Annotated in this window: 51 protein-coding genes; 26 read left to right on the top strand and 25 right to left on the bottom strand. The window is 74.5% G+C overall.

The window, feature by feature from the left end; translation table 11 throughout:
- Positions 1 to 248: 248 nt before the first annotated feature.
- The gene (locus BJP25_RS02995) at positions 249 to 461 is read left to right on the top strand and encodes a hypothetical protein (protein ID WP_075973218.1); all 213 of its coding nucleotides are present in this window, start codon (positions 249 to 251) and stop codon (positions 459 to 461) included.
- A 1-nt stretch (position 462) separates the two neighbouring features.
- On the opposite strand, the gene BJP25_RS02990 is transcribed toward BJP25_RS02995, so the two are convergent.
- Positions 463 to 1269: an endonuclease/exonuclease/phosphatase family protein gene (locus BJP25_RS02990; RefSeq protein ID WP_075973217.1), complete on the bottom strand. Its 807-nt coding sequence runs from the start codon at positions 1267 to 1269 to the stop codon at positions 463 to 465.
- Positions 1270 to 1310: 41 nt separating this feature from the next.
- A complete protein-coding gene (locus BJP25_RS02985; protein ID WP_075973216.1) occupies positions 1311 to 1541 on the bottom strand; it encodes a hypothetical protein in 231 nt (76 codons plus the stop codon).
- 129 nt (positions 1542 to 1670) lie between these two features.
- Between BJP25_RS02985 and BJP25_RS02980 the strand changes: the two genes are divergently transcribed.
- Complete coding sequence (locus BJP25_RS02980) at positions 1671 to 2312, top strand: DUF6319 family protein (protein WP_075973215.1); 642 nt, start codon at positions 1671 to 1673, stop codon at positions 2310 to 2312.
- A 134-nt stretch (positions 2313 to 2446) separates the two neighbouring features.
- On the opposite strand, the gene ligD is transcribed toward BJP25_RS02980, so the two are convergent.
- The gene (ligD, locus tag BJP25_RS02975) at positions 2447 to 3493 is read right to left on the bottom strand and encodes a non-homologous end-joining DNA ligase (protein WP_075973214.1); all 1047 of its coding nucleotides are present in this window, start codon (positions 3491 to 3493) and stop codon (positions 2447 to 2449) included.
- Between the two features lie 132 nt (positions 3494 to 3625).
- On the opposite strand from ligD, the gene hisS reads away from it, so the two are divergent.
- The 6 genes from hisS to BJP25_RS02945 all read left to right on the top strand — a co-directional run bounded on the left by hisS (position 3626) and on the right by BJP25_RS02945 (position 8134).
- Positions 3626 to 4888 carry a histidine--tRNA ligase gene (gene hisS / locus BJP25_RS02970; RefSeq protein ID WP_075973330.1) on the top strand — a complete coding sequence of 421 codons (1263 nt, stop codon included), beginning with the start codon at positions 3626 to 3628 and terminating at the stop codon, positions 4886 to 4888.
- Between the two features lie 41 nt (positions 4889 to 4929).
- On the top strand, positions 4930 to 5271 hold the full coding sequence (locus BJP25_RS02965; RefSeq protein ID WP_075973213.1) for a hypothetical protein: 342 nt from the start codon (positions 4930 to 4932) through the stop codon (positions 5269 to 5271).
- Positions 5272 to 5314: 43 nt separating this feature from the next.
- The gene (msrB, locus tag BJP25_RS02960) at positions 5315 to 5743 is read left to right on the top strand and encodes a peptide-methionine (R)-S-oxide reductase MsrB (protein ID WP_075973212.1); all 429 of its coding nucleotides are present in this window, start codon (positions 5315 to 5317) and stop codon (positions 5741 to 5743) included.
- A gap of 284 nt (positions 5744 to 6027) precedes the next feature.
- On the top strand, positions 6028 to 6972 hold the full coding sequence (locus tag BJP25_RS02955) for a TIGR04222 domain-containing membrane protein (protein ID WP_075973211.1): 945 nt from the start codon (positions 6028 to 6030) through the stop codon (positions 6970 to 6972).
- A gap of 35 nt (positions 6973 to 7007) precedes the next feature.
- Positions 7008 to 7811, top strand: coding sequence for a DUF692 domain-containing protein (locus tag BJP25_RS02950; RefSeq protein ID WP_075973329.1), 804 nt, complete (start codon positions 7008 to 7010; stop codon positions 7809 to 7811).
- A complete protein-coding gene (locus BJP25_RS02945) occupies positions 7808 to 8134 on the top strand; it encodes a hypothetical protein (RefSeq protein WP_075973210.1) in 327 nt (108 codons plus the stop codon). Before BJP25_RS02950 ends, BJP25_RS02945 begins: the two co-directional genes overlap by 4 nt.
- A 4-nt stretch (positions 8135 to 8138) precedes the next feature.
- Here the strand turns inward: BJP25_RS02945 and BJP25_RS02940 are convergent, their stop codons facing one another.
- Complete coding sequence (locus BJP25_RS02940; RefSeq protein ID WP_075973209.1) at positions 8139 to 8852, bottom strand: VOC family protein; 714 nt, start codon at positions 8850 to 8852, stop codon at positions 8139 to 8141.
- Between the two features lie 245 nt (positions 8853 to 9097).
- Here BJP25_RS02940 and BJP25_RS02935 point away from each other — a divergent pair, with 245 nt between their 5' ends.
- A complete protein-coding gene (locus tag BJP25_RS02935) occupies positions 9098 to 12280 on the top strand; it encodes a S8 family serine peptidase (protein ID WP_075973208.1) in 3183 nt (1060 codons plus the stop codon).
- Between the two features lie 49 nt (positions 12281 to 12329).
- Here the strand turns inward: BJP25_RS02935 and BJP25_RS02930 are convergent, their stop codons facing one another.
- From BJP25_RS02930 to hemE, 4 genes are read right to left on the bottom strand one after another with little or no spacing between them, the layout of a single operon-like run.
- Positions 12330 to 13595 carry a CoA transferase gene (locus BJP25_RS02930; RefSeq protein WP_075973207.1) on the bottom strand — a complete coding sequence of 422 codons (1266 nt, stop codon included), beginning with the start codon at positions 13593 to 13595 and terminating at the stop codon, positions 12330 to 12332.
- Positions 13592 to 14284, bottom strand: coding sequence for a hydrogen peroxide-dependent heme synthase (gene hemQ / locus BJP25_RS02925; RefSeq protein ID WP_075973206.1), 693 nt, complete (start codon positions 14282 to 14284; stop codon positions 13592 to 13594). Before hemQ ends, BJP25_RS02930 begins: the two co-directional genes overlap by 4 nt.
- 44 nt (positions 14285 to 14328) lie before the next feature.
- Positions 14329 to 15747: a protoporphyrinogen oxidase gene (gene hemG, locus BJP25_RS02920; protein WP_075973205.1), complete on the bottom strand. Its 1419-nt coding sequence runs from the start codon at positions 15745 to 15747 to the stop codon at positions 14329 to 14331.
- A 5-nt stretch (positions 15748 to 15752) separates the two neighbouring features.
- The gene (gene hemE / locus BJP25_RS02915; RefSeq protein ID WP_198943332.1) at positions 15753 to 16832 is read right to left on the bottom strand and encodes a uroporphyrinogen decarboxylase; all 1080 of its coding nucleotides are present in this window, start codon (positions 16830 to 16832) and stop codon (positions 15753 to 15755) included.
- A gap of 208 nt (positions 16833 to 17040) precedes the next feature.
- Between hemE and BJP25_RS02910 the strand changes: the two genes are divergently transcribed.
- A complete protein-coding gene (locus BJP25_RS02910; protein ID WP_075973203.1) occupies positions 17041 to 17604 on the top strand; it encodes a DUF3000 domain-containing protein in 564 nt (187 codons plus the stop codon).
- A gap of 10 nt (positions 17605 to 17614) precedes the next feature.
- Here BJP25_RS02910 and BJP25_RS33970 read toward each other — a convergent pair whose 3' ends face one another.
- From BJP25_RS33970 to BJP25_RS02895, 3 genes are all read right to left on the bottom strand, one after another.
- Positions 17615 to 18670 carry an asparaginase domain-containing protein gene (locus tag BJP25_RS33970; RefSeq protein WP_075973202.1) on the bottom strand — a complete coding sequence of 352 codons (1056 nt, stop codon included), beginning with the start codon at positions 18668 to 18670 and terminating at the stop codon, positions 17615 to 17617.
- Positions 18667 to 19329 carry a Clp protease N-terminal domain-containing protein gene (locus tag BJP25_RS33965; protein WP_075973201.1) on the bottom strand — a complete coding sequence of 221 codons (663 nt, stop codon included), beginning with the start codon at positions 19327 to 19329 and terminating at the stop codon, positions 18667 to 18669. The genes BJP25_RS33970 and BJP25_RS33965 overlap by 4 nt, the downstream gene beginning before the upstream one ends.
- A 220-nt stretch (positions 19330 to 19549) precedes the next feature.
- Complete coding sequence (locus tag BJP25_RS02895) at positions 19550 to 20608, bottom strand: dipeptidase (RefSeq protein WP_233157895.1); 1059 nt, start codon at positions 20606 to 20608, stop codon at positions 19550 to 19552.
- Here BJP25_RS02895 and BJP25_RS35190 point away from each other — a divergent pair.
- The 3 genes from BJP25_RS35190 to BJP25_RS02885 all read left to right on the top strand — a co-directional run bounded on the left by BJP25_RS35190 (position 20540) and on the right by BJP25_RS02885 (position 23050).
- Positions 20540 to 20716 carry a hypothetical protein gene (locus BJP25_RS35190; protein ID WP_233157896.1) on the top strand — a complete coding sequence of 59 codons (177 nt, stop codon included), beginning with the start codon at positions 20540 to 20542 and terminating at the stop codon, positions 20714 to 20716. The genes BJP25_RS02895 and BJP25_RS35190 overlap by 69 nt on opposite strands.
- A 248-nt stretch (positions 20717 to 20964) precedes the next feature.
- Positions 20965 to 21681 (top strand): response regulator, encoded by a 717-nt coding sequence (locus BJP25_RS02890; RefSeq protein ID WP_035282988.1) that lies wholly within the window; start codon positions 20965 to 20967, stop codon positions 21679 to 21681.
- A gap of 121 nt (positions 21682 to 21802) precedes the next feature.
- Entirely contained in the window at positions 21803 to 23050 is a 1248-nt protein-coding gene (locus tag BJP25_RS02885) for an HRDC domain-containing protein (protein WP_075973199.1), read from the top strand.
- On the opposite strand, the gene BJP25_RS02880 is transcribed toward BJP25_RS02885, so the two are convergent.
- Entirely contained in the window at positions 23051 to 23518 is a 468-nt protein-coding gene (locus BJP25_RS02880; protein WP_075973198.1) for a nitroreductase family deazaflavin-dependent oxidoreductase, read from the bottom strand. It abuts the gene before it with no gap.
- Positions 23519 to 23644: 126 nt separating this feature from the next.
- Between BJP25_RS02880 and BJP25_RS02875 the strand changes: the two genes are divergently transcribed.
- The 3 genes from BJP25_RS02875 to BJP25_RS02865 all read left to right on the top strand — a co-directional run bounded on the left by BJP25_RS02875 (position 23645) and on the right by BJP25_RS02865 (position 27752).
- A complete protein-coding gene (locus BJP25_RS02875) occupies positions 23645 to 24304 on the top strand; it encodes a TetR/AcrR family transcriptional regulator (RefSeq protein ID WP_075973197.1) in 660 nt (219 codons plus the stop codon).
- 110 nt (positions 24305 to 24414) lie between these two features.
- Entirely contained in the window at positions 24415 to 25644 is a 1230-nt protein-coding gene (locus BJP25_RS02870) for a thiolase family protein (RefSeq protein ID WP_075973196.1), read from the top strand.
- Positions 25644 to 27752, top strand: coding sequence for a 3-hydroxyacyl-CoA dehydrogenase NAD-binding domain-containing protein (locus BJP25_RS02865; RefSeq protein WP_075973195.1), 2109 nt, complete (start codon positions 25644 to 25646; stop codon positions 27750 to 27752). Before BJP25_RS02870 ends, BJP25_RS02865 begins: the two co-directional genes overlap by 1 nt.
- 58 nt (positions 27753 to 27810) lie before the next feature.
- Here the strand turns inward: BJP25_RS02865 and BJP25_RS02860 are convergent, their stop codons facing one another.
- Positions 27811 to 28869 carry a phosphotransferase gene (locus BJP25_RS02860; protein WP_075973194.1) on the bottom strand — a complete coding sequence of 353 codons (1059 nt, stop codon included), beginning with the start codon at positions 28867 to 28869 and terminating at the stop codon, positions 27811 to 27813.
- A 37-nt stretch (positions 28870 to 28906) separates the two neighbouring features.
- On the opposite strand from BJP25_RS02860, the gene BJP25_RS02855 reads away from it, so the two are divergent.
- The 3 genes from BJP25_RS02855 to BJP25_RS02845 are packed head-to-tail and all read left to right on the top strand — an operon-like array spanning position 28907 to position 30932.
- Positions 28907 to 29644, top strand: a complete 738-nt coding sequence (locus tag BJP25_RS02855; protein ID WP_075973328.1) for a DUF72 domain-containing protein — start codon at positions 28907 to 28909, stop codon at positions 29642 to 29644.
- Between the two features lie 23 nt (positions 29645 to 29667).
- A complete protein-coding gene (locus tag BJP25_RS02850) occupies positions 29668 to 30558 on the top strand; it encodes a DUF72 domain-containing protein (protein ID WP_075973193.1) in 891 nt (296 codons plus the stop codon).
- The gene (locus BJP25_RS02845) at positions 30555 to 30932 is read left to right on the top strand and encodes an HNH endonuclease (protein ID WP_075973192.1); all 378 of its coding nucleotides are present in this window, start codon (positions 30555 to 30557) and stop codon (positions 30930 to 30932) included. Before BJP25_RS02850 ends, BJP25_RS02845 begins: the two co-directional genes overlap by 4 nt.
- Positions 30933 to 31277: 345 nt before the next feature.
- Here BJP25_RS02845 and BJP25_RS02840 read toward each other — a convergent pair whose 3' ends face one another.
- Together BJP25_RS02840 and BJP25_RS02835 are read right to left on the bottom strand one after the other, a co-directional pair.
- Complete coding sequence (locus BJP25_RS02840; RefSeq protein WP_075973191.1) at positions 31278 to 32405, bottom strand: sensor histidine kinase; 1128 nt, start codon at positions 32403 to 32405, stop codon at positions 31278 to 31280.
- On the bottom strand, positions 32402 to 33082 hold the full coding sequence (locus BJP25_RS02835) for a response regulator transcription factor (RefSeq protein ID WP_075973190.1): 681 nt from the start codon (positions 33080 to 33082) through the stop codon (positions 32402 to 32404). Before BJP25_RS02835 ends, BJP25_RS02840 begins: the two co-directional genes overlap by 4 nt.
- Positions 33083 to 33138: 56 nt before the next feature.
- On the opposite strand from BJP25_RS02835, the gene BJP25_RS02830 reads away from it, so the two are divergent.
- Entirely contained in the window at positions 33139 to 33789 is a 651-nt protein-coding gene (locus tag BJP25_RS02830; RefSeq protein WP_075973327.1) for a class II aldolase/adducin family protein, read from the top strand.
- A gap of 12 nt (positions 33790 to 33801) precedes the next feature.
- Here the strand turns inward: BJP25_RS02830 and BJP25_RS02825 are convergent, their stop codons facing one another.
- Positions 33802 to 34389, bottom strand: a complete 588-nt coding sequence (locus tag BJP25_RS02825; RefSeq protein WP_198943320.1) for a TetR/AcrR family transcriptional regulator — start codon at positions 34387 to 34389, stop codon at positions 33802 to 33804.
- Between the two features lie 136 nt (positions 34390 to 34525).
- Between BJP25_RS02825 and BJP25_RS02820 the strand changes: the two genes are divergently transcribed.
- Positions 34526 to 35428: a zinc metalloprotease gene (locus tag BJP25_RS02820; RefSeq protein WP_075973188.1), complete on the top strand. Its 903-nt coding sequence runs from the start codon at positions 34526 to 34528 to the stop codon at positions 35426 to 35428.
- Positions 35429 to 35514: 86 nt separating this feature from the next.
- On the opposite strand, the gene dxs is transcribed toward BJP25_RS02820, so the two are convergent.
- Both dxs and BJP25_RS02810 read right to left on the bottom strand, forming a co-directional pair.
- Positions 35515 to 37437, bottom strand: coding sequence for a 1-deoxy-D-xylulose-5-phosphate synthase (gene dxs, locus BJP25_RS02815; protein ID WP_075973187.1), 1923 nt, complete (start codon positions 37435 to 37437; stop codon positions 35515 to 35517).
- A gap of 170 nt (positions 37438 to 37607) precedes the next feature.
- Positions 37608 to 37859, bottom strand: a complete 252-nt coding sequence (locus BJP25_RS02810; protein WP_075973186.1) for a hypothetical protein — start codon at positions 37857 to 37859, stop codon at positions 37608 to 37610.
- 4021 nt (positions 37860 to 41880) lie between these two features.
- On the opposite strand from BJP25_RS02810, the gene BJP25_RS02790 reads away from it, so the two are divergent.
- Positions 41881 to 44541, top strand: coding sequence for a hypothetical protein (locus tag BJP25_RS02790; protein WP_075973182.1), 2661 nt, complete (start codon positions 41881 to 41883; stop codon positions 44539 to 44541).
- 53 nt (positions 44542 to 44594) lie between these two features.
- A complete protein-coding gene (locus tag BJP25_RS02785; protein ID WP_075973181.1) occupies positions 44595 to 45398 on the top strand; it encodes a hypothetical protein in 804 nt (267 codons plus the stop codon).
- A 276-nt stretch (positions 45399 to 45674) separates the two neighbouring features.
- Here BJP25_RS02785 and BJP25_RS02780 read toward each other — a convergent pair whose 3' ends face one another.
- The 3 genes from BJP25_RS02780 to BJP25_RS02770 are packed head-to-tail and all read right to left on the bottom strand — an operon-like array spanning position 45675 to position 49161.
- Positions 45675 to 45905, bottom strand: a complete 231-nt coding sequence (locus tag BJP25_RS02780; RefSeq protein WP_075973180.1) for a hypothetical protein — start codon at positions 45903 to 45905, stop codon at positions 45675 to 45677.
- Positions 45906 to 45934: 29 nt separating this feature from the next.
- Positions 45935 to 47158, bottom strand: a complete 1224-nt coding sequence (locus BJP25_RS02775) for a class I SAM-dependent RNA methyltransferase (RefSeq protein ID WP_075973179.1) — start codon at positions 47156 to 47158, stop codon at positions 45935 to 45937.
- The gene (locus tag BJP25_RS02770; protein WP_075973178.1) at positions 47155 to 49161 is read right to left on the bottom strand and encodes an APC family permease; all 2007 of its coding nucleotides are present in this window, start codon (positions 49159 to 49161) and stop codon (positions 47155 to 47157) included. Before BJP25_RS02770 ends, BJP25_RS02775 begins: the two co-directional genes overlap by 4 nt.
- 173 nt (positions 49162 to 49334) lie before the next feature.
- Here BJP25_RS02770 and BJP25_RS02765 point away from each other — a divergent pair, with 173 nt between their 5' ends.
- Complete coding sequence (locus BJP25_RS02765) at positions 49335 to 50000, top strand: potassium channel family protein (RefSeq protein WP_075973326.1); 666 nt, start codon at positions 49335 to 49337, stop codon at positions 49998 to 50000.
- Positions 50000 to 50656 (top strand): potassium channel family protein, encoded by a 657-nt coding sequence (locus BJP25_RS02760; RefSeq protein ID WP_075973177.1) that lies wholly within the window; start codon positions 50000 to 50002, stop codon positions 50654 to 50656. Before BJP25_RS02765 ends, BJP25_RS02760 begins: the two co-directional genes overlap by 1 nt.
- A 126-nt stretch (positions 50657 to 50782) precedes the next feature.
- On the opposite strand, the gene BJP25_RS02755 is transcribed toward BJP25_RS02760, so the two are convergent.
- The 4 genes from BJP25_RS02755 to BJP25_RS02740 all read right to left on the bottom strand — a co-directional run bounded on the left by BJP25_RS02755 (position 50783) and on the right by BJP25_RS02740 (position 53451).
- Entirely contained in the window at positions 50783 to 51151 is a 369-nt protein-coding gene (locus BJP25_RS02755) for a sigma-70 family RNA polymerase sigma factor (RefSeq protein ID WP_075973176.1), read from the bottom strand.
- A gap of 71 nt (positions 51152 to 51222) precedes the next feature.
- Positions 51223 to 52161: an acyl-CoA desaturase gene (locus tag BJP25_RS02750; RefSeq protein WP_075973175.1), complete on the bottom strand. Its 939-nt coding sequence runs from the start codon at positions 52159 to 52161 to the stop codon at positions 51223 to 51225.
- A gap of 149 nt (positions 52162 to 52310) precedes the next feature.
- On the bottom strand, positions 52311 to 53054 hold the full coding sequence (locus tag BJP25_RS02745) for a DUF3159 domain-containing protein (RefSeq protein WP_075973174.1): 744 nt from the start codon (positions 53052 to 53054) through the stop codon (positions 52311 to 52313).
- A gap of 13 nt (positions 53055 to 53067) precedes the next feature.
- The gene (locus BJP25_RS02740; protein ID WP_075973173.1) at positions 53068 to 53451 is read right to left on the bottom strand and encodes a single stranded DNA-binding domain-containing protein; all 384 of its coding nucleotides are present in this window, start codon (positions 53449 to 53451) and stop codon (positions 53068 to 53070) included.
- A 91-nt stretch (positions 53452 to 53542) separates the two neighbouring features.
- On the opposite strand from BJP25_RS02740, the gene BJP25_RS02735 reads away from it, so the two are divergent.
- The coding region (locus tag BJP25_RS02735) for an alpha/beta fold hydrolase (protein ID WP_075973172.1) at positions 53543 to 54238 on the top strand (696 nt) is incomplete at its 3' end.

Raw genomic sequence — 54238 nt, 5'->3', positions numbered from 1 at the left:
GCCAGACAAATCCCGCTTCTTTCCACGCTCTGCGCAGCAGAGCCCCACGCAGAACCACCCACCCGGCCACGCCCACAAGATCCCGCGTCTTCCCCACTCTGCGCAGCAGAGCCCACCGGGAATTTCCCCGCCCTCACCTGCGCTGGTCCGATCGGTGGATGGCCAAACCCGTGCGCGCGCTCCTCTGGAATCCGCGCCCGGCACGCCTACACTGCCTAGAGGCCAGCTGCCGGGAGGGAGGTTCCACCATGACGGACCCGTACCTGGTCCGCTACGTCGGCGGCCCCCTCGACGGTCGCGTCGACACGCTGCCCGAGCTGCTCGACGAGCCCCGCGAGACGGTCACCCACGTGCACCTGCACGGCGGTCCCAAGATCGTCCACCACTACGACCTCAGCTACGCCGTCGAGTACGGCTGCGAGTACCGCCTGCGCGAGCCCGCCGACGAGGGCTCGGTCTGAGTCAGCCCCGCGCCACCTCGACCAGGACCGGCCGGTGGTCGGACGCCAGGCTCGGCACCACCGCGGCCGAGCGCACCCGCAGCTCCCGGCTCACCCCCACGTGGTCGATCGCCGAGACGGGTGCCTGCGCCGGGTAGGTCGCCCCGGTCGGGGCGGCGGTGAGGACAGTCCACAGCGGTGCCAGCTCCGGCGCCGACGCCTCGGCGTTGAGGTCCCCGAGCAGCACCTTCGGCCCGCGCTCGCCCGCCAGGATGGCCTGCGTGTCGCGCGCCTGCGCGGCCCGGACGGCGGGGTCCGGCCGGTAGTCCAGGTGGGTCGAGTACACCCGCACGAGCCCGAGCGGGCTCAGCACGCCGACCTCGGCGAAGCCGGGCATGGGCGCGGGCGGCAGGGTGGGGTCCTGGGTGGACAGGCGGGTGATCTCGTGGTTCACCGCGTAGAGCACCGGCACCCTGCTCAGCACCGCGACCCCGTACTGGCGGCGGGGGTCGCCGGGCAGGTCGTAGATGGGGGCGAAGCACACCCGCAGGCCCGTGCGCCTGGCCAGCTCGCGGGCCTGGTCGGCGAACCCGCTGCGGGCCGCCCAGTGCACGTCGACCTCCTGCAGGCCCACCACGTCCGGCCGGGCGGCGCGGATGGTGGCCGCGACCCGGTCGAGGTCGAGCGCGCCGTCGGCGCCGATGCCGGTGTGGATGTTGAACGTCATCGCCCGCAGGACGGGCCCGCGGTCGGGGTGGCGATCCGGGTCGGCGGTGGCCGCCGGGGTGGTGCCGACGAGCACGAGCAGGGCGATGAGCAGCGCGCGCACGGCAGCCTCCCCGGGGTCCGGTAGGGCAAGCCTGCGCCCGCTCAGTCCGCGGGCACAACCACCGAGCCGGAAATGATGAGCGAACACAGGGAGCAGCGCCGGTCGGCACTGGCGTAGTCCTCGCTGTTCTCCGCCCCCGCGAGGTCGGGCGGGGCGGCGTGGGTGCACGACGCCCGGTAGTGCCGGTGCACCAACCGCGCCCCTGGCAGGACGGGGAAGGCGTGCAGCACCCCGTCGTAGCAGGAGCGCCACCACAGGTAGCGGGCGCTCATCCCCGGGAAGCTAGGCGCCGGGGGCGAACCGGGCGAACGGGACCACGCCAACGGGTGTCGCCCGGTGGCGGGAACTGTCGGTGGGTGGCGGCAGACTGTTGGTGATCACGTGGTCGGTGGGAGGAAGACATGGGCAAGGGGTTGTCGGCGGAGGACGTGGCGGCGCTGCGGGAGGCGGTGGCGGCGCGCAAGCCCGCGCCGGTGTGGTTCACCGGTGCCGCGGTCGGCGTGGACGAGGGCGCGGCGGGCAAGGTCATCGCCTTCGACGACGCGGCGGAGGGCGACTTCATCCAGGTCAAGCCCGCGGGCTCGCGGGACGCCATGTCCTTCTCCCCGGCCGAGCTGACCACCGAGAAGCCCGCCGCGCCACCGGCCCCGCGCAGGCCCGCACCGGCCCCGTTCCAGGCCCCGCCGGTCGAGGACGTCACGGATGTCGTCGTCGGCATCGAGGGCGGGGAGCCGGAGCCCCGCCGCAGGCGCTCGGCGCCGGCCAAGAAGCAGCAGCAGCACGCCGTGGAGATCACCGTCACCCTGCACGCCACCCCGGACGGCGAGTGGTCGGTCGACGTGCTGGTCGGCAAGAAGCGCACCGTCCGCTGGGCCCCGGTGGCCGCGGGCGAGGTCGGCAGGCTCGCCAAGCACCTGCCCGCCGAGGTCGGGGAGGCGATCTCCGTGGCCCTCGACGCCGCGAAGGACCGCCAGACCCGCCGCGTCGCGGAGCTCAAGGCGGAGCTGGAGGCCGCCCAGCGCGCCCTCCGCGACCTGGGCTGACCCTCCGCACCCCTGACCGTCACGGCAGCAGGCCGAGGGTCGACGCCGCGCGGAACCCGGGCACGACCCGAGGAACCCCTGCCGCCCACCACGCCCATCGCCGGCCGTGCGGCCAAGCCGGGGACGATGAAGATCTAGTCCGGTCGCGCCTTGGAGGGTTGGACGCGCTTGGGCTCGCCCGCCATCTTCGGGTACTCCGGCGGGTACGGGAGGTCGCCCGCGCCCTGCTCGGCGGACAGCTCCAGCAGCGGCTCCAGGCTGAACGCCTCCTGGGCGACCCGGGCGTGCAGGTCACCGACGCGGGCGAAGCGCTCGGGCACGGTGCGGATGGTGAAGTCCTCCGGGCGGGCGAAGTCCAGCTCGTCCCAGTCGAGCGGGGTGGAGACCAGCGCCCGGGGCGTGGGGCGGATCGAGTAGGCGGAGGCGATGGTGCGGTCGCGGGCCATCTGGTTGTAGTCGATGAAGATCCGCGCGCCGCGCTCCTCCTTCCACCAGCTCGTCGTCACCCGGTCGGGCAGGCGCCGCTCCAGCTCGCGGCCGAAGGCGATGACCGCCCGCCGGGCCTCGACGAAGTCCCAGCGCGGTTCGACCGGCACGTACAGGTGCAGGCCGCGGCCGCCGGAGGTCTTGGGGAACCCCGCCATGCCCAGCTCCGCCAGCAGCGCGCGCGCCTCGTGCGCGACCGCCACCGCGTCGGAGAAGTCCGTGCCCGGCTGCGGGTCGAGGTCGATGCGCAGCTGGTCGGGGTGGTCGGGGTGGTCGCGGCGCACCGGCCAGGGGTGGAAGGTGAGCGTGCCGAGGTTGGCCGCCCACACCACCACCGCCAGCTCGGTGGGGCACACCTCGTCGGCGGGCCTGCCGCTGGGGAAGGTGATGCGGGCGGTCTCGACGTAGTCGGGGGCGCCCTTGGGGACGCGCTTCTGGTAGAAGGCGTCGCCGCTGTGGTCCTGGCGGGTGGACAGCTTCGCGCCCTCGACCACCCCGCCCGGCCAGCGCTCCAGGGTCGTGGGCCGGTCGCGCAGGGCGCCAAGGACGCCATCGCCCACGGCCAGGAAGTAGTCCACGACCTGCCGCTTGGTGATGCCCAGCTCGGGGAAGTACGGCTTGTCCGGGCTCGACACCCGGACCGCGCGCGGGCCGTGCGGGCCGTCCACCTCGACCTCGACCGCTGGAGTCGCCATGGCCGCAATGTACGGGGGCGGGCCGACAGCCGCGCGGGAAACGCCCTGGCAGCGCTCGGTAGCCTGGTCGGGGGCCGCGCCCGGCCCCGCGAGCACCCCGACGACCCGACCTGAGGACCGCTTCCGGTGAAGATGGACAACAGCCCCGCCCGGGGCACCCGTGACCTGCTGCCCGCGACCGTGGCCGTGCGCGACCACGTGCTGGCCACCATCACGGCGGTCTACCACCGGTACGGCTACCAGCGGATCGAGACCCCCGCGCTGGAGGACATCCAGCGGCTGTCCGGCGGCCAGGGCGGGGAGAACGAGAAGCTGATCTACCGGGTGCTGCGCCGCGGCCTCGACGAGGTCGTCCCGGCGGGCACCGACCTCAAGGACCTGGTCGACCTGGGCCTGCGCTACGACCTCACGGTGCCGCTGACCCGGTTCTACGGCAACAACCAGGCGAGCCTGCCGACCCCGTTCCGCTCGTTCCAGTTCGGGCCGGTGTGGCGGGCCGAGCGGCCGCAGAAGGGCCGCTACCGCCAGTTCAACCAGTGCGACATCGACCTCATCGGCGAGGAGTCGGTGCTCGCGGAGGTCGAGCTGATCGAGGCCACCACCGAGGCGCTGGCCGCCGTGGGGCTGGCGGGCACGACCGTGCGGGTCTCCGACCGCCGGTTCCTGGCCGCGCTCGCGGGCGCCGCCGGGCTGCCGGAGGAGGCGTGGACCGGGCTGTTCATCACCCTCGACAAGCTGGACAAGGTCGGCTGGGACGGGGTGCGCGCGGAGCTGGCCGGGCGGGGCGTGGACGGCGCCCGCGTGGACGGCCTGCAGGCCACGATCACCGGCCTGCGCGGGGTGGACCCGGCCAAGCTGGGCGACACCCTGGCCGACACCGTGCCCGGCCTGGCCGACGAGGTGGTGGCCGACCTGGCGCAGACGGCCGACGCGCTGGCCGCGCTGGCGGGCACCCGCGAGGTGTCCTGGGAGTTCGACCCGACCCTGGTGCGCGGCATGGGCTACTACACCGGGCAGATCTTCGAGGTGGCGCACCCGGCCACCAGCAGCTCCATCGCGGGCGGCGGCCGCTACGACCAGCTGATCGGCCGCTCGCTGGGCAAGGACGTGCCCGCGTGCGGGTTCTCCATCGGCTTCGAGCGGATCGTCGACCTCATCGACACCGCGCCCACCGGTGCCCGCGTCGCGGTCCTGTTCGAGGCCGACGTCCCCCTCACCCGGGTGACGGCGGTCGCCAGGGAGCTGCGCGCCGACGGGACTTCGGTCTCACCGGTGCGCAGGCGGGGGAAGTTCGGCGCCCAGCTCGGCAGGCTCACCGAGTGGGGCTTCACCGCGTTCGCGCACCTCAAGGCCGACACCGAAGGTCTGCCGGAGCGCAGGCCGCTGGCGGGTTGAGGGGGCCGACAGCCCCGCTGCGGCGTATTACCCTCGACGGCATGGTCTCGACAGGCTCGGCAGGCACCACCGGTCCGCAGGACGACCGGTCGCCCGGCGACGACCGCGACCCCGGTCGGTTCCACGACGACCTGGTGGGCCTGGACCCCGACGACCCGGACGCGCGCGCGTTCGCCGAGCACCTCGACCGCGTCGAGCGGGTGCGCCCGGGGTACACCGTGGAGGGCTACCTGGGCGGGGTGCGCGACTTCGCCGAGGGCGCGAACCGGCTCGGCGGGCACCACCGGGTCACCGCGGGAATCCTGGTGGCCCTGATCCTGTTGGGAGTGTTGGTCGCCGCGTGGGACGCCCTGCTGTTCGTGCTGGGCGTGCTGTTCGGGTAGGCGACCACCGAGGCTTGAGGAGGAGAGGGTCACCGTGGCCGGTATGAAGCCCGTCGTCGGCGCCACCCCGCGGGTGGTCAAGTCGGAGCAGGAGTGGCGCGCGCAGCTGGACCCGAAGGAGTTCGCCGTGCTCCGCCAGGCGGGCACCGAGCCCGCGTTCACCGGGGAGTACACCGACACCAAGACCGAGGGCGTGTACGAGTGCCGGGCCTGCGGCGCCGAGCTGTTCCGCAGCGACGCCAAGTTCGAGTCGCACTGCGGGTGGCCGTCGTTCTTCTCGCCGCTGGCCGGGGAGAGCGTGGTGCTGCGCGAGGACCGCTCGTACGGCATGGTCCGCACGGAGGTGCTGTGCGCGAGCTGCCACAGCCACCTCGGGCACGTCTTCGAGGGTGAGGGCTACCCCACTCCGACGGACCAGAGGTACTGCATCAACTCGGTCAGCCTGCGGCTGGTGCCGGAGGGCGCCCAGTAGTCAGGCGATGACCAGCAGGAGGCCGCGTGGACCCCGGGTCCGCGCGGCCTCCGCGCGTCCGGGCCCGGAAAACCCGCTTGACCTGCGGATCGCCCCCGATCAGCCAAGGCGAGGCGGGCTAGCCTAATTCTTCCCCCCAGGGGCCTTAAATCTAGCTCAAGCCCGCTTGTGCCCCGGCTCACAGCGGGCTGAGCATGGGTCTCCTCAGCGGAGGGGTTCCGGTGAGGGGCAAGGGGATCCGGGTCCGCGAGCGGCGGCACCGGTGCCCGGAACGGGGGAGCACCATGGGAGACACGTGGGGGATCACCGGACCTGACTTCCTGCGCCTGTACGCGGTCGGCCTGGCCGCGGCGGTGCTGTGCTGGGTCGCGCTGCGGCTGGTGGCGCGGTCGGGCACCTACCGCAGCCAGGCGGGTGCGCACCCGCACGCCCTGCTCACGCAGGACGAGCTGGCCTACCTGGTCGGGGGGCCGCGGCGGGTGGCGGAGACGGCGCTGGCGCGGGCGCTGGGTGCCGGGGTGGTGCGGCCGAGCCGGTCGGGCAAGGTCCAGTGGGTCGAGGGCACCCACGCCGCGGGCGCGGTGGAGGCGGAGCTGGTGGCCGACGTCCGCAAGTTCCGGCACCGCACCGTCTCCGCGGTGGTCGACGTGGTGAGCCGGGGTCCCGCGGTGCGGCGCGTGGCCGCGGACCTGGCGCGCAAGGGGTTGCTCGTCGACCGGCGGTGGTGGAACGGGCCGGGGGCGGCGCTGCCGTTCGCGGTGCTGTTCGTGGTCGGCGTGGTGCGGGTGGTGGCGGGGGCGGTCGGCGGCAAGCCCGTGGGCTGGCTGCTGCTGCTCCTGGTGGTGACCCTGGTCGTCGGCGTCGTGCTCGCCACGCGCCGCCGTCCGGTGGTGACCCACGCGGGGAACAGGGTCGTCGCCGAGGCCAGGTCCGCCTGGGCCGCGGCGGGCTGGGGGGCGGGCGCGGCTCGGTTCGGCGGGGTGGCCGGACCGGTGGTGTTCGCGGGCCTGGTGGCCTACCCGGACGCCGAGGTCAGCTCCGCGCTGGAGCTGGAGCGGATCGCCGCGGCGGCCGGGGCGGGGGCGGGTGCCGGGTCGGGGACGACGTCGTGGTCGCCGTACTACACCTCGTCCTGCTCCTCGGCGTCGTCCTGTTCGTCGGCGTCCTCCGGGTGCGGCAGCGGTGGAGGGAGCAGCTGCGGCGGCGGGGGCGGCGGGTGCGGCGGCTGAGCGGCCGTTCCCCGCGCGGGGGCACAATGGGCGGCATGGGAGAGCACCTCGGGGTGGGCATCGGCTGGCGGTCGGAGATCGACCTGACCGTGGAGCGGTTGCCCGGGGTGGACTTCGTGGAGGTCGTCGCGGAGAACCTGCACCGCGACCACCTGCCGAGGTCCCTGGAGGTCCTGCGCGAGCGCGGGGTCCCGGTGCTCCCCCATGCCGTCTCCCTGTCGCTGGGCGGCGCCGACCCGGTGGACCGCGACCGGGTGGAGCACCTGGCGGCGGTGGCGCGGTTGCTGGACGCGCCGCTGGTGAGCGACCACGTGTGCTTCGTGCGCGCGGGCGGGCTGGACTCCGGGCACCTGATGCCGGTGCCGCGCACCCGCGAGGCGCTGGACGTGCTGGTGGACAACGTGAAGGACGCGCAGTCCTGCTTGGACACCCCGCTGGCGCTGGAGAACATCGCGGCCCTGGTGCGCTGGCCGGGCGCGGAGCTGACCGAGGCGCAGTTCCTCACCGAGCTGACCGAGCGCACCGGCTGCCTGCTGCTGATCGACGTGGCGAACATGTGGGCCAACGCCCGCAACCTCGGCGAGGACCCGGGTGCGCTGCTCGACGGCCTGCCCCTGGAGCGCGTGGCGTACGTGCACGTCGCGGGCGGGGTGGTGCGCGAGGGCGTCTACCACGACACGCACGCCCACCCCGTCCCGCCGGAGGTGCTGGACCTGCTGGGCGAGCTGTGCGCGCGGGTGTCGCCGCCGGGGGTGCTGCTGGAGCGCGACGACCGCTACCCCTCGGACGCGGACCTGGCGGCGGAGCTGGCGGCGATCCGCGCGGTGGTCGAGGCGTGAGCACGCCCCGCGAGCGGTTGGCCGCCCAGCAGTCGGAGTTCCTGCGCGCCGTGCTGGCCGACGGCCCGGTGCCCGAAGGGTTCGACGCGGCAGCGCTGCGCGTGGAGGCGGGGGCGTTGGTGGCCAAGCGGGGCCGGGTCGTGGCGATGATCGACCCGGAGACGGCGGAGCGCTGCGGGGACGACTTCCCCGCGCTGTTCGCCGAGTACGCCCGCGGCAACCCCCGCCGCGAGGGCTCGCGCGCCCGCGAGGACGCCGCCGCCTTCGCCGCGTGGGTCGAGGCGCGCAGGCCCGCGCGCAGGCGTTGGTGGCGCCGCCGGTAGGTCGTCAGGGGCCGGGCGGCACCTCGCGCAGCCGGAACACCGCGCCCTGGTCGTCGACGACCTCGCCCGCGGCGCGGACCTGACCGCCGCGCCGGACCACCTCGGCCAGCGCACCCCGCAGGTCGGCCACGCCGAAGGTGGTGGTCCAGCCGCCCTCGCCGGGGCCGATGGCCGCCACCGGCGGTTCGCCGACGTCGAGTGAGACCAGGTCGTCGCCGCTGCCGTCGTCCTGGTAGGTGAAGCCGAACGCCTCGGTGTAGAAGCCCTTGGCGCACACCGGGTCGGGCGTGCGGTGCTCGCTCCACACCACCGCGCCGGGTTCGCCCGCCACCTCGAAACCGGTGTGGGCGCCGGACTGCCACAGCGCGAAGACGGCGCCGGTGGGGTCGGCGGCGAGCGCGGTGGAGCCGAGGTCCCAGACGGTGGTGGGCGGCACGAGCAGGGTGCCGCCCGCGTGCTCGACCCGGGCGGCGTCGAGCTTGGCGTCCACCGCGGACAGGTGGGTGCACCACCCGGCGGGCGCGTCGGGGTCCTGGCGGGGCCACAGCCCGGCGACCCGGTGCGCGCCGAGGTGCGCGGTGGCGTGGCCGCCGACGCCGGTCGGCTCGACCCGCCAGCCGAGCACGGCGGCGTAGAAGGCGGCGGCCCGGTCGACGTCGGTGCCCAGGGTGACCCAGCAGGGCGCGCCGACCGGCCAGGGACCGCGGCGGGTGACCATCGTGGCGACCTCCCGGGGACGTGCTCGTCCTCCGCACGGTAATCCGCCCGGCTCGGCGCGTCCGGCCGCTGTGCACCGATCAGGCGAACGACCCCCGTCCCACGTTGCCCCGATCGGCCTATTGCCGACTATTCACTCAGTGCATAGTTTGATGATCACGGGGGACGCGACGTCGGGGGGAACGATTTTCATCCGGTGATCCGGCCTCCTCCTGCACACCACACACCACGACCGGAGGAGTTCGCGTGCGTCCACGCACGATCACAGCGGCCGCCACCGCGGCTGCGCTCGCCCTCGCAGGGCTGCCCGCGGCGGCGGCAACGACCACCGCCGCGGCGGCACCCGCCGAACCCGGCCGCACCGTCACCCTCGTGACCGGGGACCGGGTCGCGCTCGACGGCCGCGGGCGCCCCGCGGTGCACCCCGCGCCGGGCCGCGAGGACATCGGAACGCGGGTCTACACCCGCGCGGGCCACGTCCACGTCGTCCCGATCGACGCCCAGCCGCTGCTGGCCTCGGGCGCGCTCGACGAGCGGCTGTTCGACGTCACCGGCCTGCTCGACCAGGGCTACGACGACAGCAGGGGGGACCTGCCGCTCATCGCCACCGGACCGGCCGCCCGCGCCCAGGTCGCGGGGGTGCGCACCACCCGCGACCTGCCCGCGGCGGGCGCCCGCGCGCTCAGCGCCGACAAGTCCGCGCTGGCGGGCTCGTGGCGCGCGCTGGCGACCGGCGGCAAGCTCTGGCTCGACGGCAAGCGCCGGATGAGCCTGGACCGCAGCGCCGCGCAGATCGGCGCCCCCGAGGCCTGGCAGGCGGGGCTCACCGGCGCGGGCGTCACCGTCGCCGTGCTGGACACCGGTGTCGACGAGACGCACCCGGACCTGGCGGGCCAGCAGGTCGGGGAGCAGAACTTCACCGCGTCGGCCGACGCGGTGGACCGGGTGGGCCACGGCACGCACGTCGCCTCAACCATCGCGGGCACCAGCGCGAAGTACCGGGGCATCGCCCACGGCGCGAAGCTGCTCGACGGCAAGGTGCTCGACGACAACGGGTCCGGGCAGGACTCCTGGATCGTCGCGGGCATGGAGTGGGCGGTCCAGCAGGGCGCCGACATCATCAACCTGAGCCTGGGCGGGTTCGACACCCCCGAGGTCGACCCGCTGGAGGAGGCGGTCAACCGGCTCTCGGCCGAGACGGGCGCGCTGTTCGTCATCGCCGCGGGCAACAGCGGCGCGCCGCGCACCATCGGCTCCCCCGGCAGCGCCGACGCCGCGCTCACCGTGGGGTCGGTCGGCCGCGACGACTCCCTGTCGGAGTTCTCCAGCCGCGGCCCGCGCGCGGGCGACGGGGCGGTCAAGCCGGACATCACCGCCCCCGGCGAGGACATCGTGGCGGCCAAGGCCGCCCAGGGCCAGATCGGCGAGCCCGCCGAGGACGGCTACGTCGCCCTGTCCGGCACCTCGATGGCCACCCCGCACGTCGCGGGCAGTGCGGCGCTGCTCAAGCAGGAGCACCCGGACTGGACCGGCGCCCAGCTCAAGGCAGCGCTGATTGCCTCGGCCAAACCCACCCCCGGCCTGTCCGCGGTGGAGCAGGGCGCGGGCCGCGTCGACGTGCCGCACGCCATGGCGCAGACCACCACCACCGAGCCCGCGACCGTCAGCATGGGCATGGCGGTGTGGCCGCACGACGACGACCCGGTGCTGACGAAGCAGGTCGCCTACCGCAACGCGGGCACCGAGCCGATCACCCTCGACCTGGCGGTGGAGGTCGCCGGGCCGGACGGCGCCCCAGCAGCGCCGGGCATGATCACCGTCGCCCCGAGCACCGTCACCGTCCCCGCGGGCGGCACGGCGGAGGTCGAGCTGACCGCCGACACCGCGCGCGGCTCGGTCGACGGGGTGTTCAGCGGCGCGCTCATCGCCACCGGCGGCGGGCAGACCGCCCGGACCGCGATCGGCGTCGAGCGCGAGGTGGAGAGCTACACCCTCACCGAGACCCTGATCGGCACCGACGGCGAGCCCACCACCGACGCGTCGGTGTCGGTGAACTCGCTGTCCGGCCCGGGCTTCGCCTACGCGGCGCCGGATGCCGATGGGAGGGTCTCGATGCGCCTGCCCAAGGGCGAGTACGCCATCGACCACTTCTTCGAGCACGAGGACGACAGCGCGGAATGGGTGCCCGCGCCCACCTACGCGGTGAACGGCGACAGCGAGCTGACCATCGATGCCCGCACCGCCAAGCCGGTGAGCGCCACCCTCGACGTCGCTGACGCGACGCTCAACCTGGCCGTCATCAGCTACGCGTCGACGACGGCGAGCTACGGCCCCGGCGGATTCGCCTCCGCGTTCCTGCTGACCGGGTTCGGGAAGACGCGCACAGCCGTCGTGGCGGGGACCACCCCGGCGGGCAAGGTGAACTCCAGCGTCGAAGCGTCCTACACCAGCCCCACCAGCGGCTCCTACAGCCTGTTCTACCCGATGCCCGGCGCCTTCCCGGTCGGCTTCGACAAGCGGCAGGCCGCCGCGGGGCTGGGCACGATCAACACCACCGTCGCCGCGGTCCCGCAGGGCGCCACCCTGCGCCACGCGCTGGTGGCGGCCGTGCCCGACGGCCCGGCCTCGATCGTCTCCGCCGCCTTCCAGCCCACTTCGGCGCGCGTGGTCAGCCACGTCACCACCGAGGGCGGCGTCCAGTGGACCGTGCACACCGGCTACGAGGGTCCTCGGGCGGACGACTTCACCAGCCCGCCGCTGGCGGTCGCCGCGGGCGGGACCATCGAGCGCCGGGCGAACGTGCCGGTGTTCAGCCCCAGCGTGCGCGGTTCGGCGCGCATCGGCCTCGGGTTCCTGCGCCGGGGCGACGAGCTGTCGACCGTGGCCGCCATGGGCAGCGACAGCGCGGGCAACGCCGGGCGCGGCGGCTACACCGGCACCACGCGCGTGCGCTTCGGCGATGAGCAGGTGGCCGTGGTGCCGGAGGTGGGCTACAGCCGCGCGGAGGTGGGCGACCGGTCGGGCACCTTCACCGTGACCACCACCGGCGACCGCGACCCGGCGTACGGCCTGTCCACCCACGTCGAGTCGAGCTGGACGTTCGAGTCGGCCCCCGGGGAGCAGGACGTGCGGGTGTCGTCGATCCGGTTCACCCCGGCGGTGGACGACGCCGGTGCCGCGCGGCGCGGGGCGTTCGCGGTGCCGCTGTCGCTGGAGACCGAGACCGGCGAGCGCATCGCACCGCGGCGGGTGTCGGTGGAGGTGTCCTACGACGAGGGCGCGACCTGGGCGCAGGCACCGGTGCGCGACGGCGCTGTCCGGCTGAAGCACCCCGCGCACGCGCGGTCGGTGTCGCTGCGCGCTTCCGCGCAGGACCCGCGCGGGCCGTCGACGACCCTCACGGTGCTCCGCCTCTACACCCTGAAGTGATCGGCTGAGACGCGGCGGCCGGGGGCAGGTGCTCCCGGCCGCTCGCCGGTCACAGCCAGTTCGGCGCGTCCGCCCCCGGCTTGCGCGGCCCGGACTCCCAGCGCGGCGGCGACCCGGGCAACCGGCCGGGTGGCCGCACGTGCGTGACGCGCCCGAAGTCACTGTCCATCTCGGACAGGTACGGCGCCGCGGACGACTCCCGCGCCACGGCGTCCGTGCGCCCCAGGTCGCTCAGCCACCACGCGGTGCGGGCGAGCGACACCTTGACGTGCCACGTGCCCCCCTCGGCGGCCCGCCACGCCAACGCGCGCATCACACCCAGCGCGGCCAACCACCCGGTGCCGTGGTCGAGCGCCTGCGCGGGCAACGGTCGCGGTGTGTCCACACCGGACTCCGCAGCGATCCCGGACGCCATCTGCACCAGGCTGTCGAAGCCGCGCCGGTCGCGCCACGGCCCGGTGTGCCCGTAGGCGTCCAAGCTCACCAGCACGCTGCCCGGCGGCAGGTCGCGCTCACCGAAACCCTTGGCCGCCAACGACCCGGGGCGGTAGGACTGCACGAGCACGTCCCCCTCCGCCAGCAGCGCGCGCAGGGTCGCCCGCTCCTCCTCCGCGCGCAGGTCCAGGAAGGTCGAGCGCTTGCCGAACCCGGTGTCCACCACCAGCGGCGCCACCACGGGCAGGTGCGCGGCGCCCACGTGCAGCACGTCGGCCCCGTGCGCGGACAGCACCCGCCCGCAGACCGGGCCCGCGATCACGTGCGTCAGGTCCAGCACCCGGACCCCCGCCAGCGGGCGGTCGGCCCGGGGCAGCGGCCGGGCGGGCGCGTCCCCGACCTTCTCCACCGCCACCAGCGGTTCCGCCGCGACGGCCCGGCCCTGCGGGTGGGCGCGCCACCGCTCCGGGGGGCGCAGCGCGGCGGCGGCACCGCCCTCGGCCAGCACGGCGGCCTCCACGTCGTCCGCGCGCAGGCGCAGCACCCGCTCGACGACGTCCGCGCGCTCCTGGCCACCCACGGCCCGGCGGACGGCGTCGGCGTGGTGCGGGTAGTTGCAGTGCAGGCGCACCCAGCCGTCGGCGGTGCGGTAGTCACCGGACAGCGGCGCCCAGACCTCCCCCGGCGAGCGGCCGTCCACCAGCAGGTGCCGCTCGCTGCGGAAGGACTCCTCGGCGTGGCGGGCGTCCACCGACACCGGGCCCGCCGGGAGGCCGCGGGCCTCCAGCAGGCGGGCGGCGGCCCCGGTCGCGGCGGACACGCACGCCACCGCGGCCTCGGTGACCCGGAACGGGCCCGGGAGCGCCCGCCCGCCGGTCACGGCAGGTTCGCCACCAGCTCGGCGGGCGGCACCCGGGTGCCGGTGTAGAACGGGATCTCCTCGCGCACGTGCAGCCGGGCCTCGGTGCCGCGCAGGTGGCGCATCAGGTCGACGATGCGGTGCAGCTCGTCGGCCTCGAACGCCAGGATCCACTCGTAGTCGCCCAGGGCGAACGAGGCGACGGTGTTGGCCCGCACGTCCGGGTAGTCCCTGGCCTCCTTGCCGTGGTCGGCGAGCATCTTGCGGCGCTCGTCGTCGGGCAGCAGGTACCACTCGTAGGAGCGCACGAACGGGTACACGCAGATGTACTTGCGCGCCTCCTCCCCCGCGAGGAAGGCCGGGACGTGGCTGCGGTTGAACTCCGCGGGCCGGTGCAGCGCGACCTGGCTCCACACCGGGGTCGACGCCCGGCCCAGCGCGGTGCGGCGGAACCCGGTGTAGGCGGCCTGCACCTGCTCGACGGCCTCGGCGTGCCACCAGATCATGTAGTCGGCGTCGGCGCGCAGCCCGGCCACGTCGTACACCCCGCGCACCACGACCCCCTTGCCCTCCAGGGCGTCGAGGTACTCGGCGGTCTCGGCGGCGGCGGTCCCCCGGTCCTCGGGCAGCGTGCCCTGGTTGACCTTGAAGACCGACCACATGGTGTAGCGGATGGTGTCGTTGAGCTCCGCGTAGTTCAGGCGCGCCATGCCCCCATCGTCCCACCCCGGCGGGCCGGGGCGCCCCCGGGTGGTCAGCGGCGCAGGTGTTCCGCGACACGCCGGGCGGCGGCCTCGCCGGTGGCCACGCAGGCGGGCACGCCGACGCCGTGCAGGGTCGCCCCGGCCACGGCCAGGCCCGGTTCGGCGGCCACGGCGCGCTCCACGGCGTCGACCAGGTCGCCGTGCCCGGCCCCGTACTGCGGCAGGCCCCCGCCCCAGCGGGTCACCACCGCCTCGACGGGGGGCGCGGTGACCCCGGTCAGCTCCACCAGGTCGGCGCGGACCAGCCGGACCAGCTCGTCGTCGTCGGCGCGCAGCGCGCCGGGCTCGCCGAAGCGGCCCACCGACCCGCGGATCACCACGAGGTCGTCGGGGGTCCGCAGGTGCGGCCACTTGCTCGCGGAGAAGGTGAACGCCTTGGCCGCGAACGGCGACCCGTCGAGCTTGCGCTCCCCCCTGGCCAGCAGGACCCCGGAGGTGCCCGGCAGCTCGGTGCCCGCGGGCAGGGCGAGGGCCACCACGGCCATCGACGCGACTTCCACCCGGCCGTAGGCCGCGGCGGCCACGGGGACGACGTCCGCCAGCAGCTTGCGGGCGGCGGGCGCGGGCACGGCCAGCACGACGGCGTCCACGTCCAGCACCGGGTCGTCGGGGGCGTGCGCGGCGGCGGCGGACCCGAGGGTGAGCCGCCAGCCCTCGGCGGTGCGGGCCAGCTCGCGCACGGGCACGCTCAGCCGCAGGCGCGCCGCGGCGGACCGCACCAGGGCGTCGACCAGCGCGCCGTAGCCGGAGGCGAGCGCGCCGAACACCGGTTGACCGGTGGGCTTGGGCGCGTGGGCGGCCGCGGCCGCGGTCAGCGAGGGGGCGCCGTCGTCGAGGGCCTTGGCCACCGCGGGCAGGGTGGCGCGCAGGCCCAGGCTGTCGACCCCGCCCGCGTAGACCCCGCCGAGCAGCGGGTCCACCAGCCGGTCGGGCAGCTCGGCGCCGAACCGCTCGCGCAGCAGCGGGCCGAGCACGGCGTCACCGTCCCAGGCCACCGGCGGCAGGTCCGGCTCGGCGGCCACCCGCCGGGCGCCGTCCTCGCTGAGCACCTCGGCCACCGCGTCGGCGCTGGTCGGCAGCCCCATCACGGTGCCGCCGGGGATGAGCCGGGTGACCCCGTCCGCGCGCACGGTCGAGCGGGCGGCGGAGGGGTGGCGCACCTCGTCGGCGAGCCCCAGCTCGGCCAGCAGCGCCCCGACCTCGGGCCTGCGGGCCAGGTACGCCTCGGCGCCCACGTCGACCCGGGTGCCCGCCAGCTCCGCGGTGCGCAGCTTGCCGCCCACCCGGTCGGACTGCTCCACGACGGTGATCGCGGCGCCCGGGCCGAGCAGGGCGCGCAGCCGGTGCGCGGCGACGAGCCCGGAGATGCCCGCGCCGACGACGGCGACGCGCGCCGGGGTGGCGCCCACGGCGGTCAGCGCCCGGGGGTCAGCGAGTGCAGGTGCTCGACGAGCCGGGTGAGCACGTCCGGGTCGGTCTCGGGCAGCACGCCGTGGCCCAGGTTGAACACGTGCCCGGCGGCGGCGCGGCCCTCGTCGACGATGCGGGTGGCCTCCCGGCGCACCACGTCGTCGCCCGCGAACAGCGTCGCCGGGTCCAGGTTGCCCTGCACCACGACCCCGCCGCGGTCGGTCTCGGCCTCGATCCGGCGCACGGCCTCGTCCAGCGGAGTGCGCCAGTCGACGCCCACCACGTCCGCGCCCGCCTCGCGCATGGCGCCGAGCAGCGCGCCGGTGCCGACGCCGAAGTGGGTGCGCGGCACGCCCGCCCCGGCCAGCCCGCCCAGCACCTTGGCCGAGTGCGGCAGGACGAACTCGCGGTAGTCGCGCGGGGACAGCGCCCCGGCCCAGGAGTCGAACAGCTGCACGGCGTCGACCCCGGCCGCGACCTGGGCGCGCAGGAACTCCAGCGCGACGTCCGCGAGCCGGTCGAGCAGCGCGTGCCAGGTGGTCGGGTCGCCGTACATGAGCGCCTTGGTGCGCTCGTGGTTGCGGCTGGGCCCGCCCTCGACCAGGTAGGAGGCCAGGGTGAAGGGGGCGCCCGCGAACCCGATCAGCGGGGTCTCGCCCAGCGCGGCCACGAGCAGGCGCACCGCCTCGGCGACGGGCTCGACCTGCTCGGCCGACAGCGCGGGCAGGGCGGCGACGTCGGCGGCGGTGCGCACCGGCTCGGCCACGACCGGGCCGGTCCCGGCGACGATGTCGAGGTCGACCCCGGCGGCCACCAGCGGCACCACGATGTCGCTGAACAGGATCGCCGCGTCGACGCCGTGCCTGCGCACCGGCTGCAGGGTGATCTCGCGGACCATCTCCGGGTCGAAGCAGGCCTTCAGCATGGGGGTGCCCGCGCGCAGCGCGCGGTACTCCGGCAGCGAGCGCCCGGCCTGGCGCATGAACCACACGGGGACCCGGCTCGGCACCCCGCCCCGCGCGGCGACCAGGAAGGGTGCGTCAGCGAGATCCCGGCGGGCGGCGGGGGGCGCCGGGTGAGTCAGCTCAGTCATGGCCCCGCCGATTCTTCCACGCTGCGCCCCGGGCCCACCGGACAGGGCAGGCCGATGTGGCCGTTCACCTGGGCCGCCCCGCACCGGGGCGACCCGGCCCACCCCCACCCGGAACCCACTGACAGTGGCCGAATCGTGTCCCCTGCCCTCGGCGCGCCCTCCCCGCTCACCAGCTCGGGTGGTCCTACAGTGACTAGTCGTGACTGGGACGTCGACCGCGCCTGAGCTGTTCCTCCAGGCCGTCGCGGCGCTGCGGTCGGTGCGGCCGCGGGCGGAGCTGGCGCTGGCGGAGGTCCGGCCGCCGCAGCGGCTCGCCCCGTTCGCCTTCGCCCTCACCGCCGAGGTCTCCGGCCCGGCGGACGTGCACGCCACCGGCAGGCTGATCCTGCTGCACGACCCGGAGGGCCAGGAGGTCTGGCAGGGCGACCTGCGGGTGGTGGCCTACGTGCGGGCCGAGCTGGACACCGAGCTGGCCGACGACCCGCTGCTGCCCTCGGTGGGCTGGTCGTGGCTGACCGACGCGCTGGCCGCCACCGGGGCCGAGTTCACGGCGCTGGGCGGGACGGTGACCGACACCTCCTCCGCCCGCTTCGGTGACATCGCCGGGCCCGCCCGCACCGACGACCTGGAGCTGCGGGCGTCCTGGACACCGCTGAGCGCGGCCCTGGCGCCGCACGGCGAGGCGTTCTGCGAGCTGATGGGCAGCGTCGTGGGGTTGCCCCCGGTCGGGGTGTCGCTGTTCAGCCACCGCAAGGGCGGCTGACCGGCGCGGTTCACAGCGCGGCGAAGTACCGCCGCGCCGCGGCCACCCCTCCCCCGCCGCCCAAGGCGGCCATCAACGCCACCCGGGCCTGCCCGGCGCGCAGCCCCCGGGCACCGATGGCCCCCACCCGCGCGGCCAGCCCGGACACGTCCACCGCCATCGACCCCGGGTCCACCCGGTCGCCGAACAGCCCCCGCTCGGCGTTCTCGATGTCCTCGGCGTCCTCGGCGTCCTCGGCGGCCTCGGCGGCCACCCCCACCGGTCCGGGCGCGAAGGCCCGCGACGCCAGCACGACGGGGATGTCCCACGAGGTCAGCTCCCGGATGGGCACCAGCAGCTCCACGGGCACGTTCGCCGCGCCGGTCCCCTCCAGCACCACGCCGCGCGCCCCGGCGTCGACGACCGCGTTCAGCAGCGACGTCGGCATCCCCGGGTACGTCTTGACCAGCGCGACGTCCGTCTCCGGCAGCTCCGCCACCGCGGGCGGCCGGGGCGGCACCTTGTCCGTCAGCACCACGCGCCCGCGCTCCAGGTGCCCCACCCGCCGGAAGGGGTAGGACGTCAGCGCGGGCCCCCGCACGGTGTCGAGCAGCGCGACCCACCGCGCGGCGTGCAGCTCCCCGTCGGCGCAGACGAGCGCGCCGAGGCCCGGCGCCACGGGGTCGGCCGCGGCGGTGAGCGCGGCGGCGAGGTTGAGCAGGCCGTCGCTGGCGGGGTCGTCGAGGCAGCGCAGGGCACCGGTGAAGACCACGGAGCCGAAGTCGGCGGCCTGGCCCAGCACCGCGTCGGTGAGGAAGGCCGTCTCCTCCACCGTGTCGAGCCCGTGCGTCACGACCACGCCGTCGAACCCGTCGTCGAGCAGGGCGGAGCGGACCCGGCGGGCGATGGCGAGCTGGGTGCCCGGGGAGGTGTCCCAGGCGGGTTCGGCGGCCAGGTCCTCGACCCGGACCACGCCCCGGTGGCCGGTGCGGGCCAGCAGCTCGGCGCCGGTGGCGACGCGCGGCGGGGAACCGTGGCGGACGTGGGCCAGGGTGTCGCCGGTGGCCAGGAGCAGCAGGCGGCTCACGGGGCGAGCCCGGTGTGGCGTTCCAGCCGGTCCAAGCGGGCGAGCACCGGGTGCAGCGGGTCCGGCGCGGCGCGGGTGAGGCCCACGAGCGCGGCGACCACGGCCTGCCGGGCCGGGCGCAGGTCGGCGCCCCGGTCGCGCAGCAGGGCGCCCGCGCTGCCGTCCGGCTCGGCGAGCAGGCCCAGGACCAGGTGCTCGCAGCCCACGAAGTCGTGCCCGAGCGCGAGGGCCTCGGTCACCGCCAGCTCCAACGCGGCCGAGGCGGTGGCGGTGAACGACGCCGCGCCCACCGGGTCCTGCGGGCGCTGCGGCAGGGCCGCCGCGAGCGCGGCGGGGTCCAGCCCCAGGGCGCGCAGGACGCGGACGCCGAGGTTGGCGCCCTCGTCGAGGACGCCGTGCAGCAGGTCCGCCGTGCCGAGCTGCCCGCCCGCGGCCCGGGAGCGACCGGCCGCCGTGCGGATCGCGGTGCGGGCCCGGTCGGTGAACTGGTTCAGGCCCGCCGTCGGGTCCTCGTGGGCCGACAGCGCCGTCCGCCGGATGGCGGCCACGCGGCGGACGGACGCCTCCAGCGCGCGCTGGCAGATGGCCGAGACCGGCAGGCCCGCCGCGCGCACCCCCTCGGCCAGGTCGTCCGGCAGGTACACGTTGATCTTCGGCACGCCGCCCCACCCCCTTCGCGGCCGGACTGTACCCCCGTGGATAACCCCACACAGGGGTACAGCCCCAGCACTGACCCGGTTCACAGTTGCGAAGGATTTTCACCTGAACCGGTCCCGCCGCGGGAGACCCGGAGGACCCCCGATTGCTCCGTTCGGCCCACGCCACCAGAGGGGGGAGCCTGTGCATTAGTGATGACGGCAGGTTATTAACTTTTGCCAGTTAGGAGTGGGGAGCGGCCACCTCTTCGGCCGAGTGGAGCACACGTAGGACGTTACGCCCTGCAACTTTCGCGAGGTCGTCCTCGCTCCACCCGCGCCCCAGCAGGAGGGCGAACAGGTCCGGGTAGCAGCCGACGTCCCGCAACCCCTGCGGCAGTTCGGGGCAGCCGTCGTAGTCCCCGCCGATGCCGATGTGGTCGACGCCCACCACCTCGCGCGCGTGCTCCAGGTGCGCGATGACCTCGGCGGACGTCGCCTTCGGCTGCCTGTCGCGACCGCTCCAGGTGGCCAGGAAGCGCTCGCGCGCGGCCAGGTCGGTGTGCTTCTCACCCGCTTGCGCCATGGCGTCGGCGAGCTCGTCGTCCCACTCCGCGATCGCCGAGGAGACGAAGCGGGGGACGAACGTGACCATGAGCACACCGCCGTTGCCGGGCAACCGTTCCAGCACGTCATCGGGCACGTTGCGGGGGTGGTCGGTGATCGCCCGGCAGGACGAGTGGCTGAACACCACCGGCGCGGACGTCACGTCCAGGGCCGCGTGCATCGTGGTCGCGGCGACGTGCGACAGGTCGACCAGCATGCCCAGCCGGTTCATCTCCGCCACGACCTCCTTGCCGAACCCCGACAGGCCCCCGACCTGCGGTTCGTCGGTGGCGGAGTCGGCCCAGGGGGTGTTGTCGTTGTGCGTGAGGGTCAGGTAGCGCACCCCCAGGCGGTGCAGTGCGCGCAGGGCGCCCAGCGAGGAGTTGATGCAGTGCCCGCCCTCGGCGCCGAGCAGCGAGGCGATCCGACCCGAGGCGAAGGCCTGTTCGGCCTGCTCAGCGGTGGTGGCCAGGGCCAGGTGCTCAGGGTGGCGGGCGATCAGCTCGTGCACCAGCTCGACCTGCTCCAGCACCGCCGTGACGGCGCTGTGACCGGTGAGCGAGCACGGGACGTAGACCGACCAGAACTGCCCGCCGACCGATCCGCGACGCAGTTTCACCAGGTCAGTGTGCAGATCGGGCTGTTCGACGAGCAGGTCCCGGCCCGCGGCGGCGGTGGCCGGATCGGGCCCGAACAGCGCCCGCAGCGCCCACGGGAGGTCGTTGTGACCGTCGATCAGCGGGTGGCGGGACAGCAGGGAGTGAGCGCGCTCACGGTCCTCGGCACGGGTGTGCACTACCGGTGACCCCATTTCATCGAGTGCCGGGTCGATCCCGTTACGTCACCGGTCAGATACTCACCCGATCGTGTGACCCAGACGGCCCTCAGTCACGACCCATTCGGATACTTACCCGATTGATCGTCCCGCTAACCCGCTTGGGCGGCTAGGCTGCCTTCGTCGACACCACTTTCGGTCCAACGGCGGCGCGGCTGTTCGGTCGAAAGTCCCAGTGCCGGTCGGGGGGCAACGACCGACTCCAGGGAGGTAGTGACGTGGCTGCCGTCGGCTTAGGTCAGGCCGTCCGAACCACGCCCGCCGGCTCTTTGCCGGCGAACATGGTCCCGCACCCGCGGGAAGAGCTGTTCTCAGTGCTGGTGGTCGACGACCACCCGCTGTTGAGGGAGGCGATAGCCGCTCGCTTGACCCAGATGGGCGCGGGCACAGTGCACGAGGCCGCCACGGTGGCCGAGGCGAGGGCGCGAGCGCAGGCCACCGGGCCGTGCGACCTGGCGATCCTCGACCTGGGCCTGCCGGACGGCAGCGGGATCGAGCTGGTCACGGAGCTGCGCAGCCACGGCTGGCCGCGCATCGTCGTGCTGGCCTCGTCCGACGACCCGTACGCGGTGCGGTCGGCGTTCCAGGCAGGCGCCCAGGCGTACCTGCTGAAGTCCGCCTCGCCCGTGGTGGTCACCGACGGCGTCCGCCGGGTGCTCGAGGGCGGCGTCTACGCCGACCCGAGCGTCGCCCCGGTGCTCGCCACCGGGACCAGGGTCCCCGGCACCGACAACACCCCGCGCGAGCTGTCGGCGCGCGAGGTCGAGGTGCTCCAGCTGGTCGCCGACGGCCAGTCCAACAAGGAGATCGGCGAGGCGCTGAACCTCTCGGCGCTGACGGTGAAGTCGCACCTGTCGCGGATCGGCCGCAAGTTGGGCACCGGCGACCGGGCGCAGATGGTGGCCCTGGCCATGCGGGCAGGCGTCATCCGCTAGACAACAGCGGTTGTGTGGCGGGGCTGGGCATGGCCCCGCCACACAACCGCTGCTGCGGCGGCGCGCCAACCTCCACCGATCTCCCCGCCGGGCACCGGGCGGTGCCGTAGGGTGATCGGCCGTGACTACCCCCGCCTCGGGACCGACCGGGTCCGAACCGCCTGCTCCGGTGCTGCTCACCGAGCCTGCGGAGGGCACCCCCGACGTCGTGGCCGACGCCGCCGCCCTGGAGCGCGCGGCGCGGCTCATCGCCGCCGGGTCCGGCCCCATCGCCGTCGACACCGAGCGCGCGTCCGGCTACCGCTACTCCCAGCGCGCGTACCTGGTCCAGGTGCGCCGCGAGGGCGCAGGCACCTTCCTCATCGACCCGGTCGCCGTGGACGACCAGGTCGACCCCCTCGTCGAGGCGCTGGGCACCGGCGAGTGGGTGCTGCACGCGGCCTCCCAGGACCTACCGTGCCTGGCCGACCTCGGCCTGCGCCCCACCACCCTGTTCGACACCGAGCTGGCGGGCCGCCTCGCGGGCTTCGAGCGCGTCGCCCTGGGCACCCTCGTCGAACTGCTGCTGGGCTACCACCTGGAGAAGGGCCACGGCGCCGCCGACTGGTCCCGCCGCCCGCTACCGGTCGACTGGCTGAACTACGCCGCCCTCGACGTCGAGCTGCTGGTGCAGCTGCGCGACGCCCTGGAGGCCGAGCTGCGCGAGCAGGGCAAGCTGGAGTGGGCCCTGGAGGAGTTCGAGGCCCTGCGCACCGCCCCGCCCGCACCCCCGCGCAAGGAGCCGTGGCGCCGCACCTCCGGCATCCACAGCGTCCGCACCCCCCGCGGCCTGGCCGCCATCCGCTCCCTCTGGGAAGCCCGCGACACCCTCGCCCGCGACCGCGACATCGCCCCCGGCCGGGTCCTCCCCGACAGCGCCATCATCCAGGCCGCCTCGGTCAACCCCCAGGACGAGCAGGCCCTCCTGCAACTCCCGGTCTTCAAGGGCCGCGCCCAGCGCAGGCTCGCGGGCACCTGGCTGCGCGCCCTGCGCGCCGCCGCCGCCCTCCCCAAGTCCGACCTCCCCGACCCCTCCCCGCCCACCGACGGCCCCCCACCGGCCAACCGCTGGGCCGACAAGGACCCCGAGGCCGCCGCCCGCCTCGCCGCCGCCCGCGCCTCCCTCACCAAGCTCGCCGAGGAGCACCGCCTCCCGGTCGAGAACCTCCTCCAACCCGACCTCCTCCGCCGCACCTGCTGGACCCCGCCCGAAGACCCCTCGGTCGAGGGCGTCACCGCGGCCCTGCGCGCGGGCGGCGCCCGGACCTGGCAGACCACCCTGGTCGCCGCCCCCGTCGCCGAAGCCCTCCGGGCCACCGCCAAGCGCTGATCAGTCGGTGTAGGTGATGCGGAAGGCGGGGTGCTTGGGGGCGGCTGCCAGCAGGTCGGCGTCGGGGGACTTGGCGGTGAGGCCGTCGAAGAAGGCGCCGGTCTCGAAGGCCCAGCGCTTGAGGTAGGCGCGCAGCAGGGGTGCCTTGGTGGCGTCCGGGACTTCGACGGCGGTGAAGGTGCGGGTCCGCTTGCCCAGGGTCAGCTCACCGGTGCCCGAAGCGCGCAGGTTGCGGACCCACTGGGTGTGGCCTCGGGGGGAGAGCAGGTAGAGGGCGCCGTCGTGGTCGAGGAGGTTGACGGGGGTGGAGCGGGGTTCGCCGGACTTGCGACCGCGGACGGTGAGGACTCGGGAGCCCCAGACGTCGACGCCGCGCTTGACCAGGAAGGAGACCAGGCCGTTGAAGCGCAGGGCGCGCATGACGCGGCCGGGGGGCAGGTAGCGGGTGCTGTGGTCCTGGGTGGTCATGGCGTCCTCCTCGGATTCGAGAGCACTGCTCTCGGTGTACGACCCAGTCAAGCGTGAGCAGTGCTCTCTGTCAAGAGCACTGCTCCGTTGTGCGAGCACCGCTCTTGTCGTGGCACACTGCCGGGCATGACGACCGCACGGGAACGGGCCAGGGTCGAGCTGACGGCGGCGATCAAGGAGCAGGCGCGCAAGCAGCTGGTGGCCGAGGGCGCGCACCAGCTGTCCCTGCGGGCCGTCGCGCGGGACCTGGGGATGGCCTCGTCGGCGGTGTACCGGTACTTCCCGAGCCGGGACGAGCTGCTGACGGCGTTGATCATCGATGCCTACGACTCGTTGGGCGCGGCGCTGGAGGCCGTCGAGCGGCGGGCGGGGGTCGTGGAGTGGTGGTGCGACACCTGGGCCGCCGCGCGGGCGTGGGCGCTGGACAACCGGCGCGAGTACGAGCTGATCTTCGGCTCGCCCGTGCAGGGCTACCGCGCGCCGCAGGACACCGTCGCTCCCGCCAGCCGCGTGCCGCTGGCGCTGCTGCGCATCGCGGAGGCGGGTGACCCGCCGGACGGGGAGGTGTCCGACGAGCTTCGCGAACAGGTCCTGCGGGTGACCGAGCTGGTCGGGACGTCACTGGCGCCCGGTGCCGCGGCGCGGGTGATGGTGGCGTGGGCCCAGCTGTTCGGCCTGCTCAGCTTCGAGCTGTTCGGGCAGTTCGTGGGCAGCGCCGACCCCGCCGGGCCGTTGTTCGAGCACGCGGCGCGGGCCGCCGCGGCGCACGTCGGGCTCACCGGGTGACCACCGGGCGAATGTGGCCCACACCATAGGGGCACCGACGTAGTTACCGCCGGGTAACAAGGGCTAGAGTGTGGTTACCAACTGGTAGCCCCAACTGAAGGAGCACCCCCGTGGCCGCTTCCGCTGCACCCGCAGCCGCGCGCGCCGTTCGGAACGTGGTCTTCGTCGACGGTGTGCGCACGCCGTTCGGGAAGGCAGGCCCGAAGGGCATCTACGCGGAGACCCGCGCCGACGACCTGATCGTGAAGGTCATCCGCGAACTCCTGCGCCGCCACCCCGAGCTGCCGCCGGAGCGGGTCGACGAGGTGGCCGTGGCCGCCACCACGCAGATCGGTGACCAGGGCCTGACCATCGGCCGCGTCGCCGCGCTGCTGGCGGGCCTGCCGAAGTCGGTCCCCGGCTACGCCATCGACCGCATGTGCGCGGGCGCGATGACCGCGGTGACCACCACCGCGAGCGGCATCGCCTTCGGCGCCTACGACATCGCGATCGCGGGCGGCGTCGAGCACATGGGCAGGCACCCCATGGGCGAGGGCGTCGACCCCAACCCGCGCATCGTGGCCGACAAGCTCGTCGACCCGACCGCGCTGGTCATGGGCCAGACCGCCGAGAACGTGCACGACCGCTACCCGCAGCTGACCAAGCAGCGGTGCGACGCCTACGCCGCGCGCTCGCAGGAGAAGTACGCCGACGCGGTCAAGGCGGGCAAGATCGGCCCCGAGCTGGTGCCGGTGTCGACCCGCTCCGCGGAGCTGGGCTGGGGCCTGGCCACCGAGGACGAGCCGCCGCGCCCGGGCACCACGGTCGAGCAGCTGGCGGGGCTGAAGACCCCGTTCCGCCCGCACGGCCGCGTGACCGCGGGCAACGCCGCGGGCCTCAACGACGGCGCCACCGGCTGCATCCTGGCCGAGGAGGAGACCGCCAAGGAGCTGGGCCTGCCCATCGGCATGCGCCTGGTCGGCTACTCCTTCGTCGGCGTCGAGCCCGAGGTCATGGGCATCGGCCCGGTGCCCGCGACGGAGAAGGCGCTCCAGCGCGCCGGGCTGTCCATCTCCGACATCGGCCTGTTCGAGCTGAACGAGGCGTTCGCCGTGCAGGTGCTGGCGTTCCTCGACCACTTCGGCATCGACGACGACGACCCGCGGGTCAACCTGTGGGGCGGCGCCATCGCCTGCGGGCACCCGCTCGCCTCGTCGGGCGTGCGCCTGATGACCCAGCTGTCCCGCCAGTTCGCCGAGCACCCCGAGGTCCGCTACGGGCTGACCTCGATGTGCATCGGCATCGGCATGGGCGGCACCGTGATCTGGGAGAACCCGCACTGGACCGGGGGCGAGGACTGATGCTGACCCAGGAGCAGGCCGAGAAGGCCTTCCCGGACGAGGTCGTGACCAAGGCCGTCACCCGCGCGGTGAAGGTCCCCGGCCTGGACAAGCCGGTCGCGCTCATCACGATCGACAACGGCTTCGACCACACCCGCCCGTCCACCTTCGGGCCGCAGTCGCTGGTGAGCCTCAACGCCGCCTTCGACGCGGCGCTGGAGCTGGACCCGGCGGCCATCGCCGTCACCGGCAAGCCGTTCATCTTCGCCGTCGGCGCCGACCTGTCCGGTGTCGAGCAGATCAGCGACCGCTCGCTGGCCCTCGACATCGCCCAGACCGGCCACGACGTGTTCCGCCGGTTCACCGAGTCGTCGATCCCGACCTTCGGGTTCATCAACGGCGCGGTCATGGGCGGCGGCCTGGAGCTGGGCCTGTCCTGCCACTACCGCACCCTGTCGGAGAACACCGCGGCCATCGCGCTGCCCGAGGTCTTCCTCGGCCTGTTCCCCGGCTGGGGCGGCACGCAGCTGCTGCCGAACCTCATCGGCCCGGACGCGGCCGTGACGGTGATCTTCGAGAACGCGCTGTCGCAGAACCGCATGCTCAAGCCGAAGCAGGCCTTCGAGCTGGGCATCGTCGACGCGCTGCTGGGCTCGGCGGACTACCTGGAGCAGTCGCTGCTCTGGGCCGCCGACGTGGTCAACGGCAAGGTCACCGTCGAGCGCAAGGAGATCGACCGGGGCGCGGGCTGGGACGCCGCGGTCGAGCGCGCCAAGGCGATCGTGCACGGCAAGACCAAGGGTGCCTCCCCGGGCGCGCAGAAGGCCCTGGAGCTGCTGGAGATCGCCCGCGCCAACGACCTCGACGCGGGCTACGCGGCCGAGACCGAGGCGCTGGCCGACGTGCTCATGACCGACCCGCTGCGGGCCGGGCTGTACTCGTTCAACCTGGTGCAGAAGCGCGCCAGGAAGCCCGCGGGCGCCCCGGACAAGTCCCTGGCGCGCAAGGTGGGCAAGGTCGGCATCGTCGGCGCGGGCCTGATGGCCTCGCAGATGGCGCTGCTGTTCGCCCGCCAGCTCAAGGTGCCGGTCGTGCTGACCGACATCGACCAGGCGCGGGTCGACAAGGGCGTGTCCTACGTGCACACCGAGGTCGACAAGCTCCAGGCCAAGGGCCGCCTGTCGCCCGACGGCGCCAACCGGCTCAAGGCGCTGGTGACCGGCTCGCTGGACAAGGCGGCGTTCTCCGACGCGGACTTCGTCATCGAGGCCGTGTTCGAGGAGCTGGGCGTCAAGAAGAAGGTGTTCGCCGAGGTCGAGGAGCACGTCGGCCCGGAGTGCGTGCTGGCCACCAACACCTCGTCGCTGTCGATCACCGACATGGCCGCGGACCTCCAGCACCCCGAGCGCGTGGTCGGCTTCCACTTCTTCAACCCGGTCGCGGTCATGCCGCTGCTGGAGATCGTGCGCGCGGACAAGACCGACGACGCCACCCTGGCGACGGCGTTCTCCGTGGGCAAGTCGCTGAAGAAGTCGTCGGTGCTGGTCAAGGACGCCCCGGCGTTCGTGGTCAACCGGCTGCTCACCCGGTTCATGGGCGAGGTCGTCAAGGCCATCGACGAGGGCACCCCGTTCGAGGTGGCCGACCGGGCGACCGAGTCGCTGGGCCTGCCGATGTCGCCGCTGGTGCTGCTGCAGCTGGTCGGCGCGCCGGTCGCGCTGCACGTGGCCGAGACCATGCACGGCGCGTTCCCCGACCGCTTCGGCGCCTCCCCGAACATGCGGAAGTTCGTCGAGGCGGGCAAGTCCTCGGTCTACGTCTGGGACGACAAGGGCACCCAGTCGGTCGACCCCGAGGTGCAGGCGCTCTGGGAGTTCGGGCCCACCGAGCTCACCGGCGAGCAGGTCCTGGCCCGCGTCCTGGAGGGCGTCGCCGAGGAGATCCGGATCATGCTCGACGAGGGCGTGGTGGCCGAGGCGCAGGACATCGACCTGTGCATGATCCTCGGCGGCGGCTGGCCGTTCTGGCTGGGCGGCATCACCCCGTACCTGGACCGCGAGGGCATCTCGGAGAAGGTCAACGGCAAGCCGTTCCTGGCCCCGGGCGTCGCCTCCGTCCCGGTGGCGTAGCGAGCACGACCCAGGACGCCGCCCACCCCCGTCGCGGGGTGGGCGGCGTTCGGCGTCTTCAGGAGAAGGCGGGCGCCAGGGCCAGCGGCCGAGTCCGCACGTGGTCGAGCAGGGCCGAGGCGAAGGCGCGCGCGAACCGGCTGGTGGCGGGCAGGTCGCGGGCCGCGGCGGCGATCTCCAACCGGTGCGGCAGCAGGGCCGCGCGCCGCGGCTCCACGATGCGCGGGTCGGGGTGCGGCTGGTCCCCGGTGAGCGCGACGCGGACGAACCAGACGCTGGTGATGACGGCCCAGGCCGCGTTGGCCAGGCGCAGGTCGTCGGCGAACTGGGGGGTGTCGACGTGGGGCAGGGCGTGGCGCACGCCCGCCCGGTAGCGCTCCAGGCCGCGCTGGGCCAGCTCGTCGGGCATCCGCCACGCGCACCAGCACGTCGGCCACGGCACCGTCAGGTAGGCCGCGTCCCAGGCGATGTGCTGCCACTGCGCTCCCTCGAAGTCGATGAGCGCGAACCCGTCCGGGGTACCGACGTTGTTGTCCGGGCAGGTGTCCGCCGGGGTGATCGACGCGGCGGGGCCGTCGCCCAGCCGCTCGCAGACGCCGTGCAGCTCGTCGAGGACCCCGGTGGGCAGTTCGAGGCCTAAGCGCGGGAGCGCGTGCTCGGCCCACCACGCGGGCAACCCCGCCACGACGTCGGCCATGCCGCAGATCGGGACGTCCGACCGCGCGGCCAGCTCGGCGGCGAACAGCTCCTTGCGCCCCAGGCCCGCGACGTGCACCGCCGCGAGCGCGGACGCCCACTGCACCACCCCCTCCGAGGCCGCCGCCGGGTCGGTGCCCAGCAGCAGGTCGGACAGGCTCGGCCCGGACCCCGCGTCGGCGAACACCAGCGCCTTCGGCTTCCGCGACTCGCCCAGCACCTCCACCGCGGCCCCCGTCCCGGCCAGCGCGCGCAGCCCGGCGGCCTCCCTGGCCCACCCCTCGTCCTCGGCGTACTCCTTCACGACGACCGACCGCCCGTCGACGACCACCCGCCGCACGCGCGTCCGGTCGCTGCCGCGCAGGACGGCGCCCGCCTCGACCACCGCCCCCGGGAACAGCGCCCCCAGCACCTCATCCACCCTGCCTCCTCGCCCGGATCGCGCGACAATGATCATCATGACCTCCGCGGTGCGCATCGGGACGTCAGGATGGGTCTACCCGCCGTGGCGGGGCCGGTTCTACCCACCCGGCCTGCCGCAGCGCGACGAGCTGGCCCACCTGGCGGGCAGGCTCGGCACGGTCGAGGTCAACGGCACGTTCTACGGCCCGCGCAAGCCTGCCGACTACCGCCGCTGGGCCGAGGTCACCCCCGACGACTTCGTCTTCGCGGTGAAGGGGCCCCGCGAGGTCACCCACGAGCACAGGTTGCGCGACGCGCACGACCCGCTCAAGCGCTTCGTCGACTCCGGGGTGACCGAGCTGGGCGCCAAGCTGGGCCCGGTGCTGTGGCAGACCCCCGCCTCGCTGCGCTACGACCCGGACCGGGTCGAGCGGTTCCTCGACCTGCTGGTGGAGGTGGGCGGCGAGGGCGTCCGGCACGCCGTGGAGGTGCGCCACCGCAGCTTCCACGACGACCGCTTCGCCGACCAGCTCACCGCGCACGGCGTGGCGCTGGTGCTGTCCGACAGCGCGGGCACGTGGCCGTGCCTGGACTCCGACACCGCCGCGTTCCGCTACCTGCGCCTGCACGGCGAGGGCGAGCTGTACCGGGGCGCCTACTCCGACGAGGCGCTGGACGAGTGGGCGGAGCGGATCCGGGGCTGGGCCGAGGACGGGCCGGTCTTCGCCTACTTCGACAACACCATGGACGGCCACGCCCCCGAGGACGCGCTGCGGCTCACCGAGCGCCTCTGACCGGCCGCGCGCACCATGGAGGTATGCCGGGAACGGTGCGCATCGGGACCTCGGGCTGGGTCTACCCGCCCTGGCGGGGCGTGTTCTACCCCCAGGGGCTGCCCCAGCGCGACGAGCTGTCCTACCTGTCCCGCCGCGTCACCAGCGTGGAGATCAACGGCTCGTTCTACTCGTTGCAGAAGCCCGACAGCTACCGCAAGTGGTACGACGCCACCCCGGACGGGTTCACCTTCGCCGTGAAGGGCCCCCGCTTCATCACCCACATGAAGCGGCTGCGCGACGCCGGGACCCCGCTGGCCAACTTCTTCGCCTCGGGTGTGCTCGCCCTGCGGGAGAAGCTGGGCCCGGTGCTGTGGCAGACCCCCGCGACCCTGCCGTTCGACCCGGACGTCCTGGACACCTTCCTGGGGTCCCTGCCGCGCACCACCGAGCAGGCCGCCGCCCTGTCCGAGCACCACGACGAACGCCTCACGGGCCGCTCGCTCACCACCGCCGACGCCGACCGCCCCCTGCGCCACGCCCTCGAACCCCGCCACCCGTCCTTCGCCTCCCCCGACCTGGTCGCCCTCCTGCGCCACCACGGCGTCGCCCTGGTCGTGGCCGACACCGCGGGCACCTGGCCCCGCTTCGAGGACGTGACCGCGGACTTCGTCTACGCCCGCCTGCACGGCGACGCCGAGCTCTACGCCAGCGGCTACACCCCACCCGCCCTCGACGACTGGGCCCAGCGCATCCGCACCTGGCAAGACGGCGGCACCACCCCCTCGGACCACACCAGCGCTCCCCCACCCCCACCCGCCCCCGAGGGCCGCGACGTCTACTGCTACTTCGACAACGACATGAAGGTCAAGGCCCCCGCCGACGCCCAGTCCCTCGCCGCCCGCCTCACCCCGGCCCACCACGGAACCCGATGACCCACCCACCCCAACCCGGCCGCCGAGAACGCCTCCAGGCCATCCTGCTCCGCGACGGCCCCACCTGCGCCTGGTGCCGCACCGACCTGTCCGGCCGCACCCCCGCCACCACCGACCACGTCATCCCCCGCGTCAAGGGCGGCCCCTCCTGGTCCGAGAACGAGGTGGCCGCCTGCCGCCGCTGCAACCGCCTCCGCGGCCACACCAGCCCCACCGACTGGCTCGCCGAGTGCGAACGCCTCGGCTGGCACCCCGACGAACCCCGCATCACCAGGGTGCTCGAATCCCTCGCCGACGCCATCACCACCCGAGGCGGTCAACGCCGCGCCAGGACCTACCTCGACGCCCAACTCCGCCGCTTGGCCAAGCGCTAGCCCCTTCCTCCCCAGACCACCCGCCACTCCACCCGAGTACCCAGCCCCCACCCAACTCGCTCCCCAAAGAAGCCGCCACCAACGAACCCGGCAGCCCGGCTACGCAAAGGCCCGGGTGGGTGGTTGTGCTTGACAGGGGAAGGCGATCATGTGCTACCCACGGCCGGGGGGTGGGGCCGAAGGCCTCACCTTTCCCCACCCCGAGCACATGATCGCCGCAGGGGCCCCTGTCAAGCGCAACCACCCACCCGGGCACGCCCCCAAAATCCCGCGCACTTGCACGCCGCGCAGCGGCAAACATCCGGACGCGCCAAAAATCCCGCAGCGAGCAAGGCAGGACTCACCTCACGACGAAGGCAGCGTCACCGTCACGCGCAACCCGCCCCCCGCAACGGGTTCCGCCGCAGCGGTGCCCCCGTGCGCCCGGGCCACCGCCCGCACGATCGACAACCCCAACCCGGTCCCCGTGTGCGCGGTCCGGTCCACCCCTCCACGCCGGAACGGCTCGAACAGCTCCGCCACCCGCTCCGCGTCCACCACCGGCCCGCTCGACGCCACCTCGATCGTGCACCACTGCGGCCCGGACCCGGTCCTGGCCTCCAGCCACCCGCCGTCGACGTTGTGCCGCACCGCGTTCTCCAGCAGGTTGCCCGCCACCCGCTCCAGCAGCGCCGCGTCCCCCACGACGGTCGCGTGCCCCTCGTGGAACGCAGCCCGGATGCCGCGCCGAGCGGCCTCGGCGCGGGTGGCCCGCCAGGCGTTCGCCACCACGGCCGACAGGTCCACCGGCACGGTCGCGCCGACGCCGAGCCCGTCGGTGCGCGCCAGCACCAGCAGCGCCTCGACCAGCTCCCCGGCCCGCAGCGTCGCCGCCCGCACCACCTCGGCCATCCGCCGCAGCTCGGCGGTGTCGGCGTCCGGGTCGGACAGGGTCACGTCCAGCTCGGTGCGGATCACCGCCAGCGGCGTGCGCAGCTCGTGCGAGGCGTTGGCCACGAACTGCCGCTGCGCGGAGAACGCCGCCTGCAACCGGTCGAGCATGGCGTCGAAGGTGTCCGCCAGCTCCGCGACCTCGTCGCGGGCGCCGCTGTGCCCGATGCGCTCGCCCAGCGACTCCACCGACAGCCGCTGCGCGGTGGCCGTCACCTCGTGCAGCGGGCGCAGCACCCGGCCGGTGATCACGTAGGCGAACATGGCGGTGGCCAGCACCACGCACACGAACGCCACCGACCCGGCCAGCAGGAGCCGTTCGCGCGCGTCGGCCACCAGCGCCTCGGCCAGCTGCTCGGCGTCCACGCGCACCCCGCCGACGAGCACGGTGGTGCCCTTGGGCAGCGACGGCACCGAGGCCACCACCCCGCCCGCCAGCAGCCAGCCCAGCCACAGCAGCACGGCGGCGACGGCGGCGACCAGCCCGGTGGCCAGCAGGGTGATCCGCGCGCGCAGCCCCCGGCCGCGCCTGCGGGGGGTCACCCCGCGGTCTCACCGGCCGAGGCGGGCACCCGGTAGCCGGACCCGACCACGGTGTCGATCACGCCCGGTTCGCCCAGCTTCTTGCGCAGGGTCATCACCGTCACCCGCACAGTGGTGGTGAACGGGTCGGCGTTCTCGTCCCACACCCGCTCCAGCAGCTCCTCGCTGCTGACCACCGAGCCGCGCGCGGCGAGCAGCACCTCCAGCACGCCGAACTCCTTGCGGGTCAGCTCCACGGCCTTGCCCGCCCGGGCCACCGTCCGCCGCGCCGGGTCCAGCTCGACGTCGCCCGCGACCAGCACCGGCGGGGTGACCGGGGTGGCCCGGCGGGCCAGCGCCCGCACCCTGGCGACCAGCTCGGGGAAGGCGAAGGGCTTGGTCAGGTAGTCGTCCGCGCCGAGGGACAGCCCCTCCACCCGGTCGGTCACCGCGTCGCTGGCGGTGAGCATGAGCACCCTGGTCAGCGCGCCGGAGGCCACGATCTGCCTGCACAGCTCGTCGCCGTGCATGCCGGGCAGGTCGCGGTCGAGGACCACGACGTCGTACCGGGTGATGGTGGCCTTCTCGTGGCCCTCGTCACCGTCCAGCGCGACGTCGACGGCCATGCCCTCGCGGCGCAGCCCCCTGGCGATGGCCTCGGCCAGGGGCTCCTCGTCCTCCACGATCAGAATCCGCACCCCACAACGGTGCCACACCGCCACCCGGACCTGCCCGGTTGGGCATGATCGGGGGCATGGTGCTGCGCGAGGTGCGGGAGCAGGTGGCGGCCACGGCCCGGCGGATGGCCGCCGAGGGCCTGGTGCTGGGCACGGCGGGCAACGCCAGCGCCCGGCAGGGCGACCTCATCGCGGTGACCCCCACCGGCGCCCGGCTGGCCGACCTGCACTGGGAGCAGGTCGCGGTGGTCGACCCCGCAGGCGGCCAGGTGGCGGGCGCGCTGGCGCCGACCTCCGAGCTGGACCTGCACCTGGGCGTCTACCGCCGGTACCGGGCGGGCGCGGTGGTGCACACGCACGCGCCGATGGCCACCGCGATGTCGCTGGTGCTCGACGAGCTGCCGTGCGTGCACTACCAGCTGGTCGAGCTGGGCGGGACCGTGCCGGTGGCCCCCTACCGGGTCTTCGGCAGCCCGGAGCTGGCCGAGGTGGTGCTCGACGCCCTGGAGAACGGGACGGCCGCGCTGATGGCCAACCACGGCGGCATCACCCACGGCCCGGACCTGGCCGCGGCGCTGGAGCGGACGCTGCTGCTGGAGTGGGGCTGCGAGCTGTACTGGCGGGCGGCGTCGCTGGGCACCCCCCGCGTCCTCGACCGCGCCGCGCGGGCCGAGTACCAGGCGCAGGTCTCCGCCAAGGCCTACGGCACCACCCGCCCGATCACGTGACGCCCGCGCGGTCTAGACGGGCTTGAGCGTGCCGTGGAGGAACAGGTCGACCACCAGGGTGGGCTCGGCCACCTCCCCCTGGCGCCCCAGGGCCAAGGCCATGAGGCCGAACGCCCCGGCCACCTCCTCCAGCGGCAGCCGGAACCGCTCGACGTCGGGCTCCAGCAGCTCCACCAGCGCCTCGGTGATGAGCCGCCGCGCCCGCTCGCGACCGTCCGCCAGGGCCTCCCGGGACCCGGGACCGCCGCGCAGGGCCCCGGCCAGCGGCCCCACCACCGCGTCGATGCGGGCCTGCCGGGCGCTGAGGGCGGTGGCCGCCTCCGCCAGCCGCTGCTCCACCGGCAGGTCGCGGTCGATGGCGCCGAGTTCGCCCAGCAGCCCGTCGGGGCGCACGACCTCGGCCGCGCACGCCCGCAGCAGGGCGTCCTTGTCCGCGAACACGCGGAAGATCGTCGCCTCCCCGATGCCCGCGGCGCGGGCGACCCGCGCGGTCGTCACGGTCGGGCCGAACTCGGCTAGCAGCGGCAGGGCCGCCGCCACGACCATCCGCCTGCGCTCCTCGGGGCCCATGCCCGCGGCCCGCTTCCCGGTTCCCCGCACGCACCCAGCATCGAAGTGAGGACTCACTCCGTAACACCCCCGTGAACTGGGAAGTTCCCAGTGTGGGAATCACTTCCGCAGCACCGGTCGCGGTACCTACTTTCAAGTTCCCTGCACCTGTCCTGAGGAGTCCCCGATGAGGAACGCGCTGCGCGCCCTCGGCGTGGCCGCCCTGGCCGCCGTCGCCACCAGCTTCTCCCCGCTCAGCCCGGCCGCGCCCGCCTCGGCCGCGCCCGCCGCCGACTGCTACGTCCCCGAGGAGCACGGCACCGCCGCCCGCGGTGAGCGCCCGCTCGACCACGACGCGCTCAGCCAGGCCGACGTCGACCGCATCGAGGCCCAGACCCAGCGCATCCTCGCGACCAAGCGCAGCGTGGCCCCCGCCGCGGTGACCGTGCCGGTGTACTTCCACGTGATGGCCGCCGCCAACGGCGCGGGCAACGTCACCGACAGCCAGATCGCCCAGCAGGTCGCGGTGCTCAACACCACCTACGCGGGCAGCGAGTCCGGCAGCGCCGCGAGCACCGGGTTCTCCTTCACCCTCGCGGGCACCGACCGCTTCTACAACGACACCTGGCACCGCGACAGCGCCAGCACCACCTACCGCTCGCAGACCCGCAAGGGCGGCAAGAACGCGCTCAACATCTGGCTGGTCGACTTCAGCTACCTGGGCATCGCGACGTTCCCCTGGGACGGCAACCCGTCCATCGACGGCATCCGCGTGCACTTCGACTCGCTGCCCGGCGGCTCCACCGCCCACTTCAACCTGGGCAAGACCGCCACCCACGAGGCGGGCCACTGGTTCGGCCTCTACCACACCTTCCAGGGCGGCTGCACCAGCACGAACGACAGCGTGTCCGACACCGCCGCGCAGTCCAGCGCCACCTCGGGCTGCCCGGAGGGCCGCGACTCCTGCTCGCTGCCCGGCACCGACCCGATCCACAACTACATGGACTACTCCTACGACGACTGCTACAACCAGTTCACCCCGGGCCAGAGCACCCGCATGTCGCAGATGTGGTCGGCCTACCGGGCCTGACCGCCCCGCGCGCGCCCCGGTCGCGGGAGGTCGGGGCGCGCGTGCGAAGGCCCCCTCGACCGGGTCGAGGGGGCCTTCGGCGTCGGTCAGGCGTTGTCCGGCACCTCGGTGACGGGGCTGGGCGCCGTGCGGCCGATGAGCTGCGAGGCCCACCCGGTCACCCGGCGGGCGACGTCCTGGGCGGTCAGGCCCAGCGACACCAGGACCTCGTCGCGGGTGCCGTGGGCGTGGAACTCGTTGGGGATGCCCAGGTCGCGCAGCGGGGTGTCGACGTCCTGGTCGCGCAGCAGCGCCGCCAGCGCCCAGCCGAACCCGCCGTGGCGGCCGCTGTCCTCGACGGTGACCACGAGCCGGTGGTGGGCGGCCATCTCCGCCAGCGCAGCGGGCACCGGCGCCACCCACCGCGGGTCGACCACGGTGACCCCGATGCCCTCGGCGGACAGCCGCTCCGCGGCCGCCAGCCCCAGCTCGGCGAACGACCCCACCGTCACCAGCAGCACGTCCTGCCCGCCGTCGGCCGGGCGGCGCAGCACGTCCACCCCGCCCACCCGCTCCACGGCGGTGATGTCCGCGCCCACGGTGGCCTTGGGGAACCGCAGCACCGACGGGCCGTCGTCGATGGCCACCGCCTCGCGCAGCTCCTCGCGCAGGGTCGCGGCGTCGCGCGGGGCGGCGATGTGGATGCCCGGCACCACGCCCAGGATCGACAGGTCCCACATGCCGTGGTGGCTGGCGCCGTCCGGGCCGGTGATGCCCGCCCGGTCGAGCACCACCGTGACCGGCTGCCGGTGCAGGGCCACGTCCATGAGCACCTGGTCGAAGGCGCGGTTGAGGAACGTCGAGTAGATCGCCACCACCGGGTGCAGGCCGCCCATGGCCATGCCCGCCGCGGAGGTGATCGCGTGCTGCTCGGCGATGCCCACGTCGTGCACGCGGTCGGGGAAGCGCTCGGCGAACGGGCCCAGACCGGTGGAGCGCAGCATCGCGGCCGTGATCGCCACCACGTCCTCGCGCTCGGCGCCGATCGCGGCCAGCTCCTCGGCGAACACGTTCGTCCACACCGTGCCCTTGGAGGTGCGCGGCTTGCCGGTCACCGGGTCGATGGGGTCGGTCTGGTGCATCTGGTCGGACACGTCGTTCTCGGCCAGCGGGTAGCCGTTGCCCTTGCGGGTCACCGCGTGCACGATCACCGGCCCGCCGAAGTCCTTGGCCCGGCGCAGCGCCGACTCCAGCGACTCCAGGTCGTGCCCGTCGACCGGGCCCAGGTACTTCAGCCCCAGGTCCTCGAACATCGCCTGCGGGCTCAGCACGTCCTTGATGCCGCGCTTGGCCGCGTGCAGGGCCTGGTAGAGCGGCCTGCCGACGACCGGGGTGCCCTGGAGCACCTTCTTGCCGCCCTCCAGCGCGCGCTCGTAGCCCGGGCGCAGCCGCAGCGCGGCCAGGTGGTCGGCCAGGCCGCCGATGGTCGGGGAGTAGGAGCGGCCGTTGTCGTTGACCACGATCACCACCGACCGGTCGGTGCCCGCGGCGATGTTGTTCAGCGCCTCCCAGCACATGCCGCCGGTGAGCGCGCCGTCACCGACCACGGCCACCACGCTGCGCTGCTCCCCGCGCAGCTGGGCGGCCTTGGCCAGCCCGTCGGCGTAGGACAGCGCGGTCGAGGCGTGGCTGTTCTCCACCAGGTCGTGGTCGCTCTCGGCCCGGCACGGGTAGCCGGACACCCCGCCGCGCTGGCGCAGGTCGTCGAACCCGTCGCGGCGGCCGGTGAGGACCTTGTGCACGTAGCCCTGGTGCCCGACGTCGTAGACGATCGGGTCGGCCGGGGAGTCGAACACCCGGTGCAGGGCGATGGTCAGCTCGACCACGCCCAGGTTGGGGCCCAGGTGCCCCCCGGTGCGCGTCACCTTGTCGACCAGGAAGGCGCGGATCTCCGCGCTCAGCCGGTCGAGCTCCTCGGTGGTCATGCGGCGCAGGTCCGCCGGTCCGCGCACGGAGTCGAGCAGGGTCACCCTGTCGTCACCTCGTCCTGTCGTCGATTCGCAGGTCAGTCGCCCCTGCCGGTCACCCGCCAGCTCGTCGGCCCCACCCAGTCTACGGATCGCGCCGCGCGCGGCAGGCGTCCGGAGTACCGGACATGACCCGATCCACACAGCGCCATCACCCGATCTGCCTATCCTCTTCAGGTGCCCATCGCCTTCGACACGACCGGCCTGCGGCAGGTCGACCAGACGAGCTGGCAGGTCGCCGGTACCGACGACCTGGTCGTGCTGAGCTTCTTCGACCTGGTCCCGGACCTCCCGGCCCCGCTCGACGACCTGGTCGCCCTGCGCCGGGCGATGGCGCTGACCTGCGCGGCCGAGGGCGGCACCCTGGTCGAGGCGTGGGTCCTGCTGGTCGACACCTCCCCGGCCCTGTTCCAGGTCGTGCGCATCCCGCACCCCTCCCGCCCCGGCGAGACGGTCTACATCGGCAGCTTCATCCTGCCCAAGGCCCGCTGCAGCGCCGTCCTCAAGCTCCAGTCCGTCGCCTCGGCCGAGGACACCGCCCGCGAACCCGCCGTCGCCGCCCTCCTCGGCGAACCGGACCTCACCACCCCGCACCCCTACGCCCCGGACATCCCCCAGGTCACCCTCAACCTCTCCGACGACCCGCAGTGGGACCCCCAGTTCCCCAACCACCCGCTGACCCGCATCCGCTCCTGGGCCCGCCACACCGTCGCCACCGCCAAGGTCCACCCCGGCTTCGCCCGCCTCGCGGCCTTCAACCCGGTGACCGAACCGGCTCCCCGCCCCCCGATCGTGCACACCCCGTCGGGGACCCCGACCACCCGCGGCAACCACCGCACCGAGATCCTCCACGACCTCACCCCCAGCGCCCGCCCCACCACCCAGCCCCCCGCCGCACCCCCCATTCCCACCGCACCCCCCACCCCCACGGCCACCCCCACTGCGGCCCCCGCCCCAGCAGCGCCAACCCCAGCCGCGGCGACGGCCGGACCAGCGGCCCCGGCATCTCCCGCGGCACCGGCGCCCCACACACCAACGCCCACCCCGGCCACACCCCCCACCCCCGCAGCGCCCACCCCGGACGCACCTGCCGCCGCAGCAACCGCCGCCGCAGCGCCCCCCGCGCCTACCCCGGACGCACCTGCCATCGCAGCGCCCGCCCCGGCCACACCCGCCACCGCCGCAGCGCCCGCAGCGCCCATCCCGGACGCACCTGCCGCCACAGCGCCCGCCCCGGCCACGCCCACCCCGCCAACCCTGGACGCACCCGCCGCCGCAGCGCCCACCGCGCCTACCCCGGACGCGCCTGCTGCCGCGGCGCCCGCCGTGTCCGCCCCGGCCACGCCCACCACCACAGCGTCCCCCGCACCTGCACCAGCTACCCCGGCCCCCGCAGCGCCCGCGCGTGCCGCCGCAACCCCGGCCGTCGCGAGCACCCCCGCAGCGGTCCCCGCCCCCGCGGCAGCAGCTACTCCAGCGCCCACCCACACCGCCTCCACCCCAGCCACAGCACCCCCAACCCCCGCTCCCGCAGGCACCCCCGCCCCTGCGCCAGCCACCACGGCAACGCCCACCCAAACCAACCCCGCCCCGGCCGTGCCTGCTGCCGCAACCCCGGCCCCGGCAGACACCTCCGCCGCAGCCCCCACTCCTGCGGCAGCAGCCACCCCAGCGCCCACCCACACCGCCTCCACCCCGGCCACAGCACCTCCAGCCCCGGCCGCCACCACACCACCCACCCCCGCAAGCCCCGCAGCGCCGACCCCAGGCACGCCTGCCGGGACACTCCCCACCCCTGCCGCGCCCACGCCTGCCACCGCAACCCCGGCCCCGGCCCCGGCAGACACCCCGGCGGCAGTCCCCAACTCCGCCGCAGCCGCTGCGACAACGCCCGCCCAAGCCAGGTCTGCCCAGGCCCCAGCTCCCGCAGGCCCCGCCCAGGCCCCGGCTCCCGCTGTTCCAGCGGCCCCAACCACCGCTGTCCCGGCGCCTCCCGTCCCGGCGCCCGCAGCCCCAGCACCCCCCACTCCGGCCGCGCCGGTTCCCGCTAGCTCGGCAACCGAGGCGCCCGCCGCACCCGCGACGCCGTCCCCCACCACCGCAGCAACCCCGGCTTCCGCCGCCCTAGGGGGCCAGGCACCAGCGGCTTCGGCTCCCGCCACCCCCGTGGCCCAGGCGCCCACCGCCCCCGCTCCCGTGACTCAGGCGTCCACCGCCACCCCAGCTCCCGCCTCCCCGGTGAGCCAGGCACCAGCCGCTTCGGCTCCCGCCACCCCCGTGGCCCAGGCGTCCACCGCCCCCGCTCCCGTGGCTCAGGTGCCCACCGCCACCTCCGTGGCCCCCGCCGCCCCTGCCTCCGCGACCCCGGCAACCCCAGTTCCGGTCGCACCCCCTGCCCCGGCGCAGGCACCCGCAACGCCCCCCGCCGAAGCACTGGCGCCCCCAGCACCCGCCGCGCACCCCTCTCCGGACCCCGCGACCCACGCTGCGCAGACTCCCGCCGCAGCAGCCCCGGCACCCCAGGCGCCGAGCTCGGCACCCGCCGCGTCGACCCCGGCGCCGGCCGCAGCGCAAGCAGTCCCTGCCGCAACGCCCGAGGCTCCGGCGACGTCGCTTCCTACTGCGCCGCCCACCCCGCCCGCGTCTCCAGCTGCCGCAGAGGTCCCACTCACCGCCACACCGCCAACCCCGGCCACGGCACCCGCGGAACCGGCGCCCTCGGCATCTGCCGCAACCCCCACGGTCCCGCCCACAGCACCGACACCCACCCCGGCAACGGCACCCGCCGCAACCCCCGCCACGCCGCCGGCAGCGGCCCCCGCCGCGACACCCACCCCGGCTGTGGCACCCACCGGTTCAGCAACCCCGGCACCCACCGCAGCACCCGCTACCCCAGCGACACCGCCCTCGGCGGCGACGCCCACGCCGCCCGCCGCATCGGCTGCCCCGGCGCCTGCGGCCCCGCCCGCTGTCACCCCACCCACCCCGGCCGCAGCGCCAGTCTCAACAACCAACCCGGCCACGGCGCCCGTCGAACCAACCCCCGCAAACCCCGTCCCGACCGCGGCACCCGCTGGACCAGCGGCCCCGGCACCCGCCGCAGCACCAGCCCCGACCACGACGGCAACCCCCACCCCCGCCGCACCAGCTCCGGCGTCGGCAGTGGCTCCCAACCCGGCCGCGGCACCGGTCGATCCAACTGCCTCGGCACCTGCGGCAGGCCCTACCTCGGCCGCGGCACCCGCCGGACCGGCGGCGCCCGCCACCCAGACAAGCCCGACCCCGCCTGTGGCGACCGCAGGACCAGCCACCCCGGCGCCTCCCGCAGCACCGGTGGCCCCTGCACCGGCCGCCCCGACTCCCGCTCCGGAAGCAGTCACCCAGGCGACCGCGCCCGCGCAGGCAGCCTCAGCACCCGCTGTTGAGCCCACGGCTGCCGCCCCCGTCGCAGCCCCAGCACCAGACGCGGCAACCCCGGATCCCGCCGTCGCCCAAGCGCTCCCCGCGCCTGTCGCGCCGACAGCGGCCACCTCCGCGTCCCCAGCAACCGCCCCCAGTCCCACAGCCCCGACTGCCGCTCAGAACCCGAGCGCCGCAGCGGCACCCGCTCCGCTGGCCCAGCCAACCGCCTCCACCACGCCCGCAGAGCCCCAGGCACAGGCGGCATCCGCGCAAGCAGCCCCAGCAACGCCATCAGCACCGCAGGCACCAGCCGCGGCACCGGGCCACGCCCACGAAACTGCGGCGACTGCCCAGACCCAGCAGATCCCGCGGGCAGCGGACCCGACCGCCACGCAATCCCAAGCCCCGGCAGCACCCCAGGCGCAGCCCACCCCCGGAGCAGCGAACCCGACCGTTGCGGGACCGCACGCCCCGGCAACACCCCAGGCGCAACCAACCCCCGAGGCAGCACAACCAGCTGTCCCGGAAACCCACGCACCAGCAACACCCCAAGCGCAGCCCACCCCCGAGGCAGCACAACCAACTGTCGCGGGAACCCACGCACCGGCAACACCCCAGGCGCAGCCAACCCCGCTGACAGCTGCCTTCGCGGAACCACACACACCGGCAGCACCCCAGGACGCGCCCGCAGAACCGCTGCCCCCGGCTACGCAGACTTCCCCGGCGCAGCCAGCCGCGACTGCGCCCCAGGAGACCGCCGCCGTCCCGCAGCACGCGGACACCGAAGCAACGGCCACCGCTGCCAACGCGCCCACAGCGCGGATCGCCCAGCCCTTCCCCGCACCCACCCAGGCGCCGGAGCAGCCCCTCCAGGCCGCACCCGCGCCCCACGACGAGCCCGCAACCACCCACGCGCCCGCCACCCCCGAGGCGCAGGACGCCACCCCGGCCGGGACCGACGAGCCGTCCCTCACCCACGCCCCCACCGACGCCGAGCAGGAGTCGCACCAGGGCGGTCAGGCGGAGGACGCCGAGAACGTCGGGTTGGACTTCACGCCGCGGCCGTTCCGGATCAACCCCCGGGAGTGGGAGAGCCGGGTCCAGCCGCACGTGCCGTTCCGCACGCCGGACCTGGTCGCCCCCAGCCTGGGGCGGTTCGAGCCCGTTTCACTGCCCGAAACGCAGCCAGAGCAGGCAGAGCCCGAGACCCTGCGCATGGAGCCGGTCGTCGAGCCCGCGGCCGAGCCGGTCGCGCGGGAGGCCGAGGCGGCGCAGCCCGCGGCGGACCTGACGGCGGCCCAGCAGGCCGAGGACCACGCCGCTGTCCTGCGGGCCGCGACCCAGCAGGCCGCCGAGGAGCAGGCGGCGGCGCAGCGGGCCATCGCCGCGCGGGCGGTGGCCGCCCAGTGGGAGGTCGACGCGCAGCAGCCGTCGGTGTTCCCCGGGCAGAACGCCGCCTACCCCGGGGCGCCCGCGCAGGAGCAGCACCCCTACGGCGTGAGCGTGCCGGGTGGGCCGAACCCGTTCCTCGCCGCCGACCTGCCCAACCCGTTCCGCGACGTCGACGCCGCGCCCGAGCCCGCCGCCGAGCGCAAGGCCGAGGAGCAGGCCGACGGGGAGAAGGGCGACGAGGAGAAGGGCAGGGCCGGGGGCAAGCAGCCCGCGCACCGCAAGCGGGAGAAGGGCTTCCGGCAGTGGCTCGCGGTGGCCATGGGCAAGCAGCGCGCCAAGGAGGAGGTCGAGCCCGCGCCGCAGGTCAACTCCACCAGCAGCGCGATGCGGGCCACCCAGGTGTCGAGCTTCTTCACCTCCGCCAAGCAGGCGCGCCCGCAAGCCCGCCCGGAGTGGGCGACCCGGCCCGCGCTGCCGGTCAGCCCGCTCGGCGACGCGCACCGGTTGCCCGCCGAGCCGGTGGCCGTCGAGCCGGAGCCCGTGGCGCCCGAGCCGCGGCCGGTCGAGGAGCCCAGGCCGCCGCTGGTGTTCCGGACGACGGACGCGCCGCTGCCCGTGCGGCAGCGGGCGACCATCCCGCTGGAGCTGCCGCCCGCGCAGAAGGCCGAGCGCAAGGCCGCCCAAGAGCGGGAGGCTCAGGAGCGGGAGGCTCAGGAGGTCGTGACCGCACAGGCGCCCGTCGAGGAGGAGCCCGCGCGCCCCTTCCACCCGTGGCGGCCGGTGAGCTTCCGCGTGCCGTTCCCGCAGGCGGACCTGGTGCTGGGCGGGGACGACGGCACGCCGCGCGACCCGCTCGCCCGGGTCACCGCCCCGCCGCGCGCCGGGGACGGCCGGAGCAGGCCGTGGCACCCGCGCCAGGGCGAGCTGCACCCGGTCCGCGAGCCCGCGGCCCACTCCGGCACCCTCGACGAGCAGCTGCCCACCGGCGGCAACGGCCACGAGCCCGAGGTGGAGCTGACCGCCGTCATGGCACCCGTGGTGCCGGTCATGAACCCGCCGGAGCCGGAACCCGAGCCCGTCCTTCCCGAGCCCGAGCAGGCGGCCACCCCGCCCGAGCCCGCTGAGCCCGACGAGCCCCCGTTGACCACCCTCGAACCCGTCATCCCCGTGATGAACGCGCCCGAGCCCGCCCTGGTCGACCCCGAACCGGTCGAGCCCCCGGAGCCCGTCGAGCCCGTGAACGACGAGCCCGAGCTGACCACCCTCGAACCGGTCGTCCCCGTGGTGAACGCGCCGGAACCCGCCCTGGTCGACCCAGAACCGGTCCAGCCGGACGAGCCGGAGCCGTCCGCGCTCGAACCCGAGGTGGACGCCCCCGAGCCCGAGCCGGTCGATCCCGTGGTGGACGAACCGGAGCCCGAGCTGCCGGTGGTGGAAGCGCCCGAGCACGAGGACCGGCCTGCACCGGCGGCGGAGTCCCAGGACGCCGAACCCGAGCCGATCCCCGCCGGGTCCCCTGGGGACGCACCCGCTTCCACAGAGGACAGCGCACCGCACGGCGCGGACCAGCAGGGGGAAGCAGCCGAGGTCCACGAGCGCGTGGAGCACATCGTCGCCGACCCCGGTCCGCGGCCGGGCAGCAGGCTGGAGATCGTCGCGCTGGGCCTGCCGGTCGGCGGGTTCCTGCCGCTGTGGCACCACGACGGCGAGGTCAGCTACTGGCGGGTGGAGCAGCCCAAGGCCCTGCTGGCCAGGCTCGGGCGCGGCGCGGTGGCCCGCTCGGAGATCGACCGGCGGCGGTTCCGCGAGGTCGTGGCCCTGGACCGGGCCAGCGGCACGCTGATGGTGATGGACCGCTACCGCGACGCGGGCGGGCGGGTCGTCAGCGAGGCGTCGCGGGTGGTGGCGGCGACCGAGGGGCAGGCCAGGGCGGCGGCGACCCCGCAGGCCACGGCCGAGCTGTACGGGTGGATCGGGGAGGCGGTGCGCGCGGCGGCCGACCGCGGCGAGTACCTGGCCGTGGAGACCGGCGGCTGGGACGTGCCGCTGCGCCCGTGCGTGCTGATCATGGTGCGGCCGGGCCCGGACGGCGAGGAGTTCTCCGTCGTGGAGGCGTCCCCGGTGCCCGAGGGCGCGCCGATCTGGGTGGACCGCCAGCCGGTCGTCACCAAGGGCCAGGTGCTGGCGTCGCCGGTGACCGAGGTGGCGCTGCGCGCGGCGGGCCCGCTGTCCGGCTTCGCGATCGACGCCTGGGGCCTGCACCCGTTCGAACTGGGCCTCTCGTTCGGTCCGAACCCGACGATCCAGCGCTGACCGACGGGGTAGGGTCGGCCCGGCAGGGGGACGCGGGACCGGTGGGGGAGCGCATGGTCGAGCCGAGCGGCGCCGACGAGGACCGGCTGGTGAAGCAGGTCGGTCGGGCGATGGTGAAGGTGGCGGGCGCGCACTGGCAGCGCATCCGCGCCGAGTACCGGGCGGCGGGCAGGCACGTCGAGGTCGACGTCCTGGTCACCGGCGCCGACGGCGTCCCCGTCCTGGTCCGCCCGCCGGTCGAGGTCGTCGAGGGCTTGGCGAGGCTCCGCGAGCTGATGCACTCCCCCACCCGGGGCACCTGGCTCTGGGCCGTCTACGAGATCGAACCCCCCGGCGCCTTCACCTGCGACTGGTACCCGAACGACGAACCGCGCTGGCGCCGCGTCCCGCCCCCCATCGGCTTCCAGGACGAGCTGCGCACCTTCCCCCGCGCCGAGGAGCACATCCCCGACTGGCTGCGCTTGCGCGCCGGACTCCCACCGCGCGACGCACCGCCCCTTGGCGCCCCGCTCCCCGGCGCGCCTGTCCCGCACCCCGCTGGAACAGCGGTCCCGCAGCCCCCCGGCGCATCGGGTCCCCACCACACCCCGGGCGCACCGCACGGCTTCCGCCCGGGCGCACCCGCCCCCCAGTGGCCCGGGCCCACGCAGGGCGCTCCCAGCTTCCGTCCCGGAACTCCCGGCTACCCAGCCGCGCCCCAACCTCCGAACCACGGCTCCGCGCACGCAACCCCACCCCAGGGCACGCGCACCTCGGGTCCACACCAGACACCTCCGCCAGCGCAACCCTGGCACCAACCCGGCACCACCGGCCCGCGCCCCCAGCCGCCGCAGGGCTCCCCACCTCCGCAGCACTGACTTCCCCTACCACAGAACAACAATCCCCGGGGCACACCATCCACAGGCCCCGGGGATCCCCCGTTTTTCCATTCTCCCAGATCGCGAGCCGTCCCGGGTAAATCCATCCACAGGCCCCGGGGGACCCCCGAATTCCATTATGCCGCAAGTGAAGCAGCGGCGGTGACAACCATCCACAGGGGAGCTGACTGAGAAGGGTGCGGCCCCTCTGGCGCCCGGGGTGGTGCCGGCCGTTCGGAGCGGCCCTTTCCCGCAGGGAGGGAAAGGGCCGGCGGGTCAGCCGTCGTTCTGGTCGTCGCCCTGGTCGTCGGCGTCGTCGTTCTGGTCGTCCTGCTGGTCGTTCTGGTCGTCGTCCTGGTTGTCCTGCTGGTCGTCCTGCTGGTCGTCGTCGTTGGTGCCCGCGGGGGCGGAGGGGGCGGGGGGCGGGGTCTGGACGGGGGTGGTGTCGCAGGCGGAGACGGTGACGAGCAGGGCGGCCGCGGCGAGGGTGTTGAGGAGGAGTCGCATGCCTCCTTTTTGCCCGGTTCGCCCGATCCTCAAACCGGGCGGCGTTCCAGGAGGGCCACGCACTCGACGTGGTGGGTCATCGGGAAGGTGTCGTAGGCGCGCAGGTCGGTCAGGTCGTACCCGAGGTCGCGGAAGGTGGCGACGTCGCGGGCGAGGGCGGCGGGGTCGCAGGCGACGTAGACGACGCGGGCCGGGTGGCGGCCCGCGATGCGGGCGACGACCTCGCGGCCCGCGCCCTTGCGCGGCGGGTCGAGGACCACCACGTCCGGGACGGGGAGGTCGTCGGACAGCACGTGCTCGACGCGGCCGGGGCGGACCTGGACCTGGGGCAGGTCGGACAGGTTCGCCACCGCGTCCTCGGCGGCCCGGCCGACCGACTCGACGGCGACGACCACGCCCGCCGGGCCCACCTGGGCCGCCAGGACGGAGGCGAACAGGCCCACCCCCGCGTAGAGGTCCCAGGCGACCTGGCCGGGGCGCAGGTCGGCCCACCGGCCCACCCGCTCGGCCAGCACGTCGGCGGCGTCCGGGTGGACCTGCCAGAAGCCCTGCGCGGACAGCTCCCAGTCGCGGCGGGCGGCGTTCTCCACCGCGACCTCCGAGCCGACCACGCGGACCGGGCGCAGCACGGGCTTGCCGCTGCGCCTGCGGCCGCGGTCGGGCACCAGCTCCGAGGCGTGCGTGCGGCCGGTGGCGTCGACCGCCACGTCCAGCTCGGCGCCCGGTGTCCAGGTGCGGTCGACGAGGACGTCGACGGTGCCGGGGGCGGCGATCACGCAGTCGTCGACCGGGATGACGCGGTGGCTGCGGTGGGCGTGGAAGCCCAGGTGGCCGTCGCGGTCGACGGCGAGGCGCACCCGGGTGCGCCAGTGCTCCAGGCCGCCCGCGAGGTCCTCGACCTCCACCTCCCGCTCGACGCCCGCGAGCCGGGACAGCTGCTCGGCCACGACCGCCGCCTTCAACCGGCGCTGCTCGGCCGCGGAGGCGTGCTGCCAGTCGCACCCGCCGCACGCGCCGGGGCGCGCGTAGGGGCACGGGGGCTCGACGCGCTCGGGCGAGGCCTCCAGCACCTCCACGGCGTCCGCGCGGCAGAACGACCCGCCCTTGTCCTCGGTGACCCGCACGACGACGCGCTCGCCGGGCAGGGCGTGGCGGACGAACACCACGCGGTTGTCGTGGCGGGCGACGCAGTGGCCGCCGTGCGCCACCGGGCCGACCTCGACCTCGAAGCTGTCCCCGGTCCAGTCCGTCACCGGCGCTCCTTGCCCTCGTCGGTGAGCCCGCGGCGGATGGCGCCGGGGACGATGACCTCGTGCGGGGCCGCGTTCTTGGCCGACTCCAGCTGCCACGGCACGCTGGTCACCATCACCCCCGGTTGGAACAGCAGCCTGCCCTTGAGCCGCAGGGCGCTCTGGTTGTGCAGCAGCTGCTCCCACCAGCGGCCCACCACGTACTCCGGGATGAACACGGTGACCACGTCGCGCGGGTTGTCGCTGCGGATGCGCTTGACGTAGTCCAGCACCGGCTTGGTGATCTCCCGGTAGGGCGACTCGACGACCTTGAGCGGGATCTTGAAGCCCTCCTTGTCCCACTCGCTGACCAGCCGCTTGGTGTCGACGTCGTCGACGTTGACGGTGATCGCCTCCAGCACGTCGGGCCGGGTCGCCTTGGCGTAGGCGAGCGCGCGGCGGGTGGGCAGGTGCAGCTTGGAGACCAGCACGACGGTGTGGATGCGCGAGGGCAGCACGAACTTGCGCTCGCCCTCGGCGCGGGCCAGCTCGTCGGCCACCCGGTCGTAGTGGCGGCGGATGCCGGTCATCAGCAGGTAGATCACCGCCATGGCGGCGATGGCGATCCACGCCCCGAGCAGGAACTTCGTGATCAGCACGACCACCAGCACCGCGCCGGTCATCGCCAGGCCGAAGGCGTTGATGGCCTGCGAGCGGCGCATCCTGCGGCGCTGCGCCGGGTCGGTCTCGGTGGCCAGGTGCCGGTTCCAGTGCCGGATCATGCCGGTCTGGGACATGGTGAAGGAGACGAACACGCCCACGATGTAGAGCTGGATGAGCCGGGTGACCTCGGCGTCGAAGGCGATGACCAGCACGATCGCGAACCCGGCCAGGCCGACGATGCCGTTGGAGAAGGCCAGCCGGTCGCCGCGGGTGTGCAACTGGCGGGGCAGGTAGCGGTCCTGGGCCAGGATCGAGCCGAGCACCGGGAAGCCGTTGAACGCGGTGTTGGCGGCGAGCACCAGGATCAGCGCGGTGACCACGGTGATGAAGAAGAAGCCCGCCGGGAAGCCGGAGAACACCGCCTCCGCGATCTGGGCGACCATCGTCTTCTGCTCGTAGCCCGCGGGCGCGCCGATGAGCTGCTTGGCCGGGTCCTCGGCGATGTGCACGCCGGTCATCTGGGCCAGCACGATCAGGCCCATCAGCATCACGACCGCGATCGAGCCCATGAGCAGCAGCGTGGTGGCGGCGTTCTTCGACTTGGGCTTGCGGAAGGCGGGCACGCCGTTGGAGATGGCCTCCACGCCGGTCAGCGCGGCGCAGCCGGAGGAGAACGCGCGCAGCACCAGGAACACCAGCGCGAAGCCCGCCAGGTCGCCGTGCTCGGTCTCCACGCCGAAGCCCGCCGACTCGGCGGGCATGTCGTCGCCGAGCACCACGCCGCGGAACAGGCCGAAGGCGATCATGATGACGATGCCCGCCATGAACGCGTAGGTCGGCACGGCGAACGCGGCGCCGGACTCGCGGATGCCGCGCAGGTTGATCGCGGTGAGCACCACGATCGCCACGACGGCGAACTCCATCTTGTGGTTGGCCACGAACGGCACCGCGGAGCCGATGTTGGCCATCGCGGAGGAGATCGACACCGCCACCGTGAGCACGTAGTCGACCAGCAGCGCGCTGGCCACGGTCAACCCCGCCTGCTTGCCCAGGTTGACCGTGGCGACCTCGTAGTCACCGCCGCCGGAGGGGTAGGCGCGCACGTTCTGGCGGTAGCTGGCCACCACCGTCAGCATGACGATGACGACCACCACCCCCACCCACGGCGCCATGGCGTAGGCGGACAGGCCCGCCACCGACAGCACGAGGAAGATCTCCTCGGGGGCGTAGGCGACCGACGACATGGCGTCGGAGGCGAACACCGGCAGGGCGATGCGCTTGGGCAGCAGCGTGTGCGCGAGCCGGTCGCTGCGGAACGGCCTGCCGACCACCAGCCGCTTCGCCGCCGTGGAGAACTTGGACACGGGACGACAGCCTAAGCCGTGCCCGCCCCGCGCGCGCCGAGGTGGCCACGGGCTGTGCGGATTCGTCCCCGGCCAGGTCACCGTTTCGGACCAGTCCCCGGTAGGTTCAGCGCTGTCGCCCGACGGGCGGTGCCCGAGGGGGCCCGAGGCTGGACCGACTCAGGAGGATGGTCGTGCACGTGGTGATCATGGGCTGCGGCCGGGTGGGGGCCATGATGGCCGCCGCCCTGGAGCGGCTGGACCACACCGTGGCCGTCATCGACAAGGACGCCCAGGCCTTCCGCAGGCTGGGGCCGGACTTCCACGGCCAGCAGGTCGTCGGCCCCGGCTTCGACCGCGGGGTCATGGTGGAGGCGGGCATCGAGCGGGCCGGGGCGTTCGCCGCGGTCTCCAGCGGCGACAACTCCAACATCATCTCCGCCCGGGTGGCCAGGGAGACCTTCGGCGTCGAGCACGTGGTGGCGCGCATCTACGACCCCAAGCGGGCCGAGGTCTACGAGCGGCTGGGCATCCCGACCGTGGCGACCGTGCCGTGGACGACCGACCGGCTGCTGCGGACCCTGCTGCCCGACGGGGTGGCCTCGGCCTGGCGCGACCCCACGGGCAAGGTCGCGCTGCTCCAGGTGCCGGTGGACGAGGGCTGGGTGGGGCGCACGGTCAAGGAGTTCCAGCAGGCCACGGGTGCGCGGGTCGCGTTCATCATGCGCTTCGGCACCGGGGTGCTGCCCGAGACCAAGACCGTGATCCAGGCCGACGACCAGGTGTACGTGGCCACCCTGTCCGGGACGGTCAGCGACGTCGTCGCGGCCGCCGCCCAGTCGCCGGAGGAGGGCAACTGATGCGCGTCGCGATCGCCGGGGCCGGGGCCGTCGGCCGCTCCATCGCCGCCGAGCTGGTGGCCGGGGACCACCAGGTCATGCTCATCGAGCGGTTGGCCAAGCAGTTCGAGCCGCACACCGTCGAGCAGGCCGAGTGGGTGCTGGCCGACGCCTGCGAGCTGTCCTCGCTGGAGGACGCGGGCATCCAGCTCTGCGACGTCGTCATCGCCGCCACCGGCGACGACAAGGCCAACCTCGTGGTGTCGCTGCTGGCCAAGACCGTCTTCGCCGTCCGCCGCGTGGTCGCCAGGGTCAACCACCCGGCGAACGAGTGGCTGTTCACCTCCGCCTGGGGCGTCGACGTGGCCGTGTCCACCCCGCGCGTGCTCGCCGCCATGGTCGAGGAGGCCGTGAGCGTCGGCGGCCTCGTCCAGCTGCTCACCCTGCGCCAGGGCCAGGCCAACCTCGTCGAGATGACCCTGCCCGCCGACACCGCGTGGGCGGGCAGGCCGGTGGGCGAGGTCCAGCTACCCCGCGACGCCGCCCTGGTGACGATCCTGCGCGGCGGCCGGGTCATCGTCCCCCAGCCCGAGGACCCCCTGGAGGCGGGCGACGAGCTCCTCTTCGTCGCCGCCGCCGACGTGGAGGGCGACATCCGCCGCGCCTTCGGCCACTGACCGGAGCCGGCGCTCACCGCTTGGTCGACTCGACGGCGACGCCGCCCGCTCCGGCCGTCCTCGTGCCCGATCGACCTGCGGGTCGGGTGGGGGGCCAGGAGCGGCGGGCGGGTCGGCGGACGGAGCCTAGGGCTTGTTGGCGATGAGCTGGGACACCCGCTGCGGCGAAACCCCGAGGATCTCCGCGATGTCGCGCCCGGTGAGGCCCGCCTCCCGCAGCCGCCGGGCCAGTGAGCGGGACCGCGACGCCGCGCGCTCCTGGGCGCGCGCGGCGTCGGCGACGGTGGTGCGCACGTCGCGCACCTCGCCGAGGTGGATGCCGGACACCGCGAAGTCGACGACCACCTCGGGGGCGTCCACGCCGGTCATGACCCGGACGAGGTCGAAGGCCATGCGGCGCGCTTCCGCGGCCGTGCGGCCCTGGGTGGTCCCGACGCCGTCCACCTGGACCACCCAGAACGGATCCTCGCGGACCGCGGTTGCCGTGTAGCTCATCCCGACCACCCTTCCGGCAGGCACGGTCTAGCGGGGTGGACGTTCCCACCCGTTCCGGCGGTCGGGACGGGTCAGGGGGTGCGGAGCTTGGCGATGCGGGCGGGGGTGGGCCAGCGGACGTCCCAGGCCCAGCCCGCCTTCTCGAAGAGCCAGATGAGGCGGGCGGAGATGTCGAGCTGGCCGCGCAGGACGCCGTGGCGGGCCGAGGTGGGGTCGGCGTGGTGGGAGTTGTGCCAGGACTCGCCGAAGCTGACGAGGGCCAGCGGCCAGAAGTTGGCGGCGCGGTCGCGGGACTTGAACGGGCGCCCACCGACCATGTGGCAGATCGAGTTGACCGACCAGGTGGTGTGGTGGAGCAGGGCCACGCGGATGATGCCCGCCCAGAAGAACGCGGTCAGCGCGCCCCACCAGGACCAGGTCACCAGGCCGCCGATGAGGGCGGGCAGCAGCAGGGACACCACGGTCAGCAGCGGGAACAGGCGGTCGACGCGGCGCAGGTCGGTGTCGGCGAGCAGGTCGGGGGCGAAGCGGTCGGCGTTGGTGCGGTCGCGGTCGAACAGCCAGCCCATGTGCGCGTGCCAGAAGCCGCGGGCGACGGCGACGACGCCGGTGCCGAACAGCCAGGGCGAGTGCGGGTCGCCCTCGCGGTCGGAGAACGCGTGGTGGCGGCGGTGGTCGGCGACCCACTCGATGACCGAGCCCTGCAGGGACATGCCGCCCGCGACCGCGAGCAGCACCCGCAGCCAGCGCTTGGCCTTGAACGCGCCGTGGGTGAAGTACCGGTGGTAGCCGACGGTGACCCCGAGGCCGGTGAAGACGAAGAACGCCGCGCCGATGGCCACGTCGCTCCAGCCCAGCCCCCAGCCCCAGGCGAACGGGACGGCGGCGACCAGCGCCAGCAGCGGCACCAGCACGAAGACCTGCACGCCGAACTGCTCCGCGCCACCGCGGTGGCGGCCGAGCAGCGGCTTGGGCCCGGTGCGGGCCGGGGGTTCGACGGTGGTGGTCACGGGTGGAGTACCTCGATCCTGATCAGGCGTCTCCCCCAAGACGAACCTACGGTTACGTAGCCGTAGGGTACGGGGCGTTCCTGAGGATCGCGTAAGAGGAGAAGGGCCACTGCTGTGCCGCAGTGGCCCTGGGGGTTCGGAGCGGGTGCCTACGCCGGATCGGCGTACTTCTCCCGCAGCCGCGCCTCGGCCTCGGCGTCGGTCTCGACCTGCTCGGCCTCGATGGCCTTCTGCCTGGCCTGGGCCCTGGCCACCGCCCACACGGTCACCGCCAGCGCGACGGCGAACAGGGGGTAGCCCATGGCGAGACGGGCGAAGGCGAGCCACCCGGTCGAGTCCTGGTCGTAGAGCCACTTCTGCACCACGAACCGCGCGGCGAAGACCACCACGAAGGTGAGGGTGGCGATGTCGTAGGCCAGCCGGGCCCTGCGGTCCTTGCGCCAGGACTGCCCGTGGCCGTTGAGGTAGGACCAGATGACCCCCACCAACGGCCAGCGCACCAGCACCGACAGCAGGAACACCCCGCCGTAGAGCAGGCTGGTCCAGATCCCGACCAGGAAGAAGCCCTTGGCCGACCCGGTCTTCCAGGCGATGAACGCGGCGATGGCCACGCCGAAGAACCCGGAGATGGCCGGTTGCAGCGGCTCCTTGCGCACGACCCGCAGCACGGTGATGGCCACCGCGACGCCGATCGAGCTCCAGATCGCCACCGACAGCCCGAAGAACACGTTGGCCAGCACGAACACGACCACCGGGACGCTGGAGTAGACCAGGCCGCTCACGCCGCCCATCTGCTCCAGCAGGGTCGGCTGCCGCTCCTGCTCGGCCTCGTCGGCCCCGGGAGCCCCCGGGGACTGGTCGCCGGGGCGGGGGTCGGGAGCCGGTTGCGTCATGTCACCGCGTTCGTCATGGAGCCGTCTGCAGCTCGTAGTACGGGTTGTAGAGCACCTTGCGGCCGTCGCGCACCGCGAGCCTGCCCGTGGCCTTGAGCGTCCGGCCCGGCTCGATGCCCGGGATCCGGCGCCGCCCCAGCCACACTAGTGTCACGCCCTCGGTGCCGTCGAACAGCTCGGCCTCCAGCGCCGCCGCCGCGTCGCTCGGGCACATCTCCACGCTGCGCAGCCTGCCGTAGACCGTGACCTCCTCACCACCGCTGCAGTCGCAGGCCCGCCGGGCGCCGTTGGCCTCGGCGTGCTCGGACAGGTCGTCGGCGTCGAGCACCTCCACGTCCGTGGTGAGCTTCTTGACGAGACGGTGCCAATATCCGTCCCCCTTGGTGGTGGTGCCCATGGCGTCGTCTCCTGGTGGTGGGGATCGGCCCCGACACCGATCCATGCACAATCAGCGTAACCGTGCTACGGCTCAGGACAAGGACCGGAACATGAGTGTGACCCAGCCGCCGATCAAGGGTCACACAGCTGTGCTGGTCCCGGGAACGGGTTCGGACGACACCTTCGTCCGGGAGGTCTTCGCCGACCCCCTCGCGGCGATCGGGGTGCGGCTCGCCGCCCCGCGGCCCGAACCGGGTTCCGGGCTGGTCAAGGCCCACCTGGCCGCCTTCGACGAGGCCGCCTCGGACGGGCCGGTGATCGTCGGCGGGATCTCGCTCGGGGCGCACCTGGCCGCGGAGTGGGCGGCGCGGAACCCGGACCGGTGCGCGGGGCTGCTGCTGGCCCTGCCGGGGTGGACCGGGGAGCCCGGCGACGCCCCCGCGGCGGTCGCCGCCCGCTACAGCGCGGCGGACGTCCGGGCGCGCGGGACGGCGGCGGCGCTGGAGTCCGCCGTGGTGGGGGTGCGGCCGTGGCTGGCCGAGGAGCTGACCCGGGCGTGGACGGGGTACGGGGACGGGCTGGCCGACTCGCTGCTGGCCGCGGTGGAGCACGCGGCACCGACGGTGGAGGCGTTGGGGGGCGTGGACGCGCCTGCGGGGGTGGCGGCGTGCTTGGACGACCCGGTGCACCCGGTGGAGGTGGCGCGGGAGTGGGCTCGGGCGCTGCCGCGGGGGGTGCTCGTGGGGACTCGGTTGGAGATCGTGGGGGTGGACAGGGGGGCGTTGGGGCGGGCGGCGGTGCTGGGG

The sequence above is a fragment of the Actinokineospora bangkokensis genome (genome assembly GCF_001940455.1).
Taxonomy (GTDB): domain Bacteria; phylum Actinomycetota; class Actinomycetes; order Mycobacteriales; family Pseudonocardiaceae; genus Actinokineospora; species Actinokineospora bangkokensis.
The sequence above is the reverse complement of the archived record's forward strand: the minus strand, read 5'-3'. Positions and strand labels throughout refer to the sequence as shown.

Excerpts from the sequence above, each read along its gene's own strand:
- BJP25_RS02850 (WP_075973193.1), top strand. The coding sequence starts at position 29,668 with ATGCCGGGAACGGTGCGCATCGGGACCTCGGGCTGGGTCTACCCGCCC.
- BJP25_RS02985 (WP_075973216.1), bottom strand. The coding sequence starts at position 1,541 with ATGAGCGCCCGCTACCTGTGGTGGCGCTCCTGCTACGACGGGGTGCTG.
- BJP25_RS02980 (WP_075973215.1), top strand. The coding sequence starts at position 1,671 with ATGGGCAAGGGGTTGTCGGCGGAGGACGTGGCGGCGCTGCGGGAGGCG.
- msrB (WP_075973212.1), top strand. The coding sequence starts at position 5,315 with ATGAAGCCCGTCGTCGGCGCCACCCCGCGGGTGGTCAAGTCGGAGCAG.
- BJP25_RS02965 (WP_075973213.1), top strand. The coding sequence starts at position 4,930 with ATGGTCTCGACAGGCTCGGCAGGCACCACCGGTCCGCAGGACGACCGG.
- BJP25_RS02845 (WP_075973192.1), top strand. The coding sequence starts at position 30,555 with ATGACCCACCCACCCCAACCCGGCCGCCGAGAACGCCTCCAGGCCATC.
- BJP25_RS02950 (WP_075973329.1), top strand. The coding sequence starts at position 7,008 with ATGGGAGAGCACCTCGGGGTGGGCATCGGCTGGCGGTCGGAGATCGAC.
- BJP25_RS02755 (WP_075973176.1), bottom strand. The coding sequence starts at position 51,151 with ATGAGCTACACGGCAACCGCGGTCCGCGAGGATCCGTTCTGGGTGGTC.
- BJP25_RS02810 (WP_075973186.1), bottom strand. The coding sequence starts at position 37,859 with ATGCGCACGACCTGGAACAGGGCCGGGGAGGTGTCGACCAGCAGGACC.
- BJP25_RS02760 (WP_075973177.1), top strand. The coding sequence starts at position 50,000 with ATGCGCGTCGCGATCGCCGGGGCCGGGGCCGTCGGCCGCTCCATCGCC.
- hemQ (WP_075973206.1), bottom strand. The coding sequence starts at position 14,284 with ATGGCGCGCCTGAACTACGCGGAGCTCAACGACACCATCCGCTACACC.
- BJP25_RS02940 (WP_075973209.1), bottom strand. The coding sequence starts at position 8,852 with ATGGTCACCCGCCGCGGTCCCTGGCCGGTCGGCGCGCCCTGCTGGGTC.
- BJP25_RS02875 (WP_075973197.1), top strand. The coding sequence starts at position 23,645 with ATGACGACCGCACGGGAACGGGCCAGGGTCGAGCTGACGGCGGCGATC.
- BJP25_RS02740 (WP_075973173.1), bottom strand. The coding sequence starts at position 53,451 with ATGGGCACCACCACCAAGGGGGACGGATATTGGCACCGTCTCGTCAAG.
- BJP25_RS02855 (WP_075973328.1), top strand. The coding sequence starts at position 28,907 with ATGACCTCCGCGGTGCGCATCGGGACGTCAGGATGGGTCTACCCGCCG.
- BJP25_RS02880 (WP_075973198.1), bottom strand. The coding sequence starts at position 23,518 with ATGACCACCCAGGACCACAGCACCCGCTACCTGCCCCCCGGCCGCGTC.
- BJP25_RS02865 (WP_075973195.1), top strand. The coding sequence starts at position 25,644 with ATGCTGACCCAGGAGCAGGCCGAGAAGGCCTTCCCGGACGAGGTCGTG.
- BJP25_RS02785 (WP_075973181.1), top strand. The coding sequence starts at position 44,595 with ATGGTCGAGCCGAGCGGCGCCGACGAGGACCGGCTGGTGAAGCAGGTC.
- BJP25_RS02955 (WP_075973211.1), top strand. The coding sequence starts at position 6,028 with ATGGGAGACACGTGGGGGATCACCGGACCTGACTTCCTGCGCCTGTAC.
- BJP25_RS02995 (WP_075973218.1), top strand. The coding sequence starts at position 249 with ATGACGGACCCGTACCTGGTCCGCTACGTCGGCGGCCCCCTCGACGGT.
- ligD (WP_075973214.1), bottom strand. The coding sequence starts at position 3,493 with ATGGCGACTCCAGCGGTCGAGGTCGAGGTGGACGGCCCGCACGGCCCG.
- BJP25_RS02820 (WP_075973188.1), top strand. The coding sequence starts at position 34,526 with ATGAGGAACGCGCTGCGCGCCCTCGGCGTGGCCGCCCTGGCCGCCGTC.
- BJP25_RS02830 (WP_075973327.1), top strand. The coding sequence starts at position 33,139 with ATGGTGCTGCGCGAGGTGCGGGAGCAGGTGGCGGCCACGGCCCGGCGG.
- BJP25_RS02780 (WP_075973180.1), bottom strand. The coding sequence starts at position 45,905 with ATGCGACTCCTCCTCAACACCCTCGCCGCGGCCGCCCTGCTCGTCACC.
- hisS (WP_075973330.1), top strand. The coding sequence starts at position 3,626 with ATGGACAACAGCCCCGCCCGGGGCACCCGTGACCTGCTGCCCGCGACC.
- BJP25_RS02745 (WP_075973174.1), bottom strand. The coding sequence starts at position 53,054 with ATGACGCAACCGGCTCCCGACCCCCGCCCCGGCGACCAGTCCCCGGGG.